We start from the raw sequence: 56168 nt of genomic DNA on the forward strand, positions 1-56168 counted from the left end.
GTATCTGCCGTCAAACTCGCCAGAACCAGGATGGCGAAGAGCGTCTACGACGCATCCTGGTCGTCCTTCCGGAACAAGCTCCGCTACAAAGCGATCGCGCACGGAGCCACGTTCGAGGAAGTCGACGAAAGCGGTTCTACCCAGTCCTGTTCGTCGTGCGGGTCGAAAGACAGCACGACGCGGCCGAAAGGTATCGCGGGACTGCGAATAAGAGAATGGGCCTGCAGTGGATGTGGTGTCGTGCATGATCGTGATATCAACGCTGCGCTGAACATTCTCCGATGCGGACGTGCATCGCCAGGTGTGGGAATCCTCCGCCTTTAGGCGGACGAGGACGTCAAGTCTGCGAAAATTTCAGCGCGGGCGCTTCTTCAGTGCGCGCGTACCGGACGGATCGACGCCGAGCCACTGCATCGCGACGAGCAGCGGCAGCGTCATCAGCAGGAACAGGATCGTGTACGCGCTGCCGACTTCGAGGCGCAGCGATGCATAGGTATCGGCGAGCCCGACCGGCAGCGTCTTGGTGTCAGGCGTATGCAGCATCCACGTGAGGTTGAACTCGCCGATCGACAGCGTGAGCACCGCGAGCGCACCGGCGACGATGCCCGGCCGCAGGTTCGGCAGCACGATCGTGACGAAGCGCGTGACGAACGATGCGCCGAGGCTCGCCGCGCCTTCCTCGAGCGTGCGCAGGTCGGCGCCGGCCGCGACGGCCGCGACCGCGCGCACCATGAACGGCAGCGTGAACACGACGTGGCCGACGACGATGAACCACAGGCTCATCCGGAACGCGGTGAAGCCGCCGTACACGACCAGCAGCGCGAGCGCCGAAGCCAGCCCCGGCAGCGCGACCGGCAGCACGAGCGCTTCCTCGATCGCCCGAGCGATACGACTCTTGCTGCGCGCGAGCGCATAGCCGGCCGGCACGCCGACCGCGAGCACGATCGCGAGCGTCGCGAACGCGACGTAGAGCGACAGCGCGACCGAGCCGTGATACTGCTGCCACACCTGTTCGAGCCAGCGCAGCGTGAGGCCGCTCGACAGGCCGCGGAAATAGTTGACGGTCAGCCCCGCGAGCACCGACATCACGACGGGCACGATCAGGAACGCGCACAGCAGCAGCGTGACGCCCCATTGCAGCGCGGCGATCGCACGCGCGCCGGCGACCCGCGGCGCATGCCGGGCGGCGCGTGTCGCGTGCAGCGGCGCTGGAGCGGGTGTCGGCGACGGTGCGGAAGAGCCGGAAAGCGATTGCATGCGTAAATCCTCAGGCCGCGGCGGCGGCGGTGTGACCGGTGAAGCGACGCGCGAGCGCGAGCACGGCCCAGGTGACGATGCCGAGCACGATCGACAGGCCGGCCGCGGTCGCGATGTTCGCGTTCAGCGTGAATTCGGTGTAGATCGTCATCGGCAGCACGTTCAGGTCGGTGGCGAGCGTGAACGCGGTGCCGAACGCGCCCATCGCGGTCGCGAAGCAGATCGCACCGGCCGCGACCAGGCCCGGCGCCAGCGCGGGCAGCACGATGTCGACGAAGATGCGCCACGGCGACGCGCCGAGCGAACGCGCGGCTTCCTCGAGCGACGCGTCGAGCTTCGACGCGGCCGCGATCACGGTGACGATCACGCGCGGAATCGAGAAGTACAGGTAGCCGATGAACAGGCCGGCCACCGAATACGCGAATACGAACTTGTCGCCGGTGAGTTTCGCCGACAGCATGCCGATCAGCCCCTGGCGCCCGGCGAGCATGATCACCATGAAGCCGACGACGACGCCCGGGAACGCGAGCGGAAACGTGAGCAGCGCGAGCAGCACGCGCTTGCCGGCGAATTCGCGGCGCGCGAGCAGCAGGCCGGAGATCGTCGACAGCGCGAGCGTCGCGAGCGTGACGCCCGCGGACAGCGCCACCGTCTCGCCGAGGCTCTTCATGTAGCGCGCATTGCCGAGCAGTGCCGCGTAGTGCGAGAAGAAGGCGCCGTCGGCGGACACCTGCACGAGCGACGCCATCGGCAGCAACCAGAACGCGGCGAATACCGCCAGCGCCGGCGCGACGAGCGCGATGCGCCAGCGCAGCGGAAAAGTCAGGTCGAGCATCGGTTGCGTCCCGCGGCTTACTGCATGATCTGCAGGTACTGCTGGCCGAACGCCTGCTGGCCGGCCGCCATCTTGCCGAAGTCGACCGGTTTCGCCCGCGCGTATTCGCTCGCCGGCAGGAACTTCGCGGCGATGTCGGCGCCGAGCGTCTGCGCACGCACCGGGCGCAGGTAGGCATTGGCCCACAGCTTCTGGCCTTCGTCCGACAGCACGAAGTCGAGCACCTTCTTGCCGTTCGCGTCGTGCGGCGCGCCCTTCACGAGGCTCATCACGTACGGCACCGCGATCGTGCCTTCCTTCGGAATCACGAACTCGACGTTGGCGTTGTCCTTGTATTTCGCGCGATACGCGTCGAAGTCGTAGTCGAGCAGGATCGGAATCTCGCCGGACAGCACGCGTGCATAGGCCGTTTGCTTCGGCACGATCGGCGCGTTGGCCTTGAGCTTGCGGAACCAGTCGAGGCCCGGCTTGAAGTTGTCGAGGCTGCCGCCGAGCGCCTGGTTGACGGCGACCGCGCCCGCATAGCCGACGAACGCGCTCGACGGATCGAGATAGCCGACCATGCCCTTGTATTCGGGCTTCAGCAGGTCGCCCCACGAACGCGGCACCGGCTTGCCGTCGAGCGCGTCCTTGTTCACGAAGAAGCCGAGCGTGCCCGAGTGGATCGCGAACCAGTAGCCTTGCGGGTCCTTCAGGTTCGCGGGGATGTCGTTCCAGTGCGCGGGTTTGTACGGCGCGATCACGCCCTTGTCCTTCGCCTGGAATGCCGACGACACGCCGAGGTAGACGACGTCGGCCACCGGGCTCTTCTGCTCGGCGATCAGCTGCGCGATCGCCTGGCCCGAGTTCTTGTTGTCGGACGGCACGCGGATGCCGGTCTTCTGCTTGATCGCGGCGATCTGCGCGGCCCAGTCGGCCCATTCGGGCGGGCAGTTGTAGCAGATCGCCGTTTCGTCGGCGTGGGCAGCGGGGGCGCCGGCGACGAGCGCGGCAAGGGCGAGCGGCGCGGCAAGCGCGCGCAGCAGCGAGGTCAGGCGAAAGGACACGGTGAATCTCCGGGCGAGTGGTGTGGTACGGGGTGATCGGTTGCGTCGCGCGTGCGTGTTGCGATCAGGCGTTGCGCAGTTGCAGGTCGGTGGCCGGCGGAGCAATCGTCGCGCCGTCGCGCACCGCATGCGGCAGGATCGTCGACGTGCGGTCGATGGGCGCGCCGCCGATGCATTCGACGAGACGCTGCCACGCGTGGCGGCCGATGTCGCGGTTCGGCGTCGCGACGCTCGCGAGCGGCGGCGCAAGCAGCTCGCCGATCGCGATCCCGTCGAAGCCGAGCACCGACAGGTCGTCGGGAATCGAGAAACCCGCGCGGCGCAGGCCGCGCATCACGACCATCGCGAGCAGGTCGTTGCTGCAGAAGAGGGCGGTCGGGCGCGTGGCGTGCGCGGTGAGATGCGCGAGCACCGCATCGGGCAGCTCGGGTGCGTTGAAGTCGACTTCGACGGGCGGCAGCGGCGCCACGCCGACTTCCTCGAGCGCCTGCGCATAACCGAGATGACGCTGGCGCGCGCGATCCGACGCGGCGAGCGAACCGGCCAGCATCAGCACGCGGCGATGGCCGTGCGCGGTCAGCCGTTGCACGCCGTCATACGCGGCGCGGCGGTTGTCGACCGACACCGACGGACGGCGCTGCGTGTCGTTGTGCATCAGCACGTAATGCGGGCCGTCGCGGTCGAGCATGTCGAGCAGCGGGTGCGTGTCCGCATCGGCGACGGTGAGGATCAGCCCTTCGACGCGTTGCTCGCGCAGCGTCTCAATCGCATGACGCTCGCGCGCCGCGTCGTATTCGGTCGTCATCAGGATCAGCTTGAAACCGGCCGCGGTCGCGAGTTCGTCGATGCCTTGCAGGCAGTCGGCGAACACCGGGTTCGACAGCGTCGGCACGACGACGCCGACGAGCCGCGTGCGCTCGCCGCGCAATTGCCGGCCGAGCGGGCTCGGGCGGAACTGCAGCGTGTCGATGGCGGTGCGGATCGTCTGCAGCGTGGCGGGGCTGACGGTATGCGGCGCGTTGATCGCACGCGAAACGGTGGCGATCGAGAAGCCCGCGAGGGCGGCGACGTCCTTGATGGTCGAGGTCATGAAGTCATGCGATGTAAACGTTTTCGGCGGGGGAATTATCGAAAACGTTTGTGACTTCGCGATGACGCACGCGACGCTTGTTTCGCGAGAAGCACGATACAAACGTCAGACCGTTGGGGCCGTGGGACGACGCGCGGTCGATTGTATCGGGGCAGGTCGCGGGGCGGGACGAAATCGGCGGGCCGTGTGGTGTCGGTGTCGTATCGGCGTCGAACGCTGAGGAAGAAGCGATGCGATGACGGCCGGTGTCGCGATGCGGCACGGCGGAATAAGGGAACGCATGCGCCAAGCAATGGTAGAATCGCGTCCGCCCTCTTGCCGGGGTGATGAAATTGGTAAACATAGCGGACTTAAACGATTGAGTGCCCGGCCGGAAACGGTCGGTGCAGAACCCTTCAAATTCGGCGAAACCCCTGATGTGCGCATCGAGGCAACGCCGAGCCAAGCCTCGCGGCATCCGCGAGGAAGGTGTAGAGACTAGACGGGGGGCGCCTAAGGCGCACGGGCAGCGGTCACGCCCGCGCGCGACGGTGAAGGCATAGTCCAGCGCACGAACGGCTCGCGTACGCGCCGCCGGCTTTGAAAGAAGCAGTGTGACGAAAATCCGCCGCCTTAACTGGCTTGCCGGTTCGAGTCCGGTCCCCGGCACCATCGATTGCGCTGATGCGATTCGATTCGACGAAGGCGTAAAAAACCCGCGAGAAACGCAGCGCTCGCGGGTTTTTTATTTGGCGCACGCACATGCAGCGGCGCGTCCGCGCCGCTCACGATGCGCTTCACTGCGCCGAAAACCGCGCCATGTGATACTGGCACGCACGTCGCACCGGACGCTTGCGTCGCCACCGGCCAACGCGTCCCGCCGACAGCCTTCCTCTCGTTTACCTCTCGCAATCCCATCCGTCATGACCGAATCGACCCATCACTATTACGAGCCGTCGCAAGGCCACGGCCTGCCGCACGACCCGTTGAACGCGATCATCGGCCCACGCCCGATCGGCTGGATTTCATCCCGCGGCAGCGACGGCACGCTGAACCTCGCGCCGTACAGCTTCTCCAACGCGTTCAACTATCGGCCGCCGATCATCGGCTTTTCGAGCACCGCCGCGAAGGACAGCGTGCGCAACGTGCAGGAGACCGGCGAGTTCGTGTGGAACCTCGCGACGCGCGATCTGGCCGAGCGGATGAACCAGACCTGCGCCGCCGTGCCGTACGACGTGAACGAGTTCGAACTCGGCGGCTTGACCGCGGTGCCGTCGCGCCTCGTCGACGTGCCGCGCGTCGCGGAAAGCGGCGTGAACTTCGAATGCAAGGTGACCGACGTGATCCGGCTGCGCGATCACCACGGCGTCGAGACGCCGGCCACGCTCGTGCTGGGTGAGGTCGTCGCGGTCCATATCCGCCATGACCTGCTGAAGGACGGCATCTTCGACACGTTCGGCGCGGGCATCATTCTTCGTGCGGGCGGCCCGTCGGCCTATGTACACGTGACGCCCGACAGTCGCTTCGATCTGTTCCGTCCCGACGCGTGATCGATCGCACGCCGCAGTAAGCCGGCAACCGGGCGCACGAGCGCCCGCATCCGACGAAAGACCTCGCGACGATCCAGGATTTCGCGGGGTCTTTTGCTTCGTACCCTCACATGATCGGGACGACACCGGTCCGTCCGTCCCTCGATGCCCGCTCGTCGTCGCCGCCAGCCCAGCGACGATGCGCTGCAGCAAACCCATCCTTCGCCGATCGCCACCATGGCAAATCTGCTCACGACGAACGAGCGGCTTGGGCATCGACGCCCGTCGCGGCAAGGCATAGATTTCTAAGGTTGACGTGCTTATCCGCGCGTCAGCTCGCGCGCAGGCCGGCAACCGGCCCGCGCGTTCCCAAACAGCGTGAGACACAATCGAGCGTGGAGACGACACGATGAGCCTGTCAGAGCCATTGCGTCTGCATGTGCCGGAGCCCACCGGGCGCCCGGGCTGCAAGACGGACTTTTCCTACCTGCATCTATCGCCGGCCGGCGCCGTCCGCCGCCCGCCGATCGACGTTGCCGCGGCAGACACCGCCAATCTCGCCCGCAGCCTCGTGCGCGTGCTCGACGACAGCGGCAAGGCCGTCGGCCCGTGGGCCCCCGATCTCGACGATGCACGGCTGATCGCCGGGCTGCGCGCGATGCTCAAGACCCGCATTTTCGACGCGCGCATGATGATCGCGCAGCGTCAGAAGAAAATCTCCTTTTACATGTTGAGCCTCGGCGAAGAGGCGATCGGCACCGCGCACGCGATGGCGCTGCGCGACGGCGACATGTGCTTTCCGACCTACCGGCAGCAAAGCATCCTGATCGCGCGCGACGTGCCGCTCGAGCGGATGATCTGCCAGCTGATGTCGAACGAAGGCGATCCGCTGAAGGGGCGCCAGCTTCCGGTGATGTACTCGGACCGCGAAGCCGGCTTCTTCTCCATTTCCGGCAACCTCGCGACGCAGTTCATCCAGGCGGTTGGCTGGGCGATGGCGTCGGCGATCAAGGGCGACACGAAGATCGCGTCCGCGTGGATCGGCGACGGCGCGACGGCCGAAGCCGATTTTCACACCGCGCTCACGTTCGCGCACGTGTACCGCGCGCCGGTCGTGCTGAACGTGGTCAACAACCAGTGGGCGATCTCGACGTTCCAGGCGATCGCGGGCGGCGAGGGCACGACGTTCGCCGGGCGCGGCGTCGGCTGCGGGATCGCGTCGCTGCGCGTCGACGGCAACGACTTCCTCGCGATCTACGCGGCCTCCAGCTGGGCCGCCGAACGCGCGCGTCGCAACCTCGGCCCGACGCTGATCGAGTGGGTGACCTACCGTGCGGGCGCGCATTCGACGTCGGACGATCCGACCAAGTACCGGCCGAGCGACGACTGGTCCCATTTCCCGCTCGGGGATCCGATCGAGCGCTTCAAGCGTCACCTGATCGTGAAGGGCATCTGGTCGGACAGCGCGCACGACGCGTTGACGGCCGAGCTCGAGGCCGAGGTGATCGCCGCGCAGAAGGAAGCGGAGAAATACGGGACGCTGGCCGACGACCGGATTCCGTCGCCGGCCTCGATGTTCGACGACGTCTACAAGGAGCTGCCCGCGCACCTGCGCCGTCAGCGCCAGGAACTGGGAGCGTGATCATGGCGCAACACGAGACAGGGACGGCCACGCAGCCGATGACGATGATCCAGGCGCTGCGCTCCGCGATGGACGTGATGCTCGGGCGCGACAGCGATGTGGTCGTGTTCGGGCAGGACGTCGGCTATTTCGGCGGCGTGTTCCGCTGTACCGAAGGACTGCAGAACAAATACGGGAAATCGCGCGTGTTCGATGCGCCGATCTCAGAAGGCGGGATCGTCGGCGCGGCGGTCGGGATGGGCGCGTACGGATTGCGGCCCGTCTGCGAGATCCAGTTCGCCGACTATTTCTACCCGGCATCCGACCAGATCGTGTCGGAAGGCGCGCGGCTGCGCTATCGCTCGGCCGGCCAGTTCACCGCGCCGATGACGATCCGGATGCCGTGCGGCGGCGGCATCTACGGCGGGCAGACGCACAGCCAGAGCCCGGAAGCGATGTTTACGCAGGTGTGCGGGCTGCGCACGGTGATGCCGTCGAATCCGTACGACGCGAAAGGGCTGCTGATCGCGTCGATCGAGAACGACGATCCGGTGATCTTCCTCGAACCGAAACGGCTGTACAACGGGCCGTTCGACGGCCATCACGAACGGCCCGTCACGTCGTGGCTCAAGCATCCGGCGAGCGCGGTGCCGGAAGGCTACTACACGGTGCCGCTCGATACGGCCGCCGTCGTGCGGCCCGGCAACGACGTGACGGTGCTGACGTACGGCACGACGGTGCACGTGTCGCTCGCCGCGGCCGAGGAGACGGGCATCGACGCGGAAGTGATCGATCTGCGCACGCTGTGGCCGCTCGATCTCGACACGGTCGTCGCGTCGGTGCGCAAGACCGGGCGTTGCGTCGTGGTGCACGAGGCGACGCGCACCTGCGGCTATGGCGCGGAGCTCGTGTCGCTGGTCCAGGAACACTGCTTCTACCACCTCGAAGCGCCGGTCGAGCGCACGACGGGCTGGGACACCCCGTATCCGCATGCGCAGGAATGGGCGTACTTTCCGGGGCCCACCCGGGTCGGTGAAGCGTTGCGACGCGTGATGGAGGCGTGAGATGGGGATTCATGTCATCAAGATGCCGGATATCGGCGAAGGGATCGCCGAGGTCGAGCTGGTGGCCTGGCATGTGGAAGTCGGGCAGACGATCAACGAAGACCAGCCGCTCGCCGACGTGATGACCGACAAGGCGGCGGTCGAGATTCCGTCGCCGGTGACGGGCAAGGTGATCGAACTGGGCGGCCGGATCGGCGAGATGATGGCGGTCGGCAGCGAGCTGATTCGGCTGGAAGTCGAAGGCGACGGCAACCTGAAGGCCGCGGCACCGGTGCGGGAAGCAAAGGTAGCAACCGCACCGGTCGCGGCGGCGGCGCCGGCGAAGCCGGTGGCGGACGTGCCGGCCGAGCCGCCGGTGCAGCCCGCCGCGCATCGCGCACCGGCGAAACCGCGCCGCGACGAACCGGCCGCGCAGCCGCGCGCGGCGCTTGCGCCGGGCGAACGGCCGCTCGCGTCGCCGGCCGTGCGCCAGCGTGCATGGGACATGGGCATCGAGTTGCGCTACGTGCGCGGCACCGGCGAAGCCGGGCGGATCCTGCATGAGGATCTCGATGCGTATGCGCGCACCGGCGGCGGTTCGGCGCGAGGGGCGCAACCGCGCGGTTACAACGAACGCCACGACGAAACCGACGTGCCGGTGATCGGCTTGCGGCGCGCGATCGCGCGCAAGATGCAGGAAGCGAAGCGCCGCATTCCGCACTTCAGCTACGTCGAGGAAATCGACGTGACCGAACTCGAATCGTTGCGCACGGAACTGAACCGCCGCCACGGCGACACGCGCGGCAAGCTCACGCCGTTGCCGCTGCTGATCCGCGCGATGGTGATCGCGCTGCGCGACTTCCCGCAGATCAACGCGCGCTTCGACGACGAAGCGGGCGTCGTCACGCGCTACGGCGCGGTGCACATGGGCGTCGCGACGCAGACGGACGGCGGCCTTACGGTGCCCGTGCTGCGTCATGCGGAAGCGCGCGACGTGTGGTCGATCTCCGCCGAAATCGCGCGGCTCGCCGACGCGGTGCGCGCGAACCGCGCGCACCGCGACGAGCTGAGCGGATCGACGATCACGATCTCGAGCCTCGGCGCGCTCGGCGGCATCGTGTCGACGCCCGTGATCAATCATCCGGAAGTGGGCATCGTCGGCGTGAACCGGATCGTCGAGCGGCCGATGATCCGCGACGGCGCGATCGTCGCGCGCAAGATGATGAACCTGTCGTCGTCGTTCGATCATCGCGTCGTCGACGGCGCGGACGCGGCCGAATTCATCCAGGCCGTGCGCGCGGTGCTCGAACGCCCGGCGCTGCTGTTCGTGGAGTGAGCCGATGAAGAACGAACACACCACACTGCTCGTCATCGGCGGCGGCCCGGGCGGCTACGTCGCCGCGATCCGCGCGGGCCAGCTCGGCATTCCGACCGTGCTCGTCGAACGCGACCGGCTCGGCGGCACCTGCCTGAACATCGGCTGCATTCCGTCGAAGGCGCTGATCCACGTGGCCGACGCGTTCGAACAGGCGTGCGGTCATGCCGGCGAAGGCGCGCTCGGCATCCGCGTGCGCACGCCCGAGATCGACATCGCGAGAAGCGTCGCATGGAAGGATGGCATCGTCGATCGTCTGACGCGCGGCGTCGGCACGCTGCTCAAGAAGAACGGCGTGCGCGTGCTGCACGGCGAAGCGCGCGTGATCGACGGCAAGACCGTCGAAGTCGTCGGCGGCGGCCATACGGTGCGGATCGGTTGCGAACACCTGCTGCTCGCGACCGGTTCCGAACCGGTCGAGCTGCCGTCGATGCCGTTCGGCGGGCACGTCGTGTCGTCCACCGACGCGCTGTCGCCCGCGATGCTGCCGAAGCGGCTGGTCGTCGTCGGGGCCGGCTATATCGGGCTCGAACTCGGGACCGTCTATCGGAAGCTCGGCGTCGACGTCAGCGTCGTCGAAGCGGCCGAGCGCGTGCTGCCTGCGTACGATGCCGAACTCGTGCGGCCGGTGGCCGACTCGCTCGCGCGGCTCGGCGTGCGGCTGTGGCTCGGCCACAAGGTGCTCGGGCTGGACGCGCACGGTGCGGTGCGCGTGCAGGCAGCCGATGGCGCCGAGCAGACGTTGCCGGCCGACCGCGTGCTGGTCGCCGTGGGCCGTCGGCCGCGCGTCGACGGGTTCGGGCTCGAGACGCTGATGCTCGATCGCAACGGCCGCGCGCTGCGGATCGACGACGAATGCCGCACGTCGATGCGCAATGTCTGGGCGATCGGCGACGTCGCGGGCGAGCCGATGCTCGCGCATCGCGCGATGGCGCAAGGCGAGATGGTGGCCGAGCTGATCGCGGGCCGGCGTCGCGAATTCACGCCCGCGTCGATCCCGGCCGTGTGCTTCACCGATCCCGAGATCGTGACGGCCGGCTGGTCGCCGGACGATGCACACACGGCTGGCGTCGATTGCCTGAGCGCGTCGTTCCCGTTCGCCGCGAACGGGCGGGCGATGACGTTGCAGGCGACCGACGGGTTCGTGCGCGTCGTCGCGCGGCGCGACAATCACCTGATCGTCGGCTGGCAGGCGGTCGGGCGCGGGGTGTCGGAGCTGGCCGCGGCGTTCTCGCAGTCGCTGGAGATGGGCGCGCGGCTGGAGGACATCGGCGACACGATTCACGCGCATCCGACGCTCGGCGAGGCGCTGCAGGAAGCGGCGTTGCGCGCGCTCGGACATGCGCTGCATGTCTGACGCAATTGCCTGACGGGGCGCCGCCGGTACGTCACGCACGTATCGGCGGCGCTTGCGGCGTCTGATGAACGTCATGTTGTTTCAGTCGACATTCGGTCGCGCGGGACCGCACCCGACAGCGCCGTAATTTTTCGAGACGAGCGGAGGGTTGTCGGCGCCGCGTCAGCCGACGATCATGTCGATAGCCGGAAACCGGGCCGCTTCGGGTCCGCCAACGCAGGCTCCACACGGAAGCACGAGACATGAAACTGCTGCTCGTCGGCGCGACCGGACTCGTCGGGCGCCACGTTCTCGACGTCGCGCTGGCCGATGCGCGGGTCGACCAGGTGATCGTCCTCGCGCGCCGGCCGTTGACGCCGCATCCGAAGATGCGCGCACTGGAGGTCGATTTCGACCATCTGCCCGACACGGGCGATTGGTGGCACGCGGATGCCGTGATCTGCACGCTCGGCACCACGATGCGGGCCGCCGGCTCGCAGGCGGCCTTCCGGCGCGTCGATCACGACTATCCGCTCGCGGTCGCGCGGCTCGCGCACCGGCACGGCACGTCGACCTACGTGCTGAATTCCGCACTCGGCGCCGATGCTGCGTCGCGCATCTTCTACAACCGCGTGAAGGGCGAGGTCGAGCAGGCGCTCGCCGGCGTCGGGTTCGATTCGCTCACTTACGTGCGGCCGGGCCTGATCGGCGGCAGCCGCGACGAGTTCCGGTTCGGCGAGCGGCTGTTCGCGTTCGCGCTGAGCGCCGCCGCGCCGGTGCTGCCGGCGAAGTGGCGCGTGAATCCCGCGTCGCGGATTGCGCGCGCGTTGCTCGACGCGGCGATCGACGCACGGCCGGGCGTGCAGGTCGTCGCATCCGACCAACTGGTCTGATACGGCGCGGGCGGGTGCGCCCGTCCGGCCATTCGTCTGCGTTTCCGTCGAGCGTGCCGAACTGCTCGGCGAGCGCGGCGTGCACGATGTCCATCCCGGCAGTCATTTCATCCAGCGCCTGACCTTTCATTTTTCCAACGCCAGACTTGCGGCGAAATCGCCCGGACGTGCACGGATCTCTCGGACGATTTCGAAAATCGATTGATTCCGGGTAATCACCGATATCTCGCAAGTTGTATATACAAGATCATCCGCTGGCAATGTCGGCACACGTCGTGCCGCTTGCGCGCCAGCGTGCAGACCGTGCGTGCGTGGCGCATGCCGGCGATCCACGGCGCCCCGCATCCGTCGAGCCGAAAGGGCGGCTCGCAGCTTCCCGTCCTGTTCAAACCCTGTGTGGTCCTGAGTATTTTGGAGATTGACCCGTGTCAACGAATTCCAGTGGAAAAGCCGGCGGACTGATCGAGGTACGCTCGATCGACTTCATTCCCGACGCCGAGCGCCACGGCGGCCTGCTGAGCCAGTTCACGCTGTGGCTGTCGGCGAACATGCAGATCACGGCCATCGTCACGGGCGCGCTCGCGGTCGTGCTCGGCGGCGACGTGTTCTGGTCGCTGGTCGCGCTGCTGCTCGGCCAGCTCGTCGGCGGCGCGGTGATGGCGCTGCACGGCGCGCAGGGGCCGCAGCTCGGGCTGCCGCAGATGATCTCGAGCCGCGTGCAGTTCGGCGTGTATGGCGCGATGATCCCGATCGTGCTCGTGTGCCTGATGTACATCGGCTTTTCCGCGAGCGGCTCGGTGCTGGCCGGGCAGGCCGTCGCGCAACTGCTGCACGTCGACGACGCGGCCGGCATCCTGCTGTTCGCGGCCGTGATCGTCGTGCTGACCGTGTTCGGCTATCGCGCGATCCACTTCGTCGGCCGGATCGCGAGCGTGGTCGGCATCGTCGCGTTCGTCTACATGTTCGCGCAGCTGTTCGCGAACCACGACGTCGGCGCGCTGCTCGCGAACAAGCATTTCTCGCTCGCGAGCTTCCTGCTCGCGATGTCGCTGTCCGCGTCGTGGCAGATCGCGTTCGGCCCGTACGTGGCCGACTATTCGCGCTACCTGCCGCGTTCGACGTCGTCGGTGGCGACGTTTCTCGCGGTCGGCCTCGGTTCGGTAATTGGCGCGCAGGCGGCGATGGTGTTCGGCGTGTTCGCGGCCGCGCTGGCCGGCAGCCAGTTCGCGCACCATGAGGTGTCGTACATCGTCGGCCTCGGCTCGACGGGCGCCGTGGCCGCGCTGCTGTACTTCAGCATCGCGTTCGGCAAGGTCACGGTGACTGCGCTCAACGCGTACGGCAGCTTCATGTCGATGGCGACGATCGTCAGCGGCTTTCGCGGCAAGGGCGCGGTATCGTCGAAGAGCCGCCTCGTGTACATCTTCGGGATGATCTGCGTATCGACGCTGATCGCGCTCGCGGGCCGTCATTCGTTCCTGAAGGAATTCACCGCGTTCATCCTGTTCCTGCTCGCGTTCTTCACGCCGTGGAGCGCGATCAACCTGGTCGATTACTACTGCTTCACGCGTTCGCGCTACGACGTGCCGGCGCTGTCCGATCCCGACGGCCGCTACGGTCGCTGGAACGTGATGGCGATCACGATCTACGTGGTCGGCATCCTGGTGCAACTGCCGTTCATGTCGACGCACATCTACACGGGGCCGCTCGTCGATGCGCTCGGCGGCACCGACATCTCGTGGATCCTCGGCCTCGTCGTGCCGGCCGTGCTGTATTACGTCGGCGCCCGCGCGTCGCGACGCAGCATTCCCGAACGCCTGATCCTGCCGCTCGAACGCGGCGAGGTCTGACACCGACGTATCACGTCGTTCGTCGGGCCGGTCTGCCGCCGGCCTGAGGGGCCCGACGCGCCGAACCGGCGCGACCGGCAACCGCACCGCACATCCTCTTCGTTATCCGCGATGCCGGCATGGTGGACCATCGTGCCTGGCGTCGTTCCATTCTCCTTTCATTGAATAGCAGGACTAATAAAATGAACGCACGAGGACATCGTTCCTGGGCGCGACCGGTGCATGCCGGTCTTCGGATGGCCGTCGCGGCCGCTTGCGTCGCCGGTTCGGACGCCGCGCTCGCGCAGGACGGCGTCACGCTGTACGGCGTGATCGACGAATTCGCGCAATACGTGAACACGGGCAACGGCTATACGGCCGCGATCAACTCGGGCGGCCAGTGGGGCAGCCGGTTCGGGCTGAAGGGCGGCGAAGAGATCGGCGGCGGCCAGAAGATCGAGTTCGCGCTGGAAAACGGCTTCAACCCGAACGACGGCTCGCTCGCGAGCGCCGGCACGATGTTCAACCGGCAGGCGTGGGTCGGCATCGCGGGGCAGTGGGGCAAGGTGCGCGCGGGCCGGCAGAATTCGCCGCTGTTCAACGACCAGGGCGGGCAGGATGCGTTCGGCGGCGTCACGCAGGCCTCCGGCATGGACAACCTGACCGTGTTCGCATTCCGCACGAGCAATACGCTGTCGTACCAGAGCCCGGAGATAGCCGGTTTCCAGGGCGGGCTGTACTTCGGGTTCGGCGACGCGGGCGGCGTGCGCTCGGCCGGCTCCAGCCGGCAGTTCGACCTGACCTACGAACACGGCCCGTTCGGCGCATTCGTCGCGGGCCAGTGGTTGAAGAACGCCGCGGCGACCACGACGGATCGCACGATCATGGCCGGCGCATCGTACGCAATCGGCAAGGCCACCGTGTATGGCGGGTTCTCCGCGGTGAAGTGGGCCGACCTCGGAATCGATTCGCGCGTGTACGGGCTGTCGGTCAAATATCAGATCAACCCGGCGAACGCTATCGCGCTCGGCTACGCGTACCTGCACGACCAGTCGTCGCAACGCAATAACGCGGACCAGCTCGGACTGATGTACGAGTACGACCTGTCGAAGCGCACGAGCTTCTACGGCGCGCTGTCGTACCTGCGCAACCGCAACCAGGCCGACTACACGCTTGCCGGCGCGGCGAACCCCGGCCTGCCGCTCGCGTACCCGGGCGCGAATGCGCGCGGCGTGCAACTCGGCATCGTGCATCGCTTCTGACGCACGCAATGCGCCGGGCCGCGTGTGCCCGGCGCGTACACCGGGCGCGTACACCGGGCGCGTACACCGGGCGCGTACACCGGGCGCGTACACCGGGCGCGTACACCGGGCGCACCCGCGTCATCATTTCCCCAGCCGCTCCGCGAGCGAGTAGCGCTGCATGCAGCGCTCCATCGCGTCGAGAAACGCATGCTCCGCCGCATTCATCTTGCGGTCGCGATGCCACAGCAGGAACACGTCGACATCGACGAGCCCATCGTCGGGCGGCAACCGCCACAGCCGTTGCTGCGCGATGTCGTCACGTACGATGTGCTCGGGCAGGCAGCCGATGCCATAGCCCGCGAAGATCAGCCGCCGCACTTCGTCGAGGCTCGGCGACGACGCGACGATGCGCCCCGTGAAGCCCTTCTGGTCGCGAAACACGGTGAGCGGCGACAGGCTGTCGCCGATCTGGTCGCTCGTGAACGACACGAAATTCTCCGCGAGCAGATCGTCCATCCGCAATTGCGTCTGCCCGAACAGCCGGTGATGGCGGCCGCAGTAGATCGCATAGCGCTGGCGCAGGAAGCAGCGCATCTCCAGCTTGTCGTGCGGCGTGCGGCACAGGCCGAGCCCGGCCGTGGCCGTCTTCTGCAGCAGCGACGACAGGATGTCCGACGAACGCATCACTTCGATCTGCAGATCGATACGCGGATACGCGCGATGGAAATCCGCGAGGAATTCGTCGTAGACGGGCGATTCGATGCGGCTCACCGTCAGCAGCCGGATCGAGCCGGTCAGGTCGGCGGTGCTGTCGTCGATTTCGGTTTCGAGGCGCGAGATGCCGCCGTAGATGTCGCTCGCGATCCGGTACACGGCTTCGCCGGCCGGCGTCGGCGCGAAGTGCGCGCCGCGCCGCTCGATCAGCCGGCGCTCGAGCGTCTCCTCGAGCCGCCGCAGCGCCTGGCTCACGGCCGGCTGCGTGACGTGCAGGCGCGCGGCCGCGCGGCTCACGCTGCGCTCCTGCATGATCACCAGATAGGTGCGCAGCAGGTTCCAGTCGAGGCGATCGTTGAGGAACGGGGCGAGGTCGGGGCGCATCGGGTCTCCGGGCAGGCGGCGGCAGGCATTAGTTGAATTTATATAGAGAATAATAACTTGAAATTTGACTAATGATTTGCGGCCACCGATAAAGGAGGGGCGCCGCAGCGTGCGGCGCGAGGCCGCGACAGACGGCCGTCCTCACGATAGTGCGTGCCGCTCCGCCGCGGCGCGCGTCAGGAGCCCGCATGACTCAGTCCCTTCCTTCCGCCCGCCAGCCGGCACGCGCCGCGACGGCCGCGTTCATCGGCACGATGATCGAGTGGTACGACTTCTACATCTACGCGACCGCGGCCGCGCTCGTGTTCGGCGAACTCTATTTCCCGTCGCACGACCCGTTCGTCAGCACGATGGCGTCGTTCGCGACGTTCGCGGTCGGCTTCTTCGCGCGTCCGCTCGGCGGCGTGATCTTCGGCCATCTCGGCGACCGCATCGGCCGAAAGAAGGCGCTGATGACGACGTTGATGATGATGGGCGTCGCGACCGTCTGCGTCGGGCTGCTGCCCGCCTATTCGAAGGTCGGCGTCCTCGCGCCGGTGCTGCTCGTCGCGCTGCGGGTCGTGCAGGGGATCGCGGTCGGCGGCGAATGGGGCGGCGCGGTGCTGATGGCGGGCGAGCATGCGCCGCAGGGGCGCCGCACGTTTTTCGCATCGTTCGCGCAGCTCGGCAGCCCGGCCGGGCTGATCCTGTCGCTGATCGCATTCCGCGCGGTCACGTCGATGGACAAGGCCGACTTCCTCGCGTGGGGCTGGCGCCTGCCGTTTCTCGCGAGTTCGGTGCTGCTCGTGGTCGGCATCCTGATCCGGCTCGGCGTGAACGAGTCGCCGGAGTTCGCGCGGGTCAAGGAAGCGAACCGCACGGTGAAGCTGCCGGTCGCGGAAGTGTTCCGTTCCGCGTCGGGGCTCGTGCTGCTCTGCATCGGCGCGAACACGATCGGCATCGCGGGCGTCTATTTCACGAACACGTTCATGATTGCGTACACGACGCAGTACGTCGGCGTGTCGCGCTCGCTGATCCTCGACAGCCTGTTCGCGGTCGCGATCATCCAGTTCTTCGCGCAGCCGCTCGCCGCGTGGATCGCCGAGCGCATCGGCGGCGCACGCTTCCTGAAGCTCGCGGCGCTGCTCGCGATGCTGTCGCCGTATCCGATGTTCATGCTCGTGCAGGGCGGCACGTCGGCGTCGCTGATCGCCGGCATCGCGCTCGCCGTCGTCTGCATGGCCGGCTTCTATTCGGTGATCGCGGGCTTCGTCAGCGACGTGTTTCCCGCCCACGTGCGCTATTCGGCGATCTCGCTCGCTTACCAGATTTGCGGCGCGATCGCGGGCGGCCTGACGCCGCTCGTCGGCACGTGGCTCGCGCATCGCTTCACGGGCCAGTGGTGGCCGCTCGCGGTGTTCTACACGTGTCTCGCCGGCATCTCGCTGCTCTGCATCGTCGCGCTCGACGCGCGCCGCGCCGCGCAGCCGGCCGCCGCCGAAGCGCTCGGCTCGCATTGAACCTCAACGAACGAATCGATCCGGAATCCCAATGAACGACCTGCTGGAAATCGACGGCGCCCGCCTGTGGCAGAGCCTGGCCGACATGGCGCGCGTCGGCGCGACGCCGCGCGGCGGCGTGCGGCGTGTCGCGCTCACCGATGACGACCGGCGCGGGCGCGACCTGTTCGCGCAATGGTGCCGCGACGCGGGGCTGACGGTGAGCGTCGATGCGGTCGGCAACCTGTTCGCGCGTCGCGACGGCGCCGATGCGCAGGCGGCTCCCGTGCTGATCGGCAGCCATCTCGACACGCAGCCCGAAGGCGGCCGCTTCGACGGCGTCTACGGCGTGCTCGCCGCGCTCGAACTCGTGCGCACGCTGAACGACGCGGGCATCGCGACCGACAAGCCGCTCGAGATCGTGTCGTGGACCAACGAGGAAGGCGCGCGCTTCGCGCCGGCGATGCTCGGGTCGGCCGTGTTCACCGGCGCGCTGCCGCTCGACGACGCGCTCGCGAAGCGGGACGCCGACGGTGTCACGCTCGGTGCGGCGCTCGACGCATGCGGCTATCGCGGCACGCGCGCAGCGGGCGGTGCGGTCGACGCGTATTTCGAGGCGCATATCGAACAAGGGCCCGTGCTCGAGGCGAACGGCACGACGATCGGCATCGTCACGGGCGGGCAGGCGATCCGCTGGCTCGACGTGACGGTGACGGGCGTGGCCGCGCACGCCGGCACGACGCCGATGCCGTATCGCAAGGACGCGTATTTCGCGAGTGCGCAGATCGCGCTCGAACTCGAACGGATCGTCGCCGCTTATGCACCGCGCGGGCTCGCGACGATCGGGCAGGTCGGCATCCGCCACGCATCGCGCAACACGATTGCCGGCGAGCTGACGTTCACGGTCGACCTGCGTCATCACGACGATGCCGAAGTCGATGCGATGGAGCGCGACCTGCGCGAGGCGTGCGCCCGCATCGCCGCCGCGCGCGGCGTGCAAGTGGCGATCGACACCTGCTGGCGCAGCCCGGCGACGCGGTTCGATCGCGATTGCGTGGGGCTGGTGGCGCAGGCCGCGGCTGCGTTCGGCTACACGCACGAGCGGATCGTGAGCGGCGCCGGCCACGATGCGATCCTGCTCGCGCGTCGTTTCCCGACCGCGATGGTGTTCATTCCGTGCGTCGACGGCCTGTCGCACAACGAAGCCGAGGATGCGTTGCCCGACGACGTGACGCGCGGCGCGAACGTGCTGCTCCATGCGGTGCTCGCGCGCGCGGGCATCGCGGCGCGCATCGACGCGGCGGCCGCCGCGCACGGCGCCTGATCCGGCTAATCGACGAGGACTACGATGAAAACCTATTTCCATCCCGAACAACTGCTGCACCATCCGCGCAGCTACCTGTCGCGCGGCCAGATGCGCGAACCGCAGGAAGTGCCCGAGCGCGCGGCGCGGCTCGTCGCGGCCGTCCGGTCGCTCGACTTCGACGTGCGCGAGCCGACCGACCGCGGCACCGCGCCGATCGCGGCCGTGCACGACATGAACTACCTGCGCTTTCTCGAGGACGCGCACCGCGACTGGAAGCAGATGCCCGACGACTGGGGCGACGAAGTGATGTCGAACGTGTTCGTGCGCGATCCGAACCCGTTGCGCGGCGTGCTCGCGAAAGCCGCGCGCTATCTCGCCGACGGCAGTTGCCCGGTCGGCGCGAACACGTGGCGCGCGGCGTACTGGTCCGCGCAGGGCGCGCTGGCCGCGGCGGCCGACGTCAACGACGGCGCACGCGAAGCCTACGCGCTGTGCCGGCCGCCCGGCCATCATGCGCGCCGCGACGCGGCCGGCGGCTTCTGCTACCTGAACAATGCGGCGATCGCCGCGCAGGCGCTGCTCGGCCGCCATCGCCGCGTCGCGATCCTCGATACCGACATGCATCACGGGCAGGGCGTGCAGGAGATTTTCTACGGCCGCGACGATGTGCTGTACGTATCGATTCACGGCGACCCGACCAACTTCTACCCGGTCGTCGCGGGCTACGAGGAAGAGACGGGCGCGGGCGCCGGCGACGGCTTCAACCTCAACCTGCCGATGCCGCACGGCGCGCCGGAGTCGACGTTCTTCGCGCGGCTCGACGACGCGCTGCGCGCGCTCGCGCGGTTCCAGCCCGATGCGCTCGTGCTCGCGCTCGGCTTCGACATCTACAAGGACGATCCGCAATCGCAGGTCGCGGTCACGACCGACGGGTTCGGCCGGCTCGGCCGCGCGATCGGCGCGCTCGGGTTGCCGACGGTGATCGTGCAGGAAGGCGGCTATCACCTCGAGAGTCTCGAGGCGAACGCGCGCGCGTTCTTCGGCGGGTTTGCCGCGGGACGCTGATCGGGCCGTCGGAACCGGACCGCGCGCCGGAAACGACAACGGCCGCATGGCGCGGCCGTAAAAATGCGTGCGGACGGTTCCCGGTAGTCCGGGCTTCCCCGCGCTTACGAATTCGCGGTGGCCGGCGAGCGGCGGCGCTGCGTGACCTGCAGCATGACGAGGGCGAGCCCGGCGGCGGCGATCAGCGCGCCGACGAGCGGCACCGCCGCGTAGCCGAACCCGGCCGAGATCGCCGCACCGCCGGCGGCGGCGCCGACCGCGTTGCCGAGGTTGAACGCGCCGATGTTGACGGCCGACGCGAGGCCCGGCGCTTCATGGGCCGCGCGCATCACGCGCATCTGCAGCGGCGGCACGACCGCGAACGTCGCGATCCCCCAGACCAGCAGCGTGACGGCGGCGCCCGCGTGGGTCGCGGCGAGCAGCGGGAACGCGGCCATCGTCGCGATCAGCAGCAACAGGAAGCCGATCAGCGTGCCGTCGAGCGAGCGGTCGGCGAGGCGCCCGCCCGCGATGTTGCCGATCGAGAAGCCGACGCCGATCAGCACGAGCATCGCGGTCACGAAGCCGGGCGTGGCGCCCGTCAGGTGGGCGAGCGTTGGCGCGACGTACGTATAGAGCGTGAACATCGCGCCGGCGCCGAGCACCGTCGTCGCGAGCGCGCCGAGCACGACCGGGCGCGTGAGCACGGAGAGTTCGGCGCGCAGGTCCGGCATCTTGCCGGCTTCGCCCTTCGGCAGCGCGGCGAACAGGCCGGCGATCGCGACCAGGCCGAGGCCCGCGGTCGCCGCGAACGACATGCGCCAGCCGATCATCTGGCCGAGCCAAGTCGCGGCCGGCACGCCGCCGACGTTCGCGATCGTCAGCCCCATGAACATCGTCGCGACCGCGCTGGCCTGCTTGTCGCGCGGCACGAGGCTCGCCGCGACCACCGAGCCGAGCCCGAAGAACGCGCCGTGGTTGAGGCTCGTCACGAGGCGGGCGAGCAGCAGCGTCGTGTAGTCCGGTGCGGCGGCCGACAGCAGGTTGCCGATCGTGAAGATCGACATCAGCGCGATCAGCGCGGAGCGGCGCGACCAGCGCGCGAGCAGCAGCGTCATCAGCGGCGCGCCGACCATCACGCCGATCGCATATGCGCTGATCAGCATGCCGGCTTGCGGAATCGACACGTGCACGCCGTCGGCGATCACGGGCAGCAGGCCCATCGGCGAGAACTCGGTGGTGCCGATGCCGAACGCGCCGGCGGCGAGCGCCAGCAGCGGCAGCGCGGCGCTGCCGCCCGGACGGGACGGAGAGGAAGTCGTGGGGTTCACGCGGCGGGCTCCTGTAAGCGGGGGACAACGGCACGAAGCCATTGAGGACAGCCCGAAGTGTGCCTGCATTACTTTTGCGGAAAAAGCCGCATCCGGACGAAATTATCTTGATTTCATGTCAATAATGCGGCGTGTGTGGGGCGTGACTCGACGCGCAACAGGAAAAAAGCCCCGACCACAGGGGGTCCGTGGCCGGGGCGGAAACGCATCCTCTCTTTGGCACGAGGAATTGGATGCGCGGGCAGTATATTTCGGGCCAGGACGATTCGAATCGGCGTTAAACGGCCGTTTTTGGTGTCAATTTGAAAATAGCGGCGTCGTGACGCCGTCCGTCGGCGTTCTGAAAGATTTTTCGGTGGCACGGCGGCGTCGTTCAGTGCTCAAAAACAGCGAAAACGGCGAAAACGGCGAGATCGCGGAGGGCGATTCCGTCCAGCGGCCGGCGCTGCAAGTTGCATCGCCCGATCGCGCGGCGAGGCATCCGGCGTACGTTCAGCCCGGTTCGCCGGCCGCGTCGCGGACCGCCGCGAGAAACCGCGCGACGACGGGCGACGGGGCCGCCGCCGCGCCGTCGAACACGAACTCGATGTCGAAGCGGCTCGCGAGCGCGTCGAGCGCGACGAGCCGGACCGTGCGCGGGCAGGTCGGCGACGCGCTTTCCGGCACGAACGCGCAGCCCATGCCGGCCGCGACGAGGCCGATCAGCGTCGGGATGTCGCTGCCGACCTGCGCGATGCGCGGCGTGAAGCCGGCCTGCTCGCACTGCGTCATCAGGAACCGGTGGTGCGCGGCGGAGCGCTGCGCATCGAACCAGACGAACGGCTCGTTCGCGACGTCGGCCAGCGTGCGCGGCGCGACGAAGCGGCCGCCCGGCGGCGCGGGCATCGCGAGCACGAAGCGGTCGCTCAGCAGCCGCACGCCCGTCAGGTGCGGCGCTTCCTCGCGACGCCACGCCATGATCCCGGCGTCGAGCTGGCCGCGCATCAGCGCGCTCGCCTGTTCGGCCGACAGCATCGGCGCGATCGACAGTTTCACGTCCGGGCACGCATCGCGAAACGCCTTGAGGACGTTCGCGACCACCGGCAGCGGCAGGCAGTTCGGCAGCGCGCCGAGCCGCAGTTCGCCGAGCTGGCCGGCCGCGCTGCGCAGCGCGCGCTCGCGGCTGTCCTGCAGCATCGCGAGCAGGCCGGTCGCATCGTGCAGGAAGCTCGTGCCGGCCGCCGTGAGCGTGACGCCCGTCGCGCGACGAATCAGCAGCGGCGTGCCGATCGCGTCCTCGAGTTCGCGGATCTGTCGCGACAGCGCGGGTTGGACGATGCCGGCCGCACGGGCGCCGGCCATCACGCTGCCGGCCTGGGCGACGGCGACGAAGTAGCGCAGGTGACGCAGTTCGATCTGGCGCATGCGGTGTCGGGTCTGATGTGTGGATATGCCTGTGAAGCATAGCAAACGCCATTCGATGGTATTGGAAAGCATGGCGGGCCTGCCGTACGATGACCGTCATTGCCGAATGCGCGTCGTTGCGCGTCGTGTGCGTTTCCTCCGTCCTCATTGCGTTCCGTCCCATGCCGCTTCATATCCCGACTCCTTATATCCGCTCGCCGATCGCATCCCGCCGGCTCGGCACGACCATCCGGCTGAAGCTCGAGGCGCTGCAGCCGTCGGGTTCGTTCAAGCTGCGCGGCATCGGCGCCGTCTGCGAGGCGCGGCACGCCGCCGGTGCGCGGCGATTCGTGTCGTCGTCGGGCGGCAACGCGGGCATCGCGGTCGCGTACTGCGGCCGCGAGCTCGGCGTGCCGGTGCGCGTCGTCGTGCCGGAAAGCACGTCGGCGCGGGCGCGCGAGTTGATCCGCGTCGAAGGCGCGGAACTCGTCGTGCACGGCGCGAGCTGGGCCGAGGCGAACGCGTTCGCGCAGTCGGCGCTCGACGCGCACGACGCGTTCGTGCATCCGTTCGACGATCGCGTGCTGTGGCAAGGCCACGCGACGATGATCGACGAGATGGCGGCGGCCGGCCCGAAGCCCGACGCGGTCGTGCTTGCTGTGGGCGGCGGCGGTCTGCTGTGCGGCGTGCTGGAAGGGCTGGCGCGCAACGGCTGGCACGACGTGCCGGTCGTCGCGGCCGAGACGGAAGGCGCCGACTGCTATGCGCGCTCGGTCGCGCAGGGGCGTCCGGTCGAACTGGCGGCCATCTCGAGCATCGCGACGACGCTCGGCGCGAAGCGGCCGTGCGACGCGGCGGTCGAATGGGCGACACGCCACGCGATCCATCCGGTCGTCGTGTCCGACGCCGACGCGGTGGCGGCGTCGCTGCGGTTTCTCGACGAACACAGGATCGTCGTCGAGCCCGCGTGCGGCGCGGCGCTGGCCGCGCTGGAGCGGCCGGTGCCGGTGCTCGCGTCGGCCGCGGACATCGCCGTGATCGTCTGCGGCGGGGTGGCCACGACCGCCGAGGATCTGCAGACGCTGCGCGCGACGTTGCGGTAGGCGAGTGCGCGGGTGAGCAGCGCACTCGCGAGACGGCGGATTGCTTGCGATTGTCGCGCGCGGTGACGGCGGGTCTGGCGCGTGCATGGCGAACCGCCACGCGTCGACGTTGCCTTACCGTCAATCCCGCGCGACCATGCGCGGTCGGCGCACGGCCGGATGGGCGGAAACGACTTCAGGAACGTTGCGGAAGGGGGGCGAGTCGTCGCGCCGCGCCGCATGCGGCCGGGCGCGACGATACGGGAGCGCGATCAATTCGCGATGGGTGCGCTCGCGCCGGACGGCGTGGACGATGCGACGGGGTTGGCGGTAGCCGGCGCAGGCGATGCGCTTGACGGCGCCGATGCCGATGCGGGCGTGGATGCCGCTGACGAAGGCGCGGCCGAGGACGACGACGGCGTAGCGGTGGCCGCGGCTGTTGCCGGCTCCGACAGAGCCAGGGGCGGGGAAACCGGCGCGGCCGTCGAACCGGAGGTCGACGAAGGTGCCGGCGCGGTTGCCGGACCGGAAACCGGCTTAGGCGCCGAAGCTGGCGCAGCAGACGAAGCGGGAGCCGGGGTCGATGCAGGCGCCGGGCCGGCAGCCGAAGCAGGCGCAGGCGCAGGCGCAGAAGCGGCCGCGGGTGCCGCCCCCGAAGCCGGCACCGGCCCGGACGCCGCCGTCGGCGCCGCGACGGCCGATGCCGCGGCCGGCACGGCATTCGCGCCCGACCCCGGCGCGACACCCGTCGCCGACAGCGGCACCGGCGCCGCGGGCGGCGTCGGCACGACCGGCGTCGTCATCTTCATCGGTTCGCCCTGCGGCGTCGGCGCGGGCTCGGGCAGCGGCGCGACGGGCTCCTTCTCCGCGGCCTTCACGGTCGCGCGGTCGCGGCGCGCCGGGTCGATCTTCAGGAAATGGTCGACGAGCGTGAAGAAGCGTTCATAGAACACGCCGGCGGGAATCGTCTCGCTCGCGGTCTTGACGAGCGCGTCGTCGCTCGACCCGATCGGCAGCGACAGCGAGCCGAACACGCTCAAGCCCACGCTGGCCGACGTATTCGATTTCTTCAGCGTATAGCGGTCCTGCACCGCGTTCACGTACGCGATGCTCGACGCGCCGTCCGCCGTCGCGTCCGCGCACACGACGTGAAACTCGATCACGACGTGCATGTCGTTGCTCGGCTGGAAATTCTTGCTGCCGTCGACCGCGTCGTTGCGCGACGACGACACCACGTAGCCCTGGCTCAGCAGCGCGCGCCGGGCGGCCTCGCAGGCCGCGTCGGATTTCGAGTGGAACGTATGCGCATACGGGCTGCTGGTCGCGTCGAACTGTTCCTGCTGGTAGATCGGCTTGGGCGGCGACGAGCATGCCGCCAGCACGGCCGCGGCCGCGAGCGCGCACGAAACGGAAAACAGGCGAAATCGGTTGTGCATGGCGTCTTTCAGAAGGCTCGGCGAGAGGCGGCGCAAGGGGAGTGCCCGGATTGATGCGGCGCACATCTCGTATGGCCGGGGCGACATTATAGTTTCGTTTGGTGTCGCGCTCGCTTCAGTCGGCCGGCGCGCCGCGCGCCGCGGCCAGCAATTGCGCCGTCAGCGGATGATGTTCGCCGCGCCGCGAGCGGATCGCGTGGATCTCCTCGGTCACGTCGCCCGCGCGCCCGAGTCGCCTGAGCCCGCGCAGCAGCGACGCATCGTTCGCGCCCAGTTCGCTCAGCGGAAACACGCCGAGGCCGCGCGCCGCGAACACGGCCATCAGCGCGCTGTCCTCGAACTCGCCGGCCACGCGCGGCACGATCCGCGCGCTTTCCAGCCACAGGTCGAGACGCGCGCGCAATGCCGAATGCGCAGTCGGCAGCAGCACCGGCAGCTCGGCCAGGCAGTGCGGAAAGCGCTGCCGCGCGGCCGGCGTGACGAGCGCCGCGGGCCCGTACCAGTCGACCGGCGACGCGACGAGCCGCTCGCTCGTCACGCGCAGGTTCGACCCGGACGGCGCACCCTGGCCGGCCAGCACGAGATCCAGCTGATGCAGCGCGAGTTCCGCGAGCAGCGCGTCGTGCTCGCCTTCGTGGCACAGCAGCCGCAGCGTGGGCGTGTCGAGCACCGGGGCCAGGATTGCGTGCGCGGCGAGCTTGGAGATGCCGTCCGCGAGGCCGACCGCGAGCCGCACGGTCGGCTGGCTGGCCGCCGCGCGCACGTCGTCGGGGATTAGCCGGCCCATCTCGAAGATGATTTCCGCGCGCGCAAAGGCGGCCTGCCCGGCGTCGGTCATCGCGACGCCGCGCCCGGCCGGGCGCAGCAACTGGTGGCCGAGCGCTTTCTCCAGCTCGCGCACCTGCGCGCTGATCGTCTGCACGGCCATGTCCAGCCGGCCGGCCGCGCGCGCGAAGCCGCCTTCCTTCACGACGACCCAGAAATAGTACAGATGGCGAAAATTCAGCATCGGCGCGCGATATATCGAAAAAACCGAACTCAAAGTCAGATTCTCGCTGATTTTTCCGAAGTACGGGGCGGCATATCATCGGGCTTTCCACTTTCGTATCGGCCCATCCCATGGACTACCTGCTGACGCTTGCCACCGACCCCGCCGTCTGGGCCGCGCTCCTGACGCTCGTCGTGATGGAAGTCGTGCTCGGCATCGACAACCTGATCTTCATCTCCATCCTCAGCAACAAGCTGCCCGAAGCGCAGCGCGCCCGCACGCAGCGCCTCGGCATCGCGCTCGCGCTGGTGATGCGCCTCGCGCTGCTCGGTAGCGTCGCGTGGATCGCGAGCCTGACCGAACCCGTGTTCACGCTGTTCGATCATGCGTTTTCGTGGCGCGACATGATCCTGCTGTCGGGCGGCCTGTTCCTCGTGTGGAAGGCGACCACCGAGATCCATCACCACGTGTCGCACGACGGTGACGGCGCGGGCGGCGCCGCCGGCGCGGCCGGCCTGACGATGTGGGCCGCGATCGGCCAGATCGTGATGCTCGACATCGTGTTCTCGATCGACAGCATCGTGACCGCGATCGGCATGACCGAGCACGTTCCGATCATGTTCGTCGCCGTGATCGTCGCCGTGAGCGTGATGCTGTTCGCCGCGCAGCCGCTCGCGCGTTTCATCGACCGCAACCCGACGATCGTGATGCTCGCGCTGTCGTTCCTGGTCGTGATCGGCATGACGCTGATCGCCGAAGGGTTCGGTTCGCACGTGCCGAAGGGGTACATCTATGCGGCGATGGCGTTCTCGGCGTTCGTCGAGGGCATGAACATGCTGGCGCGGCGCGCGAAGGCGAAGCGTGCGGCGCACGTGGCGCGCGACTGAGCCGGCGCGCGGGATGCCGGCCGCCGCGGCGGCCGGTTCGCGCGCCTCGTACGGAATCCGGATGAAATTCGCACGGAAAGGAGAAACGCGATGAAATGTCCTGTCTGCAAGACGCCCGACCTGCTGATGGCCGAGCGCCAGTCGATCGAGATCGACTACTGTCCGACCTGCCGCGGCGTGTGGCTCGATCGCGGCGAGCTCGACAAGCTGATCGCACGCGAGACCGGCGACGCGCCGGCTCGCCGCGACGCCGCGCCGGCGCAGCACGACGCGCACGCGCCGCGCGAGCGCGACGACGGCTGGGGCCGCGACGGCCGCTCGCACGACGATCGATACCGGCACGACGGCCGGCGCCGCAAGAAGTCGGTGTTCGACCTGTTCGATTTCGATTGAATCTGAAGTCCGTGCGTTTGAGCGCGCACGGCCCGATGCAAAAAAGCCCCGCCCGGCATCACGCCGGAGCGGGGCATTTTCATGCGCGTCGCGTCAGCACACGCGTCGACCCTTACGCATTGCCGGCCGTCACGTCGATGCGGCGCGGGCGCGTTTCCTCGCGGCGCGGGATCGTCAGCGTCAGCACGCCGTCGCGCAGGTTCGCGTCGATCCGCGACGTGTCGAGATCGGCGCTCAGCACGAACGACCGTGCATAGCGCGTCGCGCGCACTTCCGCGTGTCGCACGCGCAGGTCGGCCGGCGTGTCGAGTTGCGTCGCGGCTTCGATCGTCAGCGTCGTGTCGTGCACCTTCACGTCGAGGTTCTCGCGCGGCACGCCGGGCAGGTCGGCCCGCAGCATGACGCCGCGCGCGTCCTCGACGATGTCGACGGACGGGGTGATCGCGGGCCGGCGCGCGGCTTCGGCGGCGGCAGCGTGAACGGTGCTCGGGTGGCGTTCGGCCAGGGTCGGGTTCGTGTTCATGTCGGTATCCTGAAGATTACTGAATGGTGATCGCACGCGGCTTCGATGCTTCGCGCCGACCGACGCGAATCAGCAGGCAGCCGTTCTCGTAGCGGGCGCTGACCTGCTCGGGGTCCGCGTCGCGCGGCAGTTCGACCACGCGGCGGAACGCGCCGTGAAAGCGCTCCTGCGCATACGTGCGCACGTCGTCGCCTTCGGTGCGCGGCGCCGGTTTGCGCTCGCCGCTGATCGTCAGCAGGTCCTTGTCGATCGACACGTCGAAGTCGGCCGCGGCCATGCCGGGTGCGAACGCGACGATCTCGATCGCATCGTCGGTGGCGCCGACGTTGAGCGCGGGAAACGCGCCGGCGCGCCCCGCACGGATGCCGGACGGCCGTTCGCCGAGCAGGCTCGCCATCTGCCGCTGCACGCGGGCGAATTCGTCGAACAAGTCGTAGCCGTGATGGATACCGCTCATGTTGGTCCTCCTGAACAGGGAACGCGGGAGACGTGACGGCGCGACGCCTGCGGCGGGCGCGACGGGTGGCTCCACGGGGTCGATAACGGGGGCGGTGCGTTGCATGCGGCACTGCCCGACGACGCTTAATTAGTGGCCGCCGCCGCGCATTTCAAGAGGGAATTTGCAATCGGCGTCGACGCGTGCGCAGGGGATTCGATGCGACAATCGCCGCGACATATCCGCAGACCAACCACACGGGACAACCATGGACATTCGACGTATCGCGATCGTCGGCGCCGGCGTGATCGGCGCGAGCTGGGCCGCTTTCTACCTGACGCAAGGCTTCGACGTCGTCGCGACCGACCCGGCGCCGCAAGCCGACGCGCGGCTGCGCGACGCGCTCGCCGCCTTCCTCGGCGAGCGGGCCGCCGAACTTTCCGCGCGGCTGTCGTTCGACGCCGATCTCGTGCGCGCGCTGGACGGCGTCGACTTCGTGCAGGAGAACGGCCCCGAGCGGCTCGACCTGAAGCGCGCGCTTTACCGCCAGATGGACGACGTGCTGCCCGCGCACGTGCCGATCGCATCGAGCTCGTCGGGCCTGAAGATGTCCGAGATCCAGACCGCGTGCGCGAAGCATCCGGAGCGCTGCCTGATTGCGCATCCGTTCAATCCGCCGCACCTGATTCCGCTCGTCGAGCTGGTCGGCGGCGACGCGACCGGCCAGGACGTGATCGCGCGCGTGAAGCAGTTCTACGATGCGCTCGGCAAGCAGACGATCGTGCTGAACAAGGAGATGACCGGCCACGTCGCCAACCGGCTCGCGGCCGCGCTGTTCCGCGAGGTGTATCACCTCGTCGGCGAAGGCGTCGTGAGCGTCGCCGATGCGGACAAGGCCGTCGCGTGGGGCCCCGGCCTGCGCTGGGGGCTAATGGGGCAGTGTCTGACCTATCACCTTGGCGGCGGCGCGGGCGGGATCGCGCATTTCCTCGAACACCTGTCGGGGCCGATCACGAGCTGGTGGGACGACCTCGGCACGCCGTCGTTCGATCCGGAAGTCGATCGCAAGCTGACCGACGAGCTGCGCGCGATCCAGGGCGAGCGCTCGATGCAGGAACTGGCGGCGGAGCGCGACCGGTTGCTCGTCGAGCTGATCGACGCGCGGCGCCGCAGCTTCCTGCCCTGATCCTCATCCGGTCGCGCCAGCGCAGTGGCGGCGCCGGTCATTGCTGCGACATCGCCTGGCTGGCGGGCGGCGTGTGAGCCAGCCACGTGGGGCTCACGGCCTGCACGAGTTCGCGGTTGCGCGCACGGGTCGCGGCGTTCGGCGGGTAGTTGCCGTCGTTGGTCGGCAGTTCGCCGTCGAGATAGGCCTGCTTGAGCTGGTCGATGACTTCCGCGCGTGTCAGGCCTTGTTGTGCGGGGGCCGACGCGTCGGTCTGGGCAAAGGCGGGGGACAGCAAGGCGGCTGCAGCGGTCGCGACGGCGAATCGCAGGACGTTCTTCATGGCGGGCTCCGATCAAGGGGACGGGGTACCGGACGCGCGCGGCGATGCGCGGTGCGTTCGGATGGGGCCCATTGTCGCGAGCGGGTGCTGCGCGGACGATGACGCGTTCCGGGCAAAGCTGTCAGGTGCCGCTGGATGCGACCGCGCCCGCGTGCGGTGCCCGCCGTGCCGTTACAACTCGGCCGCCGCCGTGATCAGCGTGGCTTCGAGCGCGAGCGTCGAGCGCGACGCGGCCGCCGGGCGATCGATCACGTATTCGAGTTCGCCGAGTTCCGGCAGCCCCGCATCGAGCCGCGCGAGCCCGGCCGGGATCACGTAGCCGGCGAACGCGCTGACGCCGAGCCCCGCGCTCGCGGCCGCCCGCAGCACCGCGATGCTGCTGCTCACGACGGCGATCCGGTACGGCCGCCCGACGGCCTCGAGCGATTCGAGCACGCGGCGGCGCGACACGCTCGGCTCCGGATGCATCGCGAGCGGCAGCACGGCCTCGTGGCCGGTGATGCGCGAATCGGGGCCGGTGCACCAGTACAGCGGTTCGCTGCGGATCACGCGGCCGCGCCGGCTGCCGGCGATGCGCTTCGCGAACACGAGATCGTGCCGGCCCTCGTCGAGCGCGTCGAACAGGTCGCCCGACAGCCCGGTCGAGATCGCGAGCTCGACGTCCGGGTTGCGCTGCACGAAGCTCGCGAGCGCGGCCGTCAGGTGCGCCGACGCGAAATCCTCCGACATCGCGAGCCGCACCTTGCCCGACAGCGGCGGCCCGCAGACCGACGTGACGGCCTCGTCCATCAGTTCGAGGATGCGCACCGCGTAGCGGAACAGCGCGTCGCCGTGCTGCGACAGGTGCACGTTGCGCGTGTCGCGCTCGAACAGCGGCCGGTCGAGCAGCTCCTCGAGCCGGCGGATATGCTGGCTGACAGTCGACTGCGACAGGTTCACGCGCTCGGACGCGGCGGTGAAGCTGCCGGACTGGGCGACGGCGACGAAGCTGCGCAGCAGCTCGGGCGGTAACGGACGCATTGCTGAACCTATCTTTCGTGTAATCGTAGGGAAGTGTTGCGCATGCGCGGGCTCCTTGCAATATGGGGTATCAAGCACGTGCAGCATGGTCGACGTTGCGCACGATGGCGCACGTCGCCGGATCGATTGCGCCCGCAATTGATCGCCGGTGCCATCCCGAATACGCGGTAAACATTCGCCTCTCCCTGATCCGGGCATTGTCGCTTGACGACCTTTGTCGCCCTGTGCGATAAATTATCCTACTGGATAATTAATGGTGCGCGAGGTAACGCTCGTGTTACGGAAACCTGTCTTTACGATCGGCGAACCGCCGCTCGAACGTGGGGGGCAGGCAGCGGAGCACGTCGGTATCGACGCGATAGCGAACGTGTCGGCGCACGCGCGCTGAAAGAACGGAGACATCATGAAAGCGATCGTCGTCATGTATGACAGCCTCAACCGGCGCATGCTGCCGCCCTATGGCTGCGACTGGATCAAGGCCCCCAACTTCGAGCGCCTCGCGAAGCGCAGCGCGACGTTCGACAACTGCTACGTCGGCAGCATGGCGTGCATCCCGGCGCGCCGGGAACTGCACACGGGACGCCACAATTTCCTGCATCGCAGTTGGGGGCCGCTCGAACCGTTCGACGATTCGATGCCCGACATGCTCAGCCGTAACGGCATCTATACCCATCTTGCCAGCGATCATCGGCATTACTGGGAAGACGGCGGATCGACTTATCACACACGCTACGACAGCTGGGAGTTTTTCCGCGGCCAGGAGGGCGATCCGTGGAAGGGCGAGGTACGCGATCCACCGCGCCCGTTTCCGATGAAAGGCGCGTCCAAGCCGAAGGCGGCGCGGCAGGACTGGGTCAACCGGCAATATTTCCCGACGGAAGATCTTCATCCCCAGACGCTGACGTTCGATGCGGGGGAACACTTCATCCGCAAGAACCACGACGCCGGGTCCTGGTTCCTGCAGATCGAAACGTTCGACCCGCACGAACCGTTCGTCAGCTATCCGCGCTACAGGGAACTCTATGCACACGAGTATCGCGGGCCCCATTTCGACTGGCCGTCATACGGCCCTCTCTGCGAGGACGACACCGACGACGAAATCCTTCACGTCCGTGCGGAATATGCGGCGCTCGTGTCGATGTGCGATCACTCCCTCGGCCGGGTGCTGGACCTGATGGACGAACTCGATCTATGGAAGGACACGATGCTGATCGTGTGCACCGATCACGGGTTCATGCTCGGCGAACACGGCTGGTGGGCAAAAACGGCCCAGCCCTGGTTCAATGAACTGGCGAATACCCCGCTGTTCATCTGGGATCCGCGCAGCGCTCGAGCGGGCGTGCGTCGCAATGCGTTGGTACAGACGATCGATCTGGCGCCGACGATCCTCGATTTCTTCGGTATCGCGCCGACACCGGACATGCAGGGCGTGTCGCTTCGGGAAGCGGTTCGTTGCGATGCGCCGGTCCGCACGGCGGCGCTGTTCGGCATGCACGGCGAGCACGTCAATGTGACCGACGGTCGATACGTGTACATGCGTTCGGGGCCCGACCCGGACAACCTGGCACCGATATACGAGTACACGTTGATGCCGATGCACATGAAGGAAATGTTCGGCATCGACGAACTGGCGGACATTCAGCTTGCCGAGCCGTTCTCGTTCACGAAGGGCGTGCGCACGATGAAAATCGCGGCGCGGCCGCTGGGTTATTCGTACCGAGCCGGCACGCTGCTCTTCGATCTCGCGTCGGATCCTGCTCAGGCGAACCCGATCGCCGATGCCGACGTCGAGCGCCGCATGGCCGTGCTGCTCCGCGATCTGATGGTGCAAAGCGATGCGCCGGCCGAGCAATATGAACGGATTGGGCTGCCGTCCGAAGGAGTCCTTGCCGACGAACATCTGCTCGCGACTGCCCATGCGGGACGGGCCGAGGTACTGCGGCGCGCGTTTGCGAGGCAGGCAACGGCAATGCGTCTGGCGGCAACGGGTGCCACGACATCGCGTCGGCAACACGATCAATCCACCGCAGGCGGCTGACTGTCATGTACGGATCCGTTGATGTACGAGAAACCCCCGCCGGCGCGGGCGAGGCGGCGAGGGCCGCGCCGGTGGTGAAGAACCGCTGGCGTTACATGGGTATCCTGACCGCGGCCCAGGCGATGGACAACAGTGAATCGAGCGTTCTGCCGACGCTGTTTCCGGTGATCAAGGCGAGTCTCGGATTATCGTTGTCCAGCCTTGGCGTGTTGATGGTCTGCAGCAAGATCGCCGCGGCGCTGTTCAGCCCGTTCTGGCTCTGGCTCGCCAGGCGCTGGAATCGCAAGAGCGTGCTCGTCGTTTGTACCGGAGTGTGGGGGGCGTGGGGTGTCGCGGCCGGGTTCGCGCACGACTTCACGGCATTGCTCGTCTGCACGTCGATTCTCGCGGTGGGTACGGCCGGAGCGAGCGCGTTGATTACGTCCATTTTCGCGGATCTGTTCGACGACGCGATGCGCGGTCGGGCGGTCGGCTACATGTATGGTGCCACCGCGCTCGTCACCGCGCTGGTGGGGCCGCTGCTGGGCCATCTCGCGGGTATCGACGGCGGCTGGCGCATCGGTTTCTGGCTGCTCGGCGGCGTCAGCATGCTGGCCGGGCTGGCGGTCCTCATCGGGTTTCGGGATCCGGGTGTCGGCGCGTCGCAAGCGGCGGTGTCGCGTCCGTCGACCGTCGAAGCGACTTCAGTCTGGCGCGATCTGCGCGCATTGTTTCGCATTCCCACGTTCTGCGTCATGCTCGTGTCGAGGCTGCTTGCCGGCCAGTTGCTGATCATGTCGTTCGGCGTCGTATACCTGACGCAAGTCTTCGGATTTCCGAACCGGGCGGCTGCGTTCGTCATCGCACCGACCGGCATCGGCTACCTGCTCGGCACGATTGGCGGTGCGGTGATCTTTGACCGGATGCACCGGAGATGGCCCGACTTCGGACGCGTGGCGTTCCTCCAGATCATGCAGGTTGCATTCGGCGTGCTGGCGCTCATCGGCACCCAGTTGAACTGGGGCAGCATCCATGTGTTCGGCGTTTTCTTCTTCATGATGGGATGCGCACTGGGCGCGCTTCCGGGCGCGAACAGGCCGATCGTGATGGCGGTCGTGCCGCCTCGGCTGCGAAGCCTGGCATTCATGATCCTGATCGCGATCGCAGAGTCGCTGACCTGGGCCGCCTACAATGCCGGCGCGGGATGGTTCGGCGACCGGTATGGCCTGAAGAGCGTATTCATGGTCGTAGTGGTCGGGTTCGTGTTCGTCAATGGCGCACTCATCACGGTGCTGTACCGTACCTATCCGCGCGACGTTGCGCGCATGCAGGACAGCCTGCGGGAGAACGAGCGTGGACAAGTTCGATAAGCCCGAACGGGGATGCTGCACGCCGCGTCGGGATGACATCCAGGCGACCGGCGACGCCGCGCGTCTGTCCAGGCCGCCTGCGCCGGCCGCTGCACCGGCGTGCGGACATGCGCGCGATCCCGACGTCGCCTGGTTCGCTGGAGGCGCTGCTTGGCTCGGCACCGACGCGCCGGTGATCAAGGCGGACGGTGAGGGGCCGCGGCGAAAGCTTCATTTGAAGCCGTTCGGCATCGAGTGCCATGCGGTCACGAACCAGCGCTTCGCCGAGTTTGTGGCCGCAACCGGTTATCGCACTGACGCGGAGCGGTTTGGATGGAGCTACGTATTTCACGCATTTGTCGAACCCGGCTTCGCGACCGATGCGTCGGAAAGCGCACCCTGGTGGCGATCGATTCCGGGTGCGTGCTGGGCGGCCCCCGAGGGACCCCCGTCATCGCTGGCCGGGCGTGACATGCATCCTGTCGTCCATATTTCTCGCAACGATGCCGCTGCATTCGCGAAATGGTGCGGCGGCCGGCTGCCGACGGAAGCGGAATGGGAGCACGCGGCGCGGGGAGGCGCGGACGACCGTCGCTTTCCTTGGGGAAATGAAGAACCCGCCGAGGATGCAATGCGCTACTGCAACATCTGGCAAGGCCGCTTTCCGGATCTGTACATCGATGGCGACAGGCGGTTTGGTACGGTCCGGGTGGACGCGTACGCGCCGAATCCGGCCGGCCTCTACAACTGCAGCGGCAATGTGTGGGAGTGGTGCGGCGACCCGTTCCGGGTCACGTCCCTGTCGAGCGCCGGAAAGGCGCGGGATCGGCAAGCGGTCTCGGACAAGGAGTACACGCTGAAGGGCGGCTCGTACCTGTGCCATCGAAGCTACTGCTATCGCTACCGCATCGCGGCTCGAACCGGACGCCCGAGCGATACGTCTGCCGGACACACGGGTTTCCGGGTGGCATACGATGCGGCGTTGAAGTGACGGCTCTCCTGCCGCGGGTCATGGCGCTCGCGTAACGACTCGCGGCAGGCCCCGGTGCGGGACTTCAGCGGAAGATGAACGTCAGGACTGCATCGCAATGGGCGTCGATGGCCTTTTCCCGCAGCGCGTCGATGCCGTGAACGTACTTCATCTCGGCGGTCAGCAGATACGGAATCTGCGCAATCGCCGTGACCATGTACAGCAGCAAGACAGGATCGATCTTTTCCAGCCCCTTTGTCTGCGCGCAGACGCGCTTGATGAGCGGAATCGTGAGATCGTGACGCGGGCGAATGAACTTCTGGGCCATCCACTTGAGCCGCTCGGAATCGCGATTGGCCTCCTGCATCATCAGGCGCGCGTGCTCGGGATACTCTGCGCAATACCGAACGTAGTTTCGAATGTATTCCTTGACCGCATCGATAGAGAGCTTGCCGCCGTCCGCCTCGGGCGGCGCGGCCTTTTCCATGAATCGCTCGAACAGATAGGCCACGCTTTCGCGCCAGAGGTTTTCCTTGTTCCCGAAGTAATAGCGGATCATCGCATGGTTCACGCCGGCTTGATCGGCGATGTCCCGGACGCTCACCGCGTCGAAGCCGCAGGTGGAAAACTGGCCGAGTGCTATGCCCAGAATTTCCGCGCGAGTCTGTTCGCCTCGCTCCTGTTGCGCTTGTCTGGCAATCGTCATTGCTGCTTCCGGAAAATGGACTATCCGGATTGTGCCTTCGCCACGATAACGCCGCAACGTCCTGTATCGCGTCAGCTGATCCGCGGTCGGAGAGCGACCGGGAGAGGCTTTGGCGAACCGGCTCTCGGGGAAAGTCCCGACGTCGATTGACCGACGTCATCCTTGACTGCCGCGCGCGAGCGCCCTTAAATTATCCGAGTGGATAATTACAGAGAGAAGGAACTGCCTCAGCATGAAATTTGCCCAATGCAGCGTCGGCGCCGATGAAACGGGTTCTGCCGGGTTTGCGCCGTCGCCGTGCCCCGATCCCGACGAGCGGGCCAGGGAAACCGAATCCCGCATGACGGACGACGAGCGGTTCTCGATGCTTTACAGCCTGATGGTGCGCCTCTTCGGCACGCACGTGCGCGAGCCGCGCGTACCGGCTCACCTGCCTGCCGTCGCGGGATATGTCCGTGGCGTGGAACGGCTGGGTGTTCCGGCATTGATGCTCTCCGACACGAGCCTCGGTGTACGTGCGACGGATGACCCGCATGCCGGCGCGACGGCATTCCCCGCCGCGCTCGCGTTGGGCGCGACGTTCGATCCGGAACTCGCGCGGGCGCAGGGGGCGGCGATCGGCAGGGAGGTGCGCGAATTCGGATTCAACGTCGCGCTGGGCGGCGGGATCAATCTCGTGCGCGAAGTGCGCAACGGCCGAAATTTCGAATACGTGTCGGAAGACCCGCTCGTGTCGGGAAAACTCGGTGCCGCTGTCGTGTCCGGTACCCAGGCCGAAGGCGTAATCGCGCTGCTGAAGCACGTGTCGCTCAATGTCAGCGAGACCAACAAATTCTTTCTCGACGCCGTCATCGACCCCGCTGCACATCGCGAAAGCGACTTGCTCGCGTTTCAGATAGCGATCGAGGAGGCCGAGCCGGGTGCGTTGATGGGCGCATACAACCTGGTGAACGGCGAATACGCGTGCGGCAACCGGCACATCCTGCAGGACGTCGTGAAAGAGGCGATGCGCTTCAAGGGCTGGGTCATGTCGGACTGGCGCGCGGTCAACCATTGGGACTTCGCGCTGAAAGGCCTCGATCAGCAGTCGGGTGCGCAGCTGGACGAATGCGAGTGGTTCAACGAGCCGCTGCGTCGCGCTTATGAAGAAGGAAGGATTCCGAAGGAGCGCATCAGCGAGATGGTGCGGCGCATGCTGCGCTCCTATTACGCGATTGGCATCGACCGGCCGCGAGCGGCCGAGGCCGTTAACTGGGCCGCGCATCACGACATCGCGCTGGAGATTGCCCGCAAGGGAATCGTGCTGCTGAAGAACGAATCCGACGCGCTGCCGCTCGCGCGCAACCTGAAGCGGATCGCGATGATCGGTGGTTTCGCGCAGGCCGGCGTCGTGTCGGGATCGGGTTCGAGCCAGGTGCGGCCGCGAGGCGGGTACGCCGCCGAGGTGCCGCTGAGGAGCCATCCGCTGCTGGGTCCGACCACCATGTGTCTTTTCGGGCCGTCGCCGCTTGCCGAGTTGCGCGCCCGCATGCCGCACACGGTCATCTATTTCGACAGCGGCGCGCATATTGCCGACGCGCTCGCGTTGGCCGCGAAGGCCGATGTCGTGATCGTCAATGCAATCCGGCATGAGGGCGAGCGCTTCGACTGCCCGGACATGGGACTGCCGTTCGGGCAGGATGCGCTGATCGAGGCTGTCGCGCGCGTACACACGAACGTCATCGTCGTATTGCAAACGGGCAATCCGGTCGAAATGCCTTGGCGAGACAAGGTGCGCGCAGTGGTTCAGGCCTGGTTCCCGGGCCAGGCGGGCGCCCAGGCGATTGCCGAAATCCTGACGGGTGAGGTCAATCCTTCCGGACGCCTGCCGGTCACGTTTCCGGCCAGTATCGAACAGACGCCGCACCCGCGTTTGCCGGGTGCGGATGTCGAACTCGGCACCCCGATCAAGGTGCATTACCACGAGGGTGCCGAGATCGGCTATCGCTGGTTCGCGCAGTGCGGCGAGCAACCGATGTTCCCGTTCGGCCATGGGTTGGGCTACACGCAATTCGCATATGGAAACTTCCGCGTCAGTGCGGGCGAAGCCGTGTCGGTCAGCTTCACCGTCACCAATACGGGGACGCGGGATGGCGACGACGTTCCACAGGTTTATCTGACCGAGGCCGACGGGGACCGGCGCATGCGCCTGCTCGCGTTCAAACGCGTGGCGCTGCAGGCGGGCGCGTCGATCGAGATTGACGCGAGCGTGGATCCTCGCCTGCTGGCGCGCTTCGACGTGGCATCCGGGCAGTGGCGGATCCGGAAAGGCGCGTACCGGATCGTGCTGGCCCGTTCCGCGACCGATCACGTCGCGGCTGAGACGGTATGGCTCGAGGGCGGTCAATTCGGCAGTTGACGTGCTGCCGCAGGTTCCGGGAACGGATGGCCGTATGTACAGGGGCGGTTTGTCGAACCGGTGTTGATCGATACGCGATTGTCAGGATGGCGATCGGCAGATGCGAGGAGTGGGTTTTTTCGAGGCGATGTAATAAGTACTACAAAACAGGAGGAGACGGATGAAGAGGAAGATGGTTCTGGCGATGGCAGCGGTAACGATGGCGGGTGGAGCGAATGCGCAATCGAGCGTGACCTTGTTCGGGACGCTCGGCGGAGGTGTCCGCTGGGTCGATGGACTGAAGGGCGGTCACCAGCTCGGGTTCGACAGCAACATCATCTCCGGCAACAGCTTCGGCCTGAAGGGGACCGAGGATCTGGGGCAGGGATTGAAGGCTATCTTTACTCTTCAAAGCGGTTTCGTCACGGGAACGGGAGGCCTGGCGAGCGCGTCGAGCCCGCTCTTTTCGAAGGCGGCCTACGTCGGGCTCGGTACCGACGCGTGGCGCGTCACACTGGGCCGGCAACTGAACGCGGCCGAGGACGTCGGCGTGTCGCTCGACCCGGACGCAGCACAGGGGACATCGCTCGCCATCGTGCCGGGCGTGGTGTGGGTCGGCAATTTCTTTACGCTCGATTCCCGGTTCAACAACGTCGTGAAGATCGTGGGGAAGACCGGCGGCCTCACGCTGCGCGGAAGCTACTCGGTGGGCGGCGTGGCCGGCAACACCCGCGCGGGTTCGAATCTCGCAGTCGGCGCAACCTACCAGTACCAAACGCTGATGGTCGGTGCCGCCTATCAGAAGACCTACAACGCCACCGCGTCGCAATGGGCGCAGAGCGCGATTGGCGGTGCAACGTGGCAACTGGGCCCGGCGAAACTGTACCTGAGCTACAGCGGGCTCTGGGTAACCGCTCCGACGTCCGCAGGTATCGAACGTCGGGACGATATACCTGCAGTCGGTCTTGTCTACCGGATCACGCCGTTTCTCGAATTCAGCACGGCAACGTATTACGACATCGCCAGGAATCTGAAATACGCTCGCGGATCGGACGGGCGCAAGTTGACCACGTATGCCATGTTCAATTACTTCCTGTCCAAGCGGACCCAATTGTATGTGGAATACGACCGAAACGGATTTTCGGGCGCATACAAGCGGGATCCGGCCAACGTGGCGAGCCTGAACCTGCGGCCGGATGGCAAGGCGGTAACCGGCATGTCGGTCGGGATGATCACGCAGTTCTAGGTTTCATGCGCGGCGCAAGGACGCCTGCCGCATCGTGTTTCGCGATGCCGGGCGCGTGCGTGGCGATGATCAGGATTTGACGAGAGGAAAACGAATGAAAATTCGAAAGCATGTCGTTCGCGCAGCGCTCGCGGGGCTGTGCATGGCAGCGGCGACGAGCGCGTTTGCACAGGATCCGATTTCGGGCAGTACTGCCCGGGCCGCGCCGACAGCGTTGGCCGCGTCGCAATCGAGTAGCGCTGCCGGAACGCGCGTGACGAAGAAGGCGCAAAAAAAGGCGGACCGGCAACTGGTGAAGCGTGTCAGCCAGGCGATCGCCCGTGCCAGGGGACTCGACTCGACACGCATGTCGGTGAGTGCGAAAAACGGCGTGGTGACGCTGTCCGGCACGATTGCCGACAATGTCCAGGCAGGCATAGCGGTCGACGCGGCGCAAAGCGTCTCCGGCGTGCTCGCCGTAAAGAACCAGTTGCGCATCGGTACGCAGAACTGGTAGGCCGCGACGCGTCGCTGCGCAGTGTCGCGAGGCGCTGCCCGCGTCACGCCGCGTGGTCTTGTCGGGCGGGCCTGCGATACAGACGGCGCAGGCCGTCGCCCGCTCGACCGCACAATCATTTTCGAACCCACAACTGTGAGTTCCATGACGGGAAACGAAAAACAATGAGACTGATTTACTTCGACATCGATACACTGCGTCCGGACCACCTCGGCTGCTACGGGTATCACCGCCGTACCAGCCCGAACATCGACAGGCTGGCGGCCGATTGCGTGATGTTCCGCAACGTGCATGCGTCTGACACGCCCTGCCTGCCGAGCCGTACGGCGCTTCTGACCGGTCGTTTCGGCATTCACAACGGCGTCGTGAATCACGGCGGCGTCGATGCCGATCCGGTGATCGGCGGGCCCGATCGCAAGTTCTGGTCGCAGCTCCACTTCGACAGCTTTCCGTTTCGTCTGCAGCAGGCGGGCTTGAGAACCGTCAGCGTCAGCTCTTTTGCACACCGGCATTCGGCGTTTCACTGGTACGCCGGTTTCGACGAGGCCTACAACGTCGGCAAGTTCGGGCGTGAGACTGCGGACGAAGTGTTCGCGATCGCGTCGGACTGGCTGACCCGGCACGGCAGCGAGGACAACTGGTTCCTGCATGTCCACATGTGGGATCCCCACACACCATACCGAGCGCCTGCGAGCTACGGCGAGCCTTTTGCCGACGATCCGCTGCCGTCGTGGCTGACCGAAGCCGTGCGCGCGAATCACTGGCAGGCGTGCGGCCCGCATAGCGCGCAGGAATGCACCGGATTCGCGCCGAACGATGCGGCGTTGCAGCGTTATCCGCGGCAGCCGCAGCAGATTCCGGACATGGCGGCCGTGCGGGCGATGTTCGACGGCTACGACGCAGGGGTTCTGATGGCCGACGAATATGTCGGGAAGCTGCTCGGGCAACTCGAGGCACTCGGTGTGATGGCCGACACGGCCGTGCTGCTGTCGTCCGATCATGGTGAGACGCTCGGCGAGCTGGGCATCTACGGGGATCACCAGACGGCAGATCAGTTCACGACAAATGTTCCGCTCCTGCTCAAGTGGCCCGGCCTGGAGCCGCGCCGCGAATACCATGCGTTCCACTATCAGATCGATGTCACCGCAACCATTCTGGAGTTGCTCGGGCAGCCGGTTCCCGATTCGTGGGACGGTAGATCGTTTGCGCAGGACTTGCGGGAGGGCGTGGACGAAGGCCGCGACTACCTCGTCGTGTCGCAGGGCGCATGGACCTGCCAGCGTGGCGTGCGTTTCCGGAACTGGCTGATGATCGCCACACTGCACGACGGATACCACTTGTTCGACGATGTCATGCTGTTCGATCTCGATCGCGATCCGCACGAGCTGCAGAATCTGGCCGCCGATCATGCGGATGTCGTGGAGAAGGGAATGGCGCTGCTGAAGGAGTGGGAAGCGCAGATGCTCCCCGGCGCGGCGCGCGGCCGGGACCCACTGGCCAACGTCGTTGCGGAAGGCGGCCCGTATCACGTGCGTGGCAAGTTGCGCGCCTATCTCGATCGATTGGCGCAAACGGGGCGAGCGGAGAAGGGCGCCGCGCTGCTCCGAAAGCACGAGTCCGAATTGCGGAATGACGAAGCGCCGAGCCGGCCGCCGATTCCGATCCGAAACTTCGTCGGGTGAAGCGGGTAGATCGCTTTTTGATCATATGGAACGGAACTGAACCGCGGGACGATGATGGCGGACATATCACATTCGATACCGGCGCCAGGCGCGACCGATGCAGGCGTCGTGCTGCCGTTCGTGCGCAAGCTCGGGTTCGGCATTGGCGATTTCGCATTCAATCTGTACTGGCAGAGCACGACGCTCTACCTGCTGTACTACTACACGGATGTGGTCGGGCTCGCCCCGGGGATCGCCGGGGCGATATTCGGCGGTGCGATGCTGTGGGACGCCGTTTTCGATCCGGTCATGGGATATATCGCGAACCATACGCGAACGCGCTGGGGGCGCTACCGGCCATACCTGTTGTTCGGCTGCGTTCCGCTTGCCGTCAGCTTCGTATCGATGTTCGTGCCGAATCGTCTCGACGGTGTCGCGCAGCTGGCGTTCGTGGTCGGCACCCATGCACTGTTCAGGACGGCGTACACCGTGTTGTCGATGCCGTACAACGCGTTGATGGCCACGCTGACGGTCGACAGCCGGGAGCGGGGAAGTCTGGCCGCGTATCGGATGATCTGCGCGGCCACCGCCGGCGTGCTGGTCGCGCTGTCGACACTGCGGCTCGTTCAGGTGCTCGGAGGCGGCGACGCGAAAACGGGGTTTCTGTTCGTCAACCTGGCGTATGCGGTCGTGGCGGTCGTCGTATTCGTGATGACGTTCCTGTCGACCAGGGAGGCGGTCGCGCCGGACCGTCACGGCGTCTCGATACGCGACGCGTTTTTCGTGATCGTCAGGAACCGGGCGTTCATCATCGTGTTCGGCTTCGCGATCCTGCACATGACATCGTCGACGCTGCTGTCGAAGACGCTGCCGTACGTGCTGAAATACTGCATGCATCGGGAGGACCTGATCGGCTGGGCACTGGGCGCCATCGCGCTGCAGGTGTTCGTATCGATTCCATTCTGGGCCTGGATGATGCGACGGACGTCGAAGCGTCGGGTCGCGTTGACCGGAGCCTGCATCACGGCAGGCTGCTACGGTTTGCTGGGGATGCGGGGGCTGCCTGGCCTCGGTACGCTGCTGGCGCTTCTCGTGGCGATCGGGTTCGGCAACGCCGCGATGCTGCTTGCGCAGTGGGCGATGATTCCCGATACCGTCGAATTCGGCGAATGGCGCACCGGCATCCGTGGCGAGGGCGTGATCTTCGGTGTCGTCGCGCTGGCTCAGAAGGCGTCGCTCGCATTGGCCGTCGGCGCCGTCGGCCAGATACTCGAGGCGATCGGGTTCGTCGCCAATCGGGTGCAGTCGACGCACACGCTCGACGGCATGTGGGCGATGTTGTGGAAGGGGCCGCTTGTCTTCACCGCGATGGCAATCGTCTTGGCGCTGTTTTATCCCGTCTCGCCCGACGTGCATGAGCGGATACTGCGCATTCTTCGCCTGAGGCGAATGAGTGCCCGGTCGGCCGGTACACGATGAGTGGCGCCACACGGGCGATATCGTCGAATTCGGCGCCGCCGGAATGCGGCGCGATCGCACGTGGACGCCTGCGCCACGCATCATGGCGTCGCTTCCGTCCGCGTGGGAAGCGGCAGGTGGCCAGGACGGGGTGTGCGTCGCCGCGCAGGGTTGGTCGATAAAGGTGCTGGAGGGCGATCGCCACCGGACGCCCGTATGGCGCCGGGCCTGACCGTGCCCAGCGCCATTCAGGTGACATGTCACTGAATCGGTTTCGACAACTTCATAAATGGCCGCATTTTGCGGCGCTAGTATCGGATCACGCCCTGGTGCGGCCCATGCAAGGGGGCACATCGGACGCGTAGCCCGTGCCGCGCCGCCAGCTCCATCGGTCAGTCTAAGCCATCCGGCGTCCGGCCCGAAACCGCATCATCCCATCGACCGCCCGAGAACGCGCTCGCACGACGAGCCGCCGGGTCGCGGCGCCCCGCCGCAGGAGACAGACTGTCCGCGCCCGGGACCGGCGTGCGGGCCTGGCTTCCGCACGCGCCAGGCGCCCGTCACGAAGAGACTGGAGACGACTCATGATCATCTACGGAACCGCGCTGCTGGCGTTCTGCCATCTGGCCGGGCTGTTCCTCGGCGACCTGCTGGGCGCCGCGATCGGCGTGAAGACCAACGTCGGCGGCGTCGGCATCGCGATGCTGCTGCTGATCTGCCTGCGCCTGTGGCTGCACCGGCGCGGCTGGCTGCCGAAGGAGACCGAGGCGGGCGTTGGTTTCTGGGGCGCGATGTACATCCCGGTCGTGGTCGCGATGGCCGCGAACCAGAACGTCGTCGCCGCGCTGAAGGGCGGGCCGGTCGCGCTGCTCGCAGCCGTCGGCGCGGTCGCGATCTGCGCATGCTGCATCGCGGTACTCGTGCGCATGGGGCGCGACGACACGGCCTTCGCTGGCGTGCCGCAATTCGAAGAACAGTAACGGAGGCCGCCATGCTGCAGATGCTCGAAAAAACCGTCGCCCACAACGGGCTCGTCGCGTCGTTCGCGCTGGTCGGCCTGATCATGTGGCTGTCGTCGATCGCGTCGCGCAAGCTCACGTTCGGCCGCGTACACGGCTCCGCGATCGCGATCGTGATCGGTCTTGTGCTCGCGTATGTCGGCGGCGCGTTCACCGGCGGCGAGAAGGGGCTCGCCGACGTGCGGCTGTTCGCCGGTGTCGGCCTGATGGGCGGCGCGATGCTGCGCGATTTCGCGATCGTCGCGACCGCGTTCGAAGTGCAGCCCGCCGAGGCGCGCAAGGCCGGCCTCGTCGGCGTCGTGTCGCTGCTGCTCGGCACCGTGCTGCCGTTCATCGTCGGCGCGAGCATCGCGCGGGCGTTCGGCTACACCGATGCGGTCAGCATGACGACCATCGGCGCGGGCGCCGTCACCTACATCGTCGGGCCCGTCACGGGCGCGGCGATCGGCGCGAGCTCCGACGTGATCGCGCTCAGCATCGCGACGGGGCTGGTCAAGGCGATCATCGTGATGGTCGGCACGCCGGTCGCGGCCAACTTCATGGGCCTGAAGACGCCGCGCTCCGCGATGATCTTCGGCGGCCTCGCCGGCACCGTGAGCGGCGTGAGCGCGGGCCTCGCCGCGACCGACCGCCGGCTCGTGCCGTATGGCGCGCTGGTCGCGACGTTCCATACGGGCGTCGGCTGCCTGCTTGGGCCCTCGCTGCTGTTCTTCACGACGCGCGCGCTGGTCGGCGCATAGCTGCCGGTGGCGATTCGGGCGGCCCGCGTTCGGGCGGCCCGCGCGTGCGGCCGGTGTGCGCGGTTTCCGGCGCGCCGAATCCATCGCGGCGCCCTCTGAGTCGCATTCTTCAACATCATCAATCGACGGCGGCGCCAGGCTTAGAATGCCGCTGGACCATCGAAGCGGGAGAACTGTTCATGACGGGATGGAATCACGCGCGGCAAGCGCGCGATGCACGCCTCGCGGCCGGCGCGGCGTACGCGCAGGGCAAGCGGGTCGATGCGCGCGACACCGTCGCGTTGCTCGAAGCGGTGCTGCGGCCAGGCGACCGCGTTTGCCTCGAAGGCGACAACCAGAAACAGGCCGACCTGCTCGCGACGGCGCTCGCCGACGTCGACAGCGCGAAGATCCACGACCTGCACATGGTGCAGTCGGGCGTCGTGCTGCCCGAGCATCTCGACGTGTTCGAGCGCGGGATCGCGACGCGTCTCGACTTCGCGTATTCGGGCCCGCAGTCGCAGCGCATCGCGAAGCTGCTGTTCGGCGGCAAGATCGCGCTCGGCGCGGTGCATACCTATCTCGAACTGTTCGCTCGCTACTTCATCGACCTCACGCCGCAGGTCGCGCTGATCGCGGCGGTCAGCGCCGATCGCGACGGCAACCTCTATACCGGCCCGAACACGGAAGACACGCCGACCGTCGTCGAAGCCACCGCGTTCAAGGACGGCATCGTGATCGCGCAGGTCGACCGCATCGTCGACAAGGTGCCGCGCGTCGACATCCCGGGCGATCGCGTGCATTTCGTCGTCGAGGCCGGCCAGCCGTTCTACGTCGAGCCGCTGTTCACGCGCGATCCGGCCGCGATCACCGAGACGCAGATCCTTACCGCGATGCTCGCGATCAAGGGCATCTACGAGCCGTATGGGATCAAGCGCCTGAACCACGGGATCGGCTTCAACACGGCCGCGATCGAGCTCCTGCTACCCACCTACGGCGCGAAGCTCGGGCTGAAGGGCAAGGTCTGCACGCACTGGGCGCTCAATCCGCATCCGACGCTGATTCCCGCGATCGAATCGGGCTGGGTCGAGCAGATCCACTGCTTCGGTTCCGAAGTCGGGATGGACGACTACATCCGCGCGCGCTCCGACGTATGGTTCACGGGCCCCGACGGGTCGCTGCGCTCGAACCGCGCGTTCTGCCAGACGGCCGGGCTCTATGCGTGCGACATGTTCATCGGCTCGACGCTGCAGATCGACCTGTCCGGCCATTCGTCGACGGTCACCGCCGAGCGGATCGCCGGTTTCGGCGGCGCGCCGAACATGGGCAGCGACGCGCGCGGCCGGCGCCATCCGAGCGAACCGTGGCTGAAGGCGGGCGCGGAGGCCGATCCCGACACGCCGGCGGCGCTGCGGCGCGGGCGCAAGCTGGTCGTGCAGATCGGCGAGACGTTCGGCGACAAGAATGTGCCGATGTTCGTCGAGAAGCTCGATGCGCTGAAGCTCGCGGACAAGCTGCAGCTCGACCTCGCGCCGATCATGGTCTACGGCGACGACGTCACGCACATCGTCACCGAGGAGGGCATCGCGAACCTGCTGATGTGCCGCGACAAGGACGAACGCGAGCACGCGATCCGCGGCGTGGCCGGGTATACCGAGGTCGGCCGCGGCCGCGACCGCCGGATGGTCGAGCGGCTGCGCGAGCGCGGCGTGATTCGGCGTCCGGAGGATCTCGGCATCGATCCGCTCGACGCCGACCGACGCTGGCTTGCCGCGCGTTCGATCAAGGATCTCGTGCACTGGTCGGGCGGCCTGTATGCGCCGCCGGCCCGGTTCCGAAACTGGTGAGGAAGAGGGCATGGAACAGTTGAACTACCGCTTCACCGCGCGCGAGCGCGCGCAGGGCGAACGGGCCGCGGCGCTCGTCGGCGTGGTCGCGTCCGGCAATCTCGAGGTGCTCGTCGAGCGCGTGCTGCCGGGCAATGAATGCGAGATCGACATCCGCACCGCGGCGGTCGGTTTCGGCGCGGTGTGGCAGGCGGTCGTGTCGGATTTCGTCGAACGGCGCACGCCGGGCGGCCTGAAGCTGTCGATCAACGACGGCGGCGCGCGGCCCGACATGGTGTCGCTGCGGCTCGCGCAGGCCGTGCGCGCGATCGAGGGGGACGCATGACGACCGACATGATCCATGATGCGCCCGCGTTCGTCGCGAACGGCGCGAGCTGGTACGAAGCGTCGGCGCGCCAGCGCGTCGACGGGCTGCTCGACGCAGGCAGCTTCACGGAATTTCTCGGGCCGGGCGAGCGCGTGACGAGCCCGCATCTGCCGCTGTTCGGCCTGCCGCAGCAGTTCGACGACGGGATGGTGGTCGGCCACGGCCGGCTCGACGGCCGGCCGGTGTTCGTCGCCGCTCAGGAAGGCCGCTTCATGGGCGGCGCGTTCGGCGAAGTGCACGGCGCGAAGCTCACCGGGCTGCTGCGCGCCGCGCGCGAAGTCGGCAAGCCGGTGCTGATCCTGTTCGATACGGGCGGGGTGCGGCTGCAGGAAGCGAACGCGGGCGAGCTCGCGATCGCCGAGATCATGCGTGCGCTCGTCGAAGCGCGTGCGGCCGGCGTGCCGGTGATCGGGCTGATCGGCGGGCGCGCGGGCTGCTATGGCGGCGGCGGGTTGCTCGCCGCGTGCTGTTCGGCGCTCGCGGTGTCGGAGCAGGGGCGCATCAGCGTGTCGGGCCCCGAAGTGATCGAGACCAATCGCGGCGTCGAGGAATTCGACTCGAAGGATCGCGCGCTGATCTGGCGCACGATGGGCGGCAAGCACCGGCGCTTGATCGGCGGCGCCGATCGCTACGTGGCCGATACGCCCGACGCGTTCCGCGCGGCGGCGCTCGATCTGATCGGTCGCGCGCCGACGTTCGATGCGGCGATGCTGCGCGCGGAACAGGCGCGTCTCGAAGCGCGGGTCGAACGGTTCGGCGGCTGCAAGGATGCGCTCGACGTGTGGCGCATGCTCGGGGCCGACGCGCCGGGAGCGATCCCCGGCATGCCCGACGAAGCATTCGCGAAGCTCGCCGACCAGTTACAGGAGCCGCAGCATGACGCTCGATGAAGTACTGACCTCGCTGTTCCCCAACGGCCATTCGATCGCGCGCAATGGCGGCCTGCTGACGGGCCACGCGGAACTGGCCGGCACGCGCGTCGACGTGATCGGCGTTGCTGACCGCTTGCCGTTCGGCATCGACGAGGCGCTGACGCTCGCGTCGCGCGTGCTCGACACGGTCGCGCGCGGCGGCGACACGCCGATCGTCGTGCTGGTCGACAGCGACAGCCAGCGGATGAGCAAGCGCGACGAACTGCTCGGCCTGAACGAAGGGCTGTCGCATCTCGCGAAGTGCCTGATGCACGCGGATCTCGCCGGACACCGGACGATCGGCGTGCTGTACGGCCACACGGCCGCGGGCGCGTTCATCGCGACCGCGCTCGCGACCCGCACGCTGCTCGCGGTGCCGGGTGCCGAGCCGGAGGTGATGGACCTGCCGTCGATGTCGCGCGTGACCAAGCTGCCGATCGACGTGCTGAAGGAGATGGCGCGTTCGACCCCGGTGTTCGCGCCGGGGCTCGACAACCTCGTGAAGATGGGCGCCGTCGACGCCGTGCTCGATCCGTCCCGCGCGCTCGACGCGCAGGTCGGCGAATGGCTCGGCAAGCCGGCCGAGCGCGTCGACCGGCGCGCGGCGCGCGGCCGGCCGGTCGCGACCGACGTCGCCGCCCGCGTCGAGGCCCTTGCGCATGCCGCACGCTGAGCTGCCGCTGCGCCGCCACACGCTCGTCACGCTGACGGCGGGCGGGTGGGGCGCGGCCTTTGCCCACGACCCCGCGCTCGCGGGCGATCCGCTCGTGCGCGCATGGGCCGAACGCGGCTGGCCGCTGATCGTGCGTCGCGCGTCGCCGGATGAAGCCGATGCCGGCCGCGTGCCGCTCGGCCTGCCGCTGCCGCCGCCGGCGGGCAAGCGGCGCATCGCGTTGAACGTGGCCGCCCACGCGCTCGCGACGGTCGGCCCGCTGCCGGCGTTGGCGGACGTACGCTCCGGAGCGCCCGCCGCGTGGCATGCGCCGCTGCGCGAGCTCGATGCGCTCGGCGCGCGCTGCGGCGTGCAGGGCCGCGTGTTCGGCAGCCTCGCCTGGCAGGCGCTGACCGGCGAGCCGTACCTGAGCGCATCGTCCGATCTCGACATCGTGTTCCCGCTGCCGGACGCCGCGTCGCTCGCGCCGTTGCTCGACGGTCTCGCGACGATCGATGCGCGCGCGCCAATGCGCATCGACGGCGAACTGCTGCGCGACGACGGCGCGGGCGCCAACTGGCGCGAACTGCACGCGCGGTTGCCCGAAGTCGCGGTGAAGACCGCGACTACCGTCGAATTGATGCGCGCCGATGCGTTCATCGGGGGCACGCAATGAACGCCGCGGCTGCCTGTCGCGTCGCGGCGCCGTCCGAGGCCGAGCGCATCGCCGCGCTGGCCGAGCGCAGCCTCGTGCTCGAGATCGACACCTACCCGAAGCCGGGCCTCGTCAGTCACGTCGACACCGGCAGTCACGCGGACATGGATGCCGCGACGTTCACGCGCAGCGCCGTCGTGCTGCGGCCGTACTTCGCGGAACTCGCCGACGCGGGCGCCCGCGACGCCGACATGGCCGTGCTGCGCAAGATCGGCCTGCGTGCCGAGCACGCGATGCTCGCCGCGACCGGCGGCGTCAATACGCATCGTGGTGCGATCTTCGGGCTCGGGCTGCTGTGCGCGGCCGCCGGCCGGCGCACGATACCGGGCGCGCTGCCGGCCGGGACGACGCTCGGTGCGTTCGTGTCGCGCCGCTGGGGCGTCGAGATCCTCGGCGGTCCACGTGTGCCGGACAGTCACGGCGAGCGCGCGAGCCGCCGCTACGGTGTCGGCGGCGCGCGTCGCGAGGCGGCCGACGGCTTTCCGACCGTGTATGCGATCGGCTTGCCCGCGCTGCGCCGCGCGCGGCGCGACCTGCCGGGCGACCCGGAAGCCGCGCGCGTCGCCGCGTGCTTCGCGCTGATCGCCGCGCTCGATGACACGAATCTGCTGCACCGGGGCGGGCAGGACGGCCTCGATTTCGCCCGCGCGACCGCCCGTGCGTTCGTCGCGCGCGGCGGCGTGCGGGCGCGCGACTGGCGGCTGCGCGCGGCGGCCGCGCATCGTGCGTTCGTCGCGCGCCGGCTGAGTCCGGGCGGCGCGGCCGACCTGCTCGCGATGAGCGTCTTCGTCGATGCGCTCGAAGCCGAAGGGCACGCGCGATGACGCTGGCCATCCTGTGTTCGGGGCAAGGCGCGCAGCGCGCCGACATGTTCGATCTGACCGGATCGGCGCCGCAGGCCGACGCACTGTTCGCGCATGCGGGCCGGCTGCTCGGCGACGATCCGCGCACGTGGGTCCGACAGGCCGGCCCCGACGCGCTGCAGGAAAACCGGGCCGCGCAGATCCTCTGCACGGTCCAGGCGCTCGCGGCCGCCGCGCTGCTCGACGCTGTGTGGCCACGCCGGCGCTGCGTCGCGGGCTACAGCGTCGGCGAGGTCGGCTCGTGGAGCGTCGCGGGAAGGATCGACCCGCACGATGCGCTCGATCTGGCCGATGCGCGTGCACGCGAGATGGATGCCGCGAGCGGCGGCGACGAGCGGATGGTGTTCGTGCGCGGCCTGACACGCGCGCAACTGGCGCAGTTCTGCGACGGTCGCGACGCGGCTATCGCGATCGCGAACCCCGGCGATGCGTTCGTGGTTGCAGGGCGGCACGCCGACGTCGATGCCGTGGCCGACGACGCGGCGCGCGCCGGCGCGCTGCGTGTCGCGCCCGTCTGCGTGCGGATCGCGTCGCATACGCGTCGGCTGGCGGCGGCCGTGCCGGCCTTCCGCGCGACGCTGGCCGCGACGCGCGTGCGCCGGCCGTTGCCCGGCACCCGGCTGTTCTCGGGGATCGATGGCGCGTCCGTGCTCGATGTCGACACGGGCCTCGACAAGCTCGCGCGGCAGATCGCGGAGCCGGTCGAATGGGCGGCCTGTCTCGCCGCGTGCGTGGAGGCCGGCGCGACCGCGTTTCTCGAACTCGGCCCCGGGCGCGCGCTGGCCGAGATGGCCGGTGGCGCGTATCCTGCGTTGCCCGCGCGCAGCCTCGCGGATTTCCGTTCCGTCGACGGCGTGACGCGTTGGCTCGCGCGCGTCGCGGCCGGCTGATCGGCGGGGCGAAACCCGGCCCGAAACACAGCGGCCGGGCACCCGTTCCGCACTGTGTGTTGCGTCGGCGCAGCAGCGTCGCAGCCGCCTCTTGTCACGCGAATTGGCGTCGCTACAATGGCGCCCGCCATGAGACCAGCCGCCTTCCTCCTCGCCGCGTTCTGCTGCGCGACGAGCGTCCACGCCAGCCAGATTCCGTCCGACGCCGCATCGGTCGGCACGTACTTTTCGTATGACAACGCGGCGGCCGACGCGACCGTCGATCTGATCGAACAGGCGCAGCGCCGCGTGCTGCTGGCCGGCTATACGCAGGTGCCGCCGACGGTCGCGAGCGCGCTGCGGGCGGCCCGCGCGCGCGGGATCGAGGTGCGCGTCGTGCTCGTGCGTTCGCCGCGCGCGGGCAAGACCAGCGGCGCCGGCTATCTGAAGTCCGCAGGCATCGACGTCGCGATCGATTCGCGGCACGGCGGCCCCGCGTCGCGCTTCGCGATCGTCGACGACAGCGTCGCGCTGACGACGCTGTCCGACGGCGCGGCCGAGCACGCCGACACGGTGAACGTGTTCCGGCGCGCGCCCGAACTCGCGCAGTCCTACGCGCAGTCGTTCTGGCGGCTGTACCGGCAGGCCGCCGGCCTCTGACCCTTTCCCGCGGCGCGTCGCGCACCGGTATGACCCTGCTTGCATCGGCGCGACCGATGAACCATGCTCGTTGACAGGCGTCGGCGCGGGTTGCGCGCGCCCGGCGCAACGGCAGGGAGCCGATCGTGACCGAAAGCAGTTTTGCCGATCGCGCCGATGCCGGCCGCCAGCTGGCCGACGCGTTGCGCGAATACGCGGGGCGAACCGACGTCGTCGTGCTCGCGCTGCCGCGCGGCGGCGTGCCCGTCGCGTATCCGGTCGCGTGCGCACTGCGCGCGCCGCTCGACGTGCTGGTCGTGCGCAAGCTCGGCGTGCCGTTCGACCCCGAGCTCGCGATGGGCGCGATCGCGACGGGCGGCGCGACCCATCTGCAGCGTTCGGTGATCCGCGCGATGGACGTATCGGATGCGCAACTCGCCGACGTGATCGCGCGCGAGACGACCGAACTGCAACGCCGCGAGGCGCTGTATCGCGGCGCGGCGCCGCCGCTGGCGGTGGATGGACGCATCGCAATCGTCGTCGACGACGGTGTCGCGACCGGCGCATCGATGCGCGTCGCGCTGCAGGCGCTGCGCGAGCGCCGTCCGGCGCGCATCGTCGCGGCGGTGCCGGTCGCGCCGGCGGGCGCGGCGCATGCGTTCGACGGCCTGGCCGACGTATTCGTCGCGGTGTCGCAGCCGGCGCGGCTCTTCGGGATCAGCCAGTTCTACGCGCGCTTCGAGCAGACGAGCGACGACGAGGTGCGCGCGCTGCTCGACGCGGCGCGCCCCTGACGCGTCGTCACGTCCGACGGTTCCGGCGCGGGCGCGGTCGGCCGGCTTCCGCCAGCGCGAACACGCGTTGCATCGCCGGATGGACGTTGCCGTGCCAGCGTGGCCCCGTAAACAGTCCGTAGTGATCGCAATCGTCGACGTCGACGCGATGGCGCGCGTCGGCCGAGAGGCCGCTGCACAGGCCGAGCGCCGCATGCGTCTGGCCGGCGCCCGTGACTGTGTCGCGGGCGCCTTCGACGGTCAGCAGCGCGACGTCGCGCAACGCGGCCGGTTCGACGCGCCGGCCACGCACGCGCCACGCGCCGGTCGCGAGCAGCATGCGCTGGAACACGACGTCGACCGTATCGAGAAAATAATCGGCCGGCATGTCGAGCAGCGCGGTGTATTCGCGCAGCGCCCGCCGGGCGTCGGCAAGCCCGGCCATGTCGAAGCGGGAGGCTGCCAGCGCGTAGGTCTCGATCAGCGCCAGGAAGCGTTGCGGATACAGCAGTGCGATCTCGCCCTGTTGCAGATAGGTCGGGAACACGCGGCGGCCATGCCCCGCGAACCCGGGCGGCACGATGTCGATCAGGTGGCGCCGGCACCAGTCGAGCGAATGGGCGGCCGCCGCGGCGCCGAGCGCGCTCGGGTTCAGCCGCGCATCGAGCGGGCCGCCGATCAGCGTGATGCTCGCGGGCGGAGCGAGGCCGCGCGCGGCCCGCAGCGCGAGTGCGCCGAGCGCGGGCACGGTCGCCTGGCACACGGCGACGACGTGCAGCGGCCGATCGTCGTGCTGGAGCGCGTCGACGAAGCCGTCGAGCATCGCGACGTACTCGTCGAGCCCGAAACGGCCTGCCGCGAGCGGTACGTCGCGCGCATTGCGCCAGTCGGTCACGCAAACGTCGCCATCGGCGAGCAGCGTTTCGGCGGTTTCCCGCATCATCACGGCCGCGTGCCCGACGAGCGGCGCGCACAGCAGCACGGTGCGGCGCGCGTCGGCGTGCGCGAAGCGCCGCAAGTCGCAAAACGGCGTGTGCGCGACCACCTGCTCGCCGACGTCGGGCCACGCGAGATCGAAGCCCGGCGGCGCGGCCTGCGGCCCGAGCAGCGGTTCGAACAGGTCGTCGTAGCACGACGACGCGGCATGCGGCAGCGACGCCGCGGGCCAGGCATCGAACGCGTATCGTGTCGCCGCGCGCCATGCGCGCATCCATTCCCGCTGCTGCTCGACGACGGCGTACCACATGGCGGACCCTGGGGCGGAAGAAGCGTGAATATCCATTATGGTCACTGTGGCCGCGCAGCGGGAGGCGGATGTGCGGGCGGCTGATCTGCATCACGCGCACGCTAGGCGCTGCCGCGCGACGCTGCTACAGTCGTCGGTCCCATTCCCTCGAAACGGAGCGTTTGCGATGAAACTGATCGGTATGCTGGATTCGCCGTTCGTGCGCCGGGTCGCCATTTCGGCGAAGCTGCTCGACCTGCCGTTCGAACACGAGTCGATCTCGGTATTCCGTCACATCGAGCGGTTCAGGGCGCTCAACCCGGTCGTCAAGGCGCCGACGCTCGTGACCGACGGCGGCGCGACGCTGATCGATTCGTCGCTGATTGTCGACTATCTCGATCATCTCGCCGCGCCGGAGCGGCGCCTGCTGCCCGACGCCGTCGATGCCCGATTGCGCGCGCTGGTGCCGATCGGGTTCGCGCTGGCCGCCGCCGAGAAAACCGTGCAGTTCGTCTACGAGCAGGCACTGCGGCCGTCGGACAAGCAGCACGAACCGTGGATCGAACGCGTGCTGAGCCAGCTCGAAGGCGCATACGGCGCGCTGGAGCCGCTGGTCGCGGCCACCAAGGGCTGGTTCGGCGGTGCGCGGCTGCTGCAGTCGGACGTGACGGTCGCGGTGGCGTGGCGCTTCACGCAGTTCATGGCGGCCGACTACCCGGCGCTGGCGCGGATCGATCCGGCCCGTTATCCGGCGCTCGCCGCCCATTCCGCGCGGGCGGAAGCGCTGCCGGCCTTCGTCGATACGCCGCTCGCGTAGCTTTTGAAGCGGTTCGCCGGGCTGCCGCACGCCGCTGCCAGGCGCCGCTCGCCGTTGTCCGGCAAGCCGCTGCCGATTGTTCTCGGCCGCTGACAAGTGACTTCGCATTCGCGCTGTTTATCCGGACGCGACCGATCCCTAGAATCCACTCCATCAAATCACGCATTGCCAGATGGAGCCGATGATGAAAGCCCTGATTGAATCGAGCCTGTACCACCCGTCCGTCGTGTTGGCGCTTGCCGGGCTCACGCAGCTGATGGTCGAGCGCGATTTCAATCTCGGCCAGGTCGGGATGATCGTCGCGGCGCGCGGTGCGCAGGCAGCCGTGTCGCGGTCGCGCGCGCTGATCTTCTGCCGTCACTGCGAAGCGCACGCATGAACGCGCACGCCGACTGAATGAAAAAAGCCCGGCCGGCGCAAGCCGGTCGGGCGGATCGGGTTCGATCGGGCCCCGGCTTCGGCCGGGGCTTTTTTTGTTGGGCGACGCTCACGCGCGTGCGGGTGTCGCGACGCCGTAGATTTCGGATTCGTCGTCGTCCTCGCGCAACTGGCGCGCGAGCTGGTGCGCTTCGCGGCGCGTCGCGACGGCCGGCGGCGAGCCCTTCAGCGGCTGGCGCGCGGTTTCGGCGAGCGCGACGACCGACACGATGCCGATCAGCGCGGCGCCCATCATGTAGTACGCGGGCATCATCAGGTTGTGCGTCACGTCGACGAGCCATGCGGTCACCAGCGGCGTCGTGCCGCCGAACAGCGACACCGACACGTTGAAGCCGATCGCGAGCGCGCCGTAACGGATCTCGGTCGGGAACAGCGCGGGCAGCGCCGACGGCATCACGCCGGTGAAGCACGACAGCAGCACGCCGAGGATCAGCAGGCCGCCGAACACCGATGCCGTGGTGCCCGTGTGGATCAGCATCAGCGACGGGATCGACAGCACCAGCAGGCCCACGCAGCCGGCGAGCATCACCGGCTTGCGGCCGACCTTGTCGGACAGGCGGCCGGCGTACAGCGTCATCGGCATCATCAGCACCATCACGAGCAGCACCAGCACGAGGCTGTGCGATTCGTCGAAGTGCAGCGTCGACGACATGAAGCTCGGCAGGTACGACAGCACCATGTAGTCGGTCACGTTGAAGATCAGCACGAGGCCGACGCACAGCAGCAGTGCACGCCAGTTGCGCAGCAGCGTCTCGCGGAAGCGCGTCTTCGGCACGGCCTTGTCCTGCGCTTCGCGCGCTTCGGCCTGGCGCTTGAACGCGGGCGTTTCCTCGAGCTTCATCCGGATGTACAGCCCGATCAGGCCGAGCGGCCCGGCGATCAGGAACGGCACGCGCCAGCCCCACGACAGCAGCGCGTCCTGCGACAGCGACGCGGTGAGCAGCGCGACGACGCCCGCGCCCAGCACATAGCCGATCAGCGTGCCGAACTCGAGGAAGCTGCCCATGAAGCCGCGACGCTTGTCGGTCGAGAATTCGGCGATGA

At 68.0% G+C, this 56168-nt stretch carries 53 protein-coding genes (2 of these 53 cut by a window edge); 37 read left to right on the plus strand and 16 right to left on the minus strand.

Annotated elements, in window-relative coordinates; all coding sequences use genetic code 11:
• A protein-coding gene (locus J8I35_RS24280; RefSeq protein WP_209927367.1) for an RNA-guided endonuclease TnpB family protein crosses the window boundary here: on the plus strand, positions 1-324 show its final stretch. 729 nt of this gene lie to the left of the window's left edge; 324 of the gene's 1053 nt are visible here — the last part of the coding sequence; its start codon lies off the left edge, out of view; its stop codon occupies positions 322-324.
• Positions 325-354: 30 nt separating this feature from the next.
• Here the strand turns inward: J8I35_RS24280 and J8I35_RS24285 are convergent, their stop codons facing one another.
• From J8I35_RS24285 to J8I35_RS24300, 4 genes are all read right to left on the minus strand, one after another.
• A complete protein-coding gene (locus J8I35_RS24285) occupies positions 355-1257 on the minus strand; it encodes an ABC transporter permease subunit (protein ID WP_209927370.1) in 903 nt (300 codons plus the stop codon).
• 10 nt (positions 1258-1267) lie between these two features.
• Entirely contained in the window at positions 1268-2092 is an 825-nt protein-coding gene (locus J8I35_RS24290) for an ABC transporter permease (protein ID WP_050015128.1), read from the minus strand.
• 17 nt (positions 2093-2109) lie between these two features.
• Positions 2110-3138 carry an ABC transporter substrate-binding protein gene (locus J8I35_RS24295; protein WP_050015129.1) on the minus strand — a complete coding sequence of 343 codons (1029 nt, stop codon included), beginning with the start codon at positions 3136-3138 and terminating at the stop codon, positions 2110-2112.
• A 64-nt stretch (positions 3139-3202) separates the two neighbouring features.
• Complete coding sequence (locus J8I35_RS24300; protein ID WP_209927372.1) at positions 3203-4228, minus strand: substrate-binding domain-containing protein; 1026 nt, start codon at positions 4226-4228, stop codon at positions 3203-3205.
• 902 nt (positions 4229-5130) lie between these two features.
• Here J8I35_RS24300 and J8I35_RS24305 point away from each other — a divergent pair.
• From J8I35_RS24305 to J8I35_RS24340, 8 genes are all read left to right on the plus strand, one after another.
• The gene (locus J8I35_RS24305; RefSeq protein WP_209927375.1) at positions 5131-5757 is read left to right on the plus strand and encodes a flavin reductase family protein; all 627 of its coding nucleotides are present in this window, start codon (positions 5131-5133) and stop codon (positions 5755-5757) included.
• Positions 5758-6145: 388 nt separating this feature from the next.
• A complete protein-coding gene (locus J8I35_RS24310; RefSeq protein WP_059573914.1) occupies positions 6146-7378 on the plus strand; it encodes a 3-methyl-2-oxobutanoate dehydrogenase (2-methylpropanoyl-transferring) subunit alpha in 1233 nt (410 codons plus the stop codon).
• A 2-nt stretch (positions 7379-7380) separates the two neighbouring features.
• Complete coding sequence (locus J8I35_RS24315; protein WP_050015137.1) at positions 7381-8421, plus strand: alpha-ketoacid dehydrogenase subunit beta; 1041 nt, start codon at positions 7381-7383, stop codon at positions 8419-8421.
• 1 nt (position 8422) lies between these two features.
• Complete coding sequence (locus tag J8I35_RS24320) at positions 8423-9736, plus strand: dihydrolipoamide acetyltransferase family protein (protein ID WP_209927376.1); 1314 nt, start codon at positions 8423-8425, stop codon at positions 9734-9736.
• 4 nt (positions 9737-9740) lie between these two features.
• Positions 9741-11132 carry a dihydrolipoyl dehydrogenase gene (gene lpdA, locus J8I35_RS24325; protein ID WP_209927378.1) on the plus strand — a complete coding sequence of 464 codons (1392 nt, stop codon included), beginning with the start codon at positions 9741-9743 and terminating at the stop codon, positions 11130-11132.
• A 242-nt stretch (positions 11133-11374) separates the two neighbouring features.
• Positions 11375-12004, plus strand: coding sequence for an NAD(P)H-binding protein (locus J8I35_RS24330; protein WP_050015142.1), 630 nt, complete (start codon positions 11375-11377; stop codon positions 12002-12004).
• Between the two features lie 425 nt (positions 12005-12429).
• Entirely contained in the window at positions 12430-13854 is a 1425-nt protein-coding gene (locus J8I35_RS24335; protein WP_050015144.1) for a cytosine permease, read from the plus strand.
• A gap of 182 nt (positions 13855-14036) precedes the next feature.
• Positions 14037-15095, plus strand: a complete 1059-nt coding sequence (locus tag J8I35_RS24340; RefSeq protein ID WP_124655100.1) for a porin — start codon at positions 14037-14039, stop codon at positions 15093-15095.
• Positions 15096-15218: 123 nt separating this feature from the next.
• Here J8I35_RS24340 and J8I35_RS24345 read toward each other — a convergent pair whose 3' ends face one another.
• On the minus strand, positions 15219-16175 hold the full coding sequence (locus J8I35_RS24345; RefSeq protein ID WP_050015147.1) for a LysR family transcriptional regulator: 957 nt from the start codon (positions 16173-16175) through the stop codon (positions 15219-15221).
• A 188-nt stretch (positions 16176-16363) separates the two neighbouring features.
• Here J8I35_RS24345 and J8I35_RS24350 point away from each other — a divergent pair, with 188 nt between their 5' ends.
• Genes J8I35_RS24350 through J8I35_RS24360 form a run of 3 tightly spaced genes read left to right on the plus strand, consistent with a single transcriptional unit; the run spans position 16364 to position 20024 of the window.
• A complete protein-coding gene (locus J8I35_RS24350; protein WP_050015149.1) occupies positions 16364-17674 on the plus strand; it encodes an MFS transporter in 1311 nt (436 codons plus the stop codon).
• A gap of 31 nt (positions 17675-17705) precedes the next feature.
• Positions 17706-18977: a Zn-dependent hydrolase gene (locus J8I35_RS24355; RefSeq protein WP_209927380.1), complete on the plus strand. Its 1272-nt coding sequence runs from the start codon at positions 17706-17708 to the stop codon at positions 18975-18977.
• A gap of 24 nt (positions 18978-19001) precedes the next feature.
• Positions 19002-20024 carry a histone deacetylase family protein gene (locus J8I35_RS24360; protein WP_209927382.1) on the plus strand — a complete coding sequence of 341 codons (1023 nt, stop codon included), beginning with the start codon at positions 19002-19004 and terminating at the stop codon, positions 20022-20024.
• A gap of 104 nt (positions 20025-20128) precedes the next feature.
• Here J8I35_RS24360 and J8I35_RS24365 read toward each other — a convergent pair whose 3' ends face one another.
• On the minus strand, positions 20129-21334 hold the full coding sequence (locus J8I35_RS24365) for an MFS transporter (protein ID WP_124557252.1): 1206 nt from the start codon (positions 21332-21334) through the stop codon (positions 20129-20131).
• Between the two features lie 492 nt (positions 21335-21826).
• Entirely contained in the window at positions 21827-22738 is a 912-nt protein-coding gene (locus J8I35_RS24370; RefSeq protein WP_050015155.1) for a LysR family transcriptional regulator, read from the minus strand.
• A 161-nt stretch (positions 22739-22899) separates the two neighbouring features.
• On the opposite strand from J8I35_RS24370, the gene J8I35_RS24375 reads away from it, so the two are divergent.
• Entirely contained in the window at positions 22900-23820 is a 921-nt protein-coding gene (locus J8I35_RS24375) for a pyridoxal-phosphate dependent enzyme (RefSeq protein ID WP_124557253.1), read from the plus strand.
• A gap of 251 nt (positions 23821-24071) precedes the next feature.
• Here J8I35_RS24375 and J8I35_RS24380 read toward each other — a convergent pair whose 3' ends face one another.
• Together J8I35_RS24380 and J8I35_RS24385 are read right to left on the minus strand one after the other, a co-directional pair.
• Entirely contained in the window at positions 24072-25235 is a 1164-nt protein-coding gene (locus J8I35_RS24380) for a DUF2242 domain-containing protein (RefSeq protein WP_209927383.1), read from the minus strand.
• A 115-nt stretch (positions 25236-25350) separates the two neighbouring features.
• On the minus strand, positions 25351-26244 hold the full coding sequence (locus tag J8I35_RS24385) for a LysR family transcriptional regulator (RefSeq protein ID WP_124629994.1): 894 nt from the start codon (positions 26242-26244) through the stop codon (positions 25351-25353).
• Between the two features lie 110 nt (positions 26245-26354).
• Here J8I35_RS24385 and J8I35_RS24390 point away from each other — a divergent pair, with 110 nt between their 5' ends.
• On the plus strand, positions 26355-27110 hold the full coding sequence (locus tag J8I35_RS24390) for a TerC family protein (protein ID WP_089488311.1): 756 nt from the start codon (positions 26355-26357) through the stop codon (positions 27108-27110).
• A 90-nt stretch (positions 27111-27200) separates the two neighbouring features.
• On the plus strand, positions 27201-27503 hold the full coding sequence (locus J8I35_RS24395) for a zf-TFIIB domain-containing protein (RefSeq protein WP_124557382.1): 303 nt from the start codon (positions 27201-27203) through the stop codon (positions 27501-27503).
• 112 nt (positions 27504-27615) lie between these two features.
• On the opposite strand, the gene J8I35_RS24400 is transcribed toward J8I35_RS24395, so the two are convergent.
• Positions 27616-28026: an Hsp20/alpha crystallin family protein gene (locus J8I35_RS24400; protein ID WP_124557383.1), complete on the minus strand. Its 411-nt coding sequence runs from the start codon at positions 28024-28026 to the stop codon at positions 27616-27618.
• 16 nt (positions 28027-28042) lie between these two features.
• Complete coding sequence (locus tag J8I35_RS24405; protein WP_124557384.1) at positions 28043-28483, minus strand: Hsp20/alpha crystallin family protein; 441 nt, start codon at positions 28481-28483, stop codon at positions 28043-28045.
• Positions 28484-28730: 247 nt separating this feature from the next.
• Here J8I35_RS24405 and J8I35_RS24410 point away from each other — a divergent pair, with 247 nt between their 5' ends.
• Positions 28731-29648, plus strand: a complete 918-nt coding sequence (locus J8I35_RS24410) for a 3-hydroxyacyl-CoA dehydrogenase NAD-binding domain-containing protein (protein ID WP_124557385.1) — start codon at positions 28731-28733, stop codon at positions 29646-29648.
• Positions 29649-29685: 37 nt separating this feature from the next.
• Here J8I35_RS24410 and J8I35_RS24415 read toward each other — a convergent pair whose 3' ends face one another.
• Positions 29686-29970, minus strand: a complete 285-nt coding sequence (locus J8I35_RS24415; protein WP_124557386.1) for a DUF4148 domain-containing protein — start codon at positions 29968-29970, stop codon at positions 29686-29688.
• 171 nt (positions 29971-30141) lie between these two features.
• Complete coding sequence (locus tag J8I35_RS24420) at positions 30142-30990, minus strand: LysR substrate-binding domain-containing protein (protein ID WP_012328224.1); 849 nt, start codon at positions 30988-30990, stop codon at positions 30142-30144.
• Positions 30991-31393: 403 nt separating this feature from the next.
• Here J8I35_RS24420 and J8I35_RS24425 point away from each other — a divergent pair, with 403 nt between their 5' ends.
• From J8I35_RS24425 to J8I35_RS24435, 3 genes are read left to right on the plus strand one after another with little or no spacing between them, the layout of a single operon-like run.
• Complete coding sequence (locus J8I35_RS24425) at positions 31394-33028, plus strand: sulfatase (RefSeq protein ID WP_209927384.1); 1635 nt, start codon at positions 31394-31396, stop codon at positions 33026-33028.
• A gap of 5 nt (positions 33029-33033) precedes the next feature.
• Entirely contained in the window at positions 33034-34377 is a 1344-nt protein-coding gene (locus J8I35_RS24430) for an MFS transporter (RefSeq protein ID WP_209927385.1), read from the plus strand.
• A complete protein-coding gene (locus J8I35_RS24435) occupies positions 34361-35347 on the plus strand; it encodes an SUMF1/EgtB/PvdO family nonheme iron enzyme (RefSeq protein ID WP_209927386.1) in 987 nt (328 codons plus the stop codon). The genes J8I35_RS24430 and J8I35_RS24435 overlap by 17 nt, the downstream gene beginning before the upstream one ends.
• Before the next feature lie 64 nt (positions 35348-35411).
• On the opposite strand, the gene J8I35_RS24440 is transcribed toward J8I35_RS24435, so the two are convergent.
• A complete protein-coding gene (locus J8I35_RS24440; protein WP_209927388.1) occupies positions 35412-36032 on the minus strand; it encodes a TetR family transcriptional regulator in 621 nt (206 codons plus the stop codon).
• A 232-nt stretch (positions 36033-36264) separates the two neighbouring features.
• On the opposite strand from J8I35_RS24440, the gene J8I35_RS24445 reads away from it, so the two are divergent.
• The 16 genes from J8I35_RS24445 (at position 36265) to J8I35_RS24520 (ending at position 52665) form a co-directional block, all read left to right on the plus strand.
• Entirely contained in the window at positions 36265-38430 is a 2166-nt protein-coding gene (locus J8I35_RS24445; protein WP_209927390.1) for a glycoside hydrolase family 3 protein, read from the plus strand.
• A 160-nt stretch (positions 38431-38590) separates the two neighbouring features.
• Entirely contained in the window at positions 38591-39655 is a 1065-nt protein-coding gene (locus J8I35_RS24450; protein WP_209927392.1) for a porin, read from the plus strand.
• A 94-nt stretch (positions 39656-39749) separates the two neighbouring features.
• Positions 39750-40151 carry a BON domain-containing protein gene (locus J8I35_RS24455; protein ID WP_209927394.1) on the plus strand — a complete coding sequence of 134 codons (402 nt, stop codon included), beginning with the start codon at positions 39750-39752 and terminating at the stop codon, positions 40149-40151.
• 164 nt (positions 40152-40315) lie between these two features.
• Entirely contained in the window at positions 40316-41833 is a 1518-nt protein-coding gene (locus J8I35_RS24460) for a sulfatase (protein ID WP_209927395.1), read from the plus strand.
• Between the two features lie 108 nt (positions 41834-41941).
• Positions 41942-43291, plus strand: coding sequence for a glycoside-pentoside-hexuronide (GPH):cation symporter (locus J8I35_RS24465; protein ID WP_209927397.1), 1350 nt, complete (start codon positions 41942-41944; stop codon positions 43289-43291).
• Between the two features lie 563 nt (positions 43292-43854).
• A complete protein-coding gene (gene madL / locus J8I35_RS24470; RefSeq protein WP_209927399.1) occupies positions 43855-44250 on the plus strand; it encodes a malonate transporter subunit MadL in 396 nt (131 codons plus the stop codon).
• An 11-nt stretch (positions 44251-44261) separates the two neighbouring features.
• Positions 44262-45029, plus strand: coding sequence for a malonate transporter subunit MadM (madM, locus tag J8I35_RS24475; RefSeq protein WP_006754567.1), 768 nt, complete (start codon positions 44262-44264; stop codon positions 45027-45029).
• Between the two features lie 179 nt (positions 45030-45208).
• A complete protein-coding gene (mdcA, locus tag J8I35_RS24480) occupies positions 45209-46855 on the plus strand; it encodes a malonate decarboxylase subunit alpha (protein ID WP_209927401.1) in 1647 nt (548 codons plus the stop codon).
• Between the two features lie 10 nt (positions 46856-46865).
• The gene (mdcC, locus tag J8I35_RS24485; RefSeq protein ID WP_209927403.1) at positions 46866-47180 is read left to right on the plus strand and encodes a malonate decarboxylase acyl carrier protein; all 315 of its coding nucleotides are present in this window, start codon (positions 46866-46868) and stop codon (positions 47178-47180) included.
• Entirely contained in the window at positions 47177-48112 is a 936-nt protein-coding gene (locus tag J8I35_RS24490) for a biotin-independent malonate decarboxylase subunit beta (RefSeq protein ID WP_209927405.1), read from the plus strand. The genes mdcC and J8I35_RS24490 overlap by 4 nt, the downstream gene beginning before the upstream one ends.
• Positions 48099-48806 carry a biotin-independent malonate decarboxylase subunit gamma gene (gene mdcE, locus J8I35_RS24495; protein WP_209927410.1) on the plus strand — a complete coding sequence of 236 codons (708 nt, stop codon included), beginning with the start codon at positions 48099-48101 and terminating at the stop codon, positions 48804-48806. The genes J8I35_RS24490 and mdcE overlap by 14 nt, the downstream gene beginning before the upstream one ends.
• Positions 48793-49461 carry a malonate decarboxylase holo-[acyl-carrier-protein] synthase gene (mdcG, locus tag J8I35_RS24500; RefSeq protein WP_050015240.1) on the plus strand — a complete coding sequence of 223 codons (669 nt, stop codon included), beginning with the start codon at positions 48793-48795 and terminating at the stop codon, positions 49459-49461. The genes mdcE and mdcG overlap by 14 nt, the downstream gene beginning before the upstream one ends.
• On the plus strand, positions 49458-50324 hold the full coding sequence (gene mdcB, locus J8I35_RS24505) for a triphosphoribosyl-dephospho-CoA synthase MdcB (RefSeq protein WP_050015176.1): 867 nt from the start codon (positions 49458-49460) through the stop codon (positions 50322-50324). Before mdcG ends, mdcB begins: the two co-directional genes overlap by 4 nt.
• Positions 50321-51253, plus strand: a complete 933-nt coding sequence (locus tag J8I35_RS24510; protein WP_050015178.1) for an acyltransferase domain-containing protein — start codon at positions 50321-50323, stop codon at positions 51251-51253. Before mdcB ends, J8I35_RS24510 begins: the two co-directional genes overlap by 4 nt.
• A gap of 117 nt (positions 51254-51370) precedes the next feature.
• The gene (locus J8I35_RS24515; protein ID WP_050015179.1) at positions 51371-51892 is read left to right on the plus strand and encodes a phospholipase D-like domain-containing protein; all 522 of its coding nucleotides are present in this window, start codon (positions 51371-51373) and stop codon (positions 51890-51892) included.
• Between the two features lie 125 nt (positions 51893-52017).
• Entirely contained in the window at positions 52018-52665 is a 648-nt protein-coding gene (locus tag J8I35_RS24520) for a phosphoribosyltransferase family protein (protein ID WP_050015181.1), read from the plus strand.
• 7 nt (positions 52666-52672) lie between these two features.
• Here the strand turns inward: J8I35_RS24520 and J8I35_RS24525 are convergent, their stop codons facing one another.
• Complete coding sequence (locus J8I35_RS24525) at positions 52673-53890, minus strand: polyhydroxyalkanoate depolymerase (RefSeq protein WP_124680200.1); 1218 nt, start codon at positions 53888-53890, stop codon at positions 52673-52675.
• Positions 53891-54056: 166 nt separating this feature from the next.
• On the opposite strand from J8I35_RS24525, the gene J8I35_RS24530 reads away from it, so the two are divergent.
• Positions 54057-54686, plus strand: coding sequence for a glutathione S-transferase (locus J8I35_RS24530; RefSeq protein WP_209927411.1), 630 nt, complete (start codon positions 54057-54059; stop codon positions 54684-54686).
• 181 nt (positions 54687-54867) lie between these two features.
• Entirely contained in the window at positions 54868-55065 is a 198-nt protein-coding gene (locus J8I35_RS24535) for a hypothetical protein (RefSeq protein WP_050015242.1), read from the plus strand.
• Between the two features lie 108 nt (positions 55066-55173).
• Here J8I35_RS24535 and proP read toward each other — a convergent pair whose 3' ends face one another.
• Positions 55174-56168: the 3' portion of a glycine betaine/L-proline transporter ProP gene (proP, locus tag J8I35_RS24540; RefSeq protein ID WP_209927412.1), read on the minus strand. The gene runs 496 nt beyond the window's last position; 995 of the gene's 1491 nt are visible here — the last part of the coding sequence; its start codon lies off the right edge, out of view — the gene reads right to left on this strand; it ends in the stop codon at positions 55174-55176.

It is taken from the genome of Burkholderia sp. CpTa8-5 (assembly GCF_017815045.1).
GTDB classification, from domain to species: domain Bacteria; phylum Pseudomonadota; class Gammaproteobacteria; order Burkholderiales; family Burkholderiaceae; genus Burkholderia; species Burkholderia sola.

Bases quoted from the DNA above. Each gene is read 5' to 3' on its own strand.
- J8I35_RS24355 (WP_209927380.1), top strand. From the start codon at position 17,706: ATGAACGACCTGCTGGAAATCGACGGCGCCCGCCTGTGGCAGAGCCTG.
- J8I35_RS24340 (WP_124655100.1), top strand. From the start codon at position 14,037: ATGAACGCACGAGGACATCGTTCCTGGGCGCGACCGGTGCATGCCGGT.
- J8I35_RS24375 (WP_124557253.1), top strand. From the start codon at position 22,900: ATGCCGCTTCATATCCCGACTCCTTATATCCGCTCGCCGATCGCATCC.
- J8I35_RS24360 (WP_209927382.1), top strand. From the start codon at position 19,002: ATGAAAACCTATTTCCATCCCGAACAACTGCTGCACCATCCGCGCAGC.
- mdcA (WP_209927401.1), top strand. From the start codon at position 45,209: ATGACGGGATGGAATCACGCGCGGCAAGCGCGCGATGCACGCCTCGCG.
- J8I35_RS24370 (WP_050015155.1), bottom strand. From the start codon at position 22,738: ATGCGCCAGATCGAACTGCGTCACCTGCGCTACTTCGTCGCCGTCGCC.
- J8I35_RS24445 (WP_209927390.1), top strand. From the start codon at position 36,265: ATGAAATTTGCCCAATGCAGCGTCGGCGCCGATGAAACGGGTTCTGCC.
- J8I35_RS24410 (WP_124557385.1), top strand. From the start codon at position 28,731: ATGGACATTCGACGTATCGCGATCGTCGGCGCCGGCGTGATCGGCGCG.
- J8I35_RS24420 (WP_012328224.1), bottom strand. From the start codon at position 30,990: ATGCGTCCGTTACCGCCCGAGCTGCTGCGCAGCTTCGTCGCCGTCGCC.
- J8I35_RS24510 (WP_050015178.1), top strand. From the start codon at position 50,321: ATGACGCTGGCCATCCTGTGTTCGGGGCAAGGCGCGCAGCGCGCCGAC.
- J8I35_RS24405 (WP_124557384.1), bottom strand. From the start codon at position 28,483: ATGAGCGGTATCCATCACGGCTACGACTTGTTCGACGAATTCGCCCGC.
- J8I35_RS24385 (WP_124629994.1), bottom strand. From the start codon at position 26,244: ATGCTGAATTTTCGCCATCTGTACTATTTCTGGGTCGTCGTGAAGGAA.
- mdcC (WP_209927403.1), top strand. From the start codon at position 46,866: ATGGAACAGTTGAACTACCGCTTCACCGCGCGCGAGCGCGCGCAGGGC.
- J8I35_RS24525 (WP_124680200.1), bottom strand. From the start codon at position 53,890: ATGTGGTACGCCGTCGTCGAGCAGCAGCGGGAATGGATGCGCGCATGG.
- J8I35_RS24535 (WP_050015242.1), top strand. From the start codon at position 54,868: ATGATGAAAGCCCTGATTGAATCGAGCCTGTACCACCCGTCCGTCGTG.
- J8I35_RS24290 (WP_050015128.1), bottom strand. From the start codon at position 2,092: ATGCTCGACCTGACTTTTCCGCTGCGCTGGCGCATCGCGCTCGTCGCG.
- mdcE (WP_209927410.1), top strand. From the start codon at position 48,099: ATGACGCTCGATGAAGTACTGACCTCGCTGTTCCCCAACGGCCATTCG.
- mdcB (WP_050015176.1), top strand. From the start codon at position 49,458: ATGAACGCCGCGGCTGCCTGTCGCGTCGCGGCGCCGTCCGAGGCCGAG.
- J8I35_RS24530 (WP_209927411.1), top strand. From the start codon at position 54,057: ATGAAACTGATCGGTATGCTGGATTCGCCGTTCGTGCGCCGGGTCGCC.
- J8I35_RS24455 (WP_209927394.1), top strand. From the start codon at position 39,750: ATGAAAATTCGAAAGCATGTCGTTCGCGCAGCGCTCGCGGGGCTGTGC.
- J8I35_RS24430 (WP_209927385.1), top strand. From the start codon at position 33,034: ATGTACGGATCCGTTGATGTACGAGAAACCCCCGCCGGCGCGGGCGAG.
- J8I35_RS24425 (WP_209927384.1), top strand. From the start codon at position 31,394: ATGAAAGCGATCGTCGTCATGTATGACAGCCTCAACCGGCGCATGCTG.
- J8I35_RS24285 (WP_209927370.1), bottom strand. From the start codon at position 1,257: ATGCAATCGCTTTCCGGCTCTTCCGCACCGTCGCCGACACCCGCTCCA.
- J8I35_RS24415 (WP_124557386.1), bottom strand. From the start codon at position 29,970: ATGAAGAACGTCCTGCGATTCGCCGTCGCGACCGCTGCAGCCGCCTTG.
- J8I35_RS24440 (WP_209927388.1), bottom strand. From the start codon at position 36,032: ATGACGATTGCCAGACAAGCGCAACAGGAGCGAGGCGAACAGACTCGC.
- J8I35_RS24345 (WP_050015147.1), bottom strand. From the start codon at position 16,175: ATGCGCCCCGACCTCGCCCCGTTCCTCAACGATCGCCTCGACTGGAAC.
- J8I35_RS24300 (WP_209927372.1), bottom strand. From the start codon at position 4,228: ATGACCTCGACCATCAAGGACGTCGCCGCCCTCGCGGGCTTCTCGATC.
- madM (WP_006754567.1), top strand. From the start codon at position 44,262: ATGCTGCAGATGCTCGAAAAAACCGTCGCCCACAACGGGCTCGTCGCG.
- J8I35_RS24490 (WP_209927405.1), top strand. From the start codon at position 47,177: ATGACGACCGACATGATCCATGATGCGCCCGCGTTCGTCGCGAACGGC.
- J8I35_RS24515 (WP_050015179.1), top strand. From the start codon at position 51,371: ATGGCGCCCGCCATGAGACCAGCCGCCTTCCTCCTCGCCGCGTTCTGC.
- J8I35_RS24450 (WP_209927392.1), top strand. From the start codon at position 38,591: ATGAAGAGGAAGATGGTTCTGGCGATGGCAGCGGTAACGATGGCGGGT.
- J8I35_RS24395 (WP_124557382.1), top strand. From the start codon at position 27,201: ATGAAATGTCCTGTCTGCAAGACGCCCGACCTGCTGATGGCCGAGCGC.
- J8I35_RS24305 (WP_209927375.1), top strand. From the start codon at position 5,131: ATGACCGAATCGACCCATCACTATTACGAGCCGTCGCAAGGCCACGGC.
- J8I35_RS24460 (WP_209927395.1), top strand. From the start codon at position 40,316: ATGAGACTGATTTACTTCGACATCGATACACTGCGTCCGGACCACCTC.
- madL (WP_209927399.1), top strand. From the start codon at position 43,855: ATGATCATCTACGGAACCGCGCTGCTGGCGTTCTGCCATCTGGCCGGG.
- J8I35_RS24390 (WP_089488311.1), top strand. From the start codon at position 26,355: ATGGACTACCTGCTGACGCTTGCCACCGACCCCGCCGTCTGGGCCGCG.
- J8I35_RS24350 (WP_050015149.1), top strand. From the start codon at position 16,364: ATGACTCAGTCCCTTCCTTCCGCCCGCCAGCCGGCACGCGCCGCGACG.
- lpdA (WP_209927378.1), top strand. From the start codon at position 9,741: ATGAAGAACGAACACACCACACTGCTCGTCATCGGCGGCGGCCCGGGC.
- J8I35_RS24400 (WP_124557383.1), bottom strand. From the start codon at position 28,026: ATGAACACGAACCCGACCCTGGCCGAACGCCACCCGAGCACCGTTCAC.
- J8I35_RS24315 (WP_050015137.1), top strand. From the start codon at position 7,381: ATGGCGCAACACGAGACAGGGACGGCCACGCAGCCGATGACGATGATC.
- J8I35_RS24310 (WP_059573914.1), top strand. From the start codon at position 6,146: ATGAGCCTGTCAGAGCCATTGCGTCTGCATGTGCCGGAGCCCACCGGG.
- J8I35_RS24380 (WP_209927383.1), bottom strand. From the start codon at position 25,235: ATGCACAACCGATTTCGCCTGTTTTCCGTTTCGTGCGCGCTCGCGGCC.
- J8I35_RS24330 (WP_050015142.1), top strand. From the start codon at position 11,375: ATGAAACTGCTGCTCGTCGGCGCGACCGGACTCGTCGGGCGCCACGTT.
- mdcG (WP_050015240.1), top strand. From the start codon at position 48,793: ATGCCGCACGCTGAGCTGCCGCTGCGCCGCCACACGCTCGTCACGCTG.
- J8I35_RS24320 (WP_209927376.1), top strand. From the start codon at position 8,423: ATGGGGATTCATGTCATCAAGATGCCGGATATCGGCGAAGGGATCGCC.